This is a genomic window from Mesorhizobium tamadayense (genome assembly GCF_003863365.1).
Taxonomy (GTDB): Bacteria; Pseudomonadota; Alphaproteobacteria; order Rhizobiales; family Rhizobiaceae; genus Mesorhizobium; species Mesorhizobium tamadayense.
The window spans coordinates 1-54,785 of the sequence record NZ_RQXT01000038.1 but is presented as its reverse complement, the minus strand read 5'-3'; the positions used below and the strand labels follow the sequence as shown (position 1 = coordinate 54,785).

At 65.0% G+C, this 54,785-nt stretch carries 56 protein-coding genes, 1 tRNA gene and 1 pseudogene; 26 read left to right on the top strand and 32 right to left on the bottom strand.

The features are described from left to right. The first annotated feature begins 78 nt into the window (after positions 1-78). Positions 79-255 carry a hypothetical protein gene (locus tag EH240_RS38150; protein ID WP_167484153.1) on the top strand — a complete coding sequence of 59 codons (177 nt, stop codon included), beginning with the start codon at positions 79-81 and terminating at the stop codon, positions 253-255. A gap of 72 nt (positions 256-327) precedes the next feature. Here EH240_RS38150 and EH240_RS25580 read toward each other — a convergent pair whose 3' ends face one another. From EH240_RS25580 to EH240_RS25570, 3 genes and pseudogenes are all read right to left on the bottom strand, one after another. Next, positions 328-528 carry a type II toxin -antitoxin system TacA 1-like antitoxin gene (locus EH240_RS25580; protein ID WP_125003808.1) on the bottom strand — a complete coding sequence of 67 codons (201 nt, stop codon included), beginning with the start codon at positions 526-528 and terminating at the stop codon, positions 328-330. A gap of 20 nt (positions 529-548) precedes the next feature. Then, positions 549-2,573, bottom strand: a complete 2,025-nt coding sequence (locus tag EH240_RS25575; protein WP_245436360.1) for a recombinase family protein — start codon at positions 2,571-2,573, stop codon at positions 549-551. Beyond that, positions 2,473-2,769, bottom strand: a pseudogene (locus EH240_RS25570) (UBP-type zinc finger domain-containing protein); the annotation flags it as partial. The pseudogene EH240_RS25570 and the gene EH240_RS25575, both read right to left, overlap by 101 nt. A 205-nt stretch (positions 2,770-2,974) precedes the next feature. On the opposite strand from EH240_RS25570, the gene EH240_RS25565 reads away from it, so the two are divergent. Then, the gene (locus EH240_RS25565) at positions 2,975-3,754 is read left to right on the top strand and encodes a class I SAM-dependent methyltransferase (RefSeq protein WP_125003848.1); all 780 of its coding nucleotides are present in this window, start codon (positions 2,975-2,977) and stop codon (positions 3,752-3,754) included. A 129-nt stretch (positions 3,755-3,883) separates the two neighbouring features. On the opposite strand, the gene EH240_RS25560 is transcribed toward EH240_RS25565, so the two are convergent. The 9 genes from EH240_RS25560 to EH240_RS25520 form a co-directional block, all read right to left on the bottom strand. Continuing rightward, a tRNA-Leu gene (locus EH240_RS25560) sits at positions 3,884-3,968 on the bottom strand. Between the two features lie 298 nt (positions 3,969-4,266). Further along, entirely contained in the window at positions 4,267-4,887 is a 621-nt protein-coding gene (locus EH240_RS25555; protein ID WP_125003806.1) for a 2,3-bisphosphoglycerate-dependent phosphoglycerate mutase, read from the bottom strand. Between the two features lie 92 nt (positions 4,888-4,979). Beyond that, a complete protein-coding gene (gene dapB, locus EH240_RS25550; RefSeq protein WP_125003804.1) occupies positions 4,980-5,801 on the bottom strand; it encodes a 4-hydroxy-tetrahydrodipicolinate reductase in 822 nt (273 codons plus the stop codon). Beyond that, positions 5,798-7,654 carry an ABC transporter ATP-binding protein gene (locus tag EH240_RS25545; protein ID WP_125003802.1) on the bottom strand — a complete coding sequence of 619 codons (1,857 nt, stop codon included), beginning with the start codon at positions 7,652-7,654 and terminating at the stop codon, positions 5,798-5,800. Before EH240_RS25545 ends, dapB begins: the two co-directional genes overlap by 4 nt. A 420-nt stretch (positions 7,655-8,074) precedes the next feature. Next, on the bottom strand, positions 8,075-9,094 hold the full coding sequence (locus EH240_RS25540) for a glucokinase (RefSeq protein WP_125003800.1): 1,020 nt from the start codon (positions 9,092-9,094) through the stop codon (positions 8,075-8,077). A gap of 81 nt (positions 9,095-9,175) precedes the next feature. Further along, a complete protein-coding gene (gene mepA / locus EH240_RS25535; protein WP_125003798.1) occupies positions 9,176-10,258 on the bottom strand; it encodes a penicillin-insensitive murein endopeptidase in 1,083 nt (360 codons plus the stop codon). 91 nt (positions 10,259-10,349) lie between these two features. After that, complete coding sequence (locus tag EH240_RS25530; RefSeq protein WP_125003796.1) at positions 10,350-11,255, bottom strand: SDR family oxidoreductase; 906 nt, start codon at positions 11,253-11,255, stop codon at positions 10,350-10,352. A 20-nt stretch (positions 11,256-11,275) separates the two neighbouring features. Then, positions 11,276-12,427 (bottom strand): tRNA epoxyqueuosine(34) reductase QueG, encoded by a 1,152-nt coding sequence (gene queG / locus EH240_RS25525; protein WP_125003794.1) that lies wholly within the window; start codon positions 12,425-12,427, stop codon positions 11,276-11,278. Beyond that, positions 12,408-13,100: a glutathione S-transferase family protein gene (locus tag EH240_RS25520; RefSeq protein ID WP_125003792.1), complete on the bottom strand. Its 693-nt coding sequence runs from the start codon at positions 13,098-13,100 to the stop codon at positions 12,408-12,410. The genes queG and EH240_RS25520 overlap by 20 nt, the downstream gene beginning before the upstream one ends. Before the next feature lie 159 nt (positions 13,101-13,259). On the opposite strand from EH240_RS25520, the gene EH240_RS25515 reads away from it, so the two are divergent. Next, the gene (locus tag EH240_RS25515; protein WP_125003790.1) at positions 13,260-14,066 is read left to right on the top strand and encodes an undecaprenyl-diphosphate phosphatase; all 807 of its coding nucleotides are present in this window, start codon (positions 13,260-13,262) and stop codon (positions 14,064-14,066) included. A gap of 99 nt (positions 14,067-14,165) precedes the next feature. Here EH240_RS25515 and EH240_RS25510 read toward each other — a convergent pair whose 3' ends face one another. Together EH240_RS25510 and rsmI are read right to left on the bottom strand one after the other, a co-directional pair. Then, a complete protein-coding gene (locus EH240_RS25510; protein ID WP_245436363.1) occupies positions 14,166-14,480 on the bottom strand; it encodes a YraN family protein in 315 nt (104 codons plus the stop codon). 144 nt (positions 14,481-14,624) lie between these two features. Beyond that, positions 14,625-15,515, bottom strand: a complete 891-nt coding sequence (gene rsmI / locus EH240_RS25505; RefSeq protein ID WP_167484155.1) for a 16S rRNA (cytidine(1402)-2'-O)-methyltransferase — start codon at positions 15,513-15,515, stop codon at positions 14,625-14,627. Positions 15,516-15,671: 156 nt separating this feature from the next. Here rsmI and EH240_RS25500 point away from each other — a divergent pair, with 156 nt between their 5' ends. Beyond that, complete coding sequence (locus EH240_RS25500; RefSeq protein WP_125003786.1) at positions 15,672-15,860, top strand: hypothetical protein; 189 nt, start codon at positions 15,672-15,674, stop codon at positions 15,858-15,860. Between the two features lie 214 nt (positions 15,861-16,074). On the opposite strand, the gene EH240_RS25495 is transcribed toward EH240_RS25500, so the two are convergent. From EH240_RS25495 to rph, 5 genes are all read right to left on the bottom strand, one after another. Then, positions 16,075-16,395, bottom strand: coding sequence for a low molecular weight protein tyrosine phosphatase family protein (locus EH240_RS25495; protein WP_125003784.1), 321 nt, complete (start codon positions 16,393-16,395; stop codon positions 16,075-16,077). 503 nt (positions 16,396-16,898) lie between these two features. Next, entirely contained in the window at positions 16,899-18,077 is a 1,179-nt protein-coding gene (hemW, locus tag EH240_RS25490; RefSeq protein WP_125003782.1) for a radical SAM family heme chaperone HemW, read from the bottom strand. Beyond that, positions 18,074-18,751 carry an RdgB/HAM1 family non-canonical purine NTP pyrophosphatase gene (gene rdgB, locus EH240_RS25485; RefSeq protein WP_125003780.1) on the bottom strand — a complete coding sequence of 226 codons (678 nt, stop codon included), beginning with the start codon at positions 18,749-18,751 and terminating at the stop codon, positions 18,074-18,076. Before rdgB ends, hemW begins: the two co-directional genes overlap by 4 nt. Next, on the bottom strand, positions 18,751-19,161 hold the full coding sequence (locus EH240_RS25480) for a VOC family protein (RefSeq protein WP_125003778.1): 411 nt from the start codon (positions 19,159-19,161) through the stop codon (positions 18,751-18,753). The genes rdgB and EH240_RS25480 overlap by 1 nt, the downstream gene beginning before the upstream one ends. A gap of 201 nt (positions 19,162-19,362) precedes the next feature. Next, positions 19,363-20,079 (bottom strand): ribonuclease PH, encoded by a 717-nt coding sequence (gene rph, locus EH240_RS25470; RefSeq protein ID WP_125003776.1) that lies wholly within the window; start codon positions 20,077-20,079, stop codon positions 19,363-19,365. Positions 20,080-20,213: 134 nt separating this feature from the next. Here rph and hrcA point away from each other — a divergent pair, with 134 nt between their 5' ends. The 5 genes from hrcA (at position 20,214) to cysK (ending at position 25,515) form a co-directional block, all read left to right on the top strand. Further along, entirely contained in the window at positions 20,214-21,296 is a 1,083-nt protein-coding gene (gene hrcA, locus EH240_RS25465; RefSeq protein ID WP_125003775.1) for a heat-inducible transcriptional repressor HrcA, read from the top strand. 38 nt (positions 21,297-21,334) lie between these two features. Continuing rightward, a complete protein-coding gene (locus tag EH240_RS25460) occupies positions 21,335-21,532 on the top strand; it encodes a hypothetical protein (RefSeq protein WP_125003774.1) in 198 nt (65 codons plus the stop codon). Positions 21,533-22,007: 475 nt separating this feature from the next. After that, positions 22,008-23,360, top strand: coding sequence for a PQQ-dependent sugar dehydrogenase (locus tag EH240_RS25455; RefSeq protein ID WP_125003773.1), 1,353 nt, complete (start codon positions 22,008-22,010; stop codon positions 23,358-23,360). Positions 23,361-23,591: 231 nt separating this feature from the next. Beyond that, a complete protein-coding gene (locus EH240_RS25450; protein WP_125003772.1) occupies positions 23,592-24,209 on the top strand; it encodes a LysE family translocator in 618 nt (205 codons plus the stop codon). A 325-nt stretch (positions 24,210-24,534) separates the two neighbouring features. After that, complete coding sequence (gene cysK, locus EH240_RS25445; protein WP_125003771.1) at positions 24,535-25,515, top strand: cysteine synthase A; 981 nt, start codon at positions 24,535-24,537, stop codon at positions 25,513-25,515. A gap of 11 nt (positions 25,516-25,526) precedes the next feature. On the opposite strand, the gene EH240_RS25440 is transcribed toward cysK, so the two are convergent. Together EH240_RS25440 and EH240_RS25435 are read right to left on the bottom strand one after the other, a co-directional pair. Beyond that, complete coding sequence (locus EH240_RS25440) at positions 25,527-26,774, bottom strand: RNA polymerase sigma factor (protein WP_125003770.1); 1,248 nt, start codon at positions 26,772-26,774, stop codon at positions 25,527-25,529. 13 nt (positions 26,775-26,787) lie between these two features. After that, the gene (locus EH240_RS25435; RefSeq protein WP_125003769.1) at positions 26,788-27,150 is read right to left on the bottom strand and encodes a YciI family protein; all 363 of its coding nucleotides are present in this window, start codon (positions 27,148-27,150) and stop codon (positions 26,788-26,790) included. Between the two features lie 260 nt (positions 27,151-27,410). On the opposite strand from EH240_RS25435, the gene EH240_RS25430 reads away from it, so the two are divergent. The 3 genes from EH240_RS25430 to EH240_RS25420 all read left to right on the top strand — a co-directional run bounded on the left by EH240_RS25430 (position 27,411) and on the right by EH240_RS25420 (position 30,996). Beyond that, positions 27,411-28,370 (top strand): TAXI family TRAP transporter solute-binding subunit, encoded by a 960-nt coding sequence (locus EH240_RS25430; RefSeq protein ID WP_125003768.1) that lies wholly within the window; start codon positions 27,411-27,413, stop codon positions 28,368-28,370. Between the two features lie 161 nt (positions 28,371-28,531). Next, positions 28,532-30,628, top strand: coding sequence for a TRAP transporter permease (locus EH240_RS25425; protein WP_125003766.1), 2,097 nt, complete (start codon positions 28,532-28,534; stop codon positions 30,626-30,628). After that, complete coding sequence (locus tag EH240_RS25420; RefSeq protein WP_125003764.1) at positions 30,625-30,996, top strand: DUF1850 domain-containing protein; 372 nt, start codon at positions 30,625-30,627, stop codon at positions 30,994-30,996. Before EH240_RS25425 ends, EH240_RS25420 begins: the two co-directional genes overlap by 4 nt. Positions 30,997-31,015: 19 nt before the next feature. Here the strand turns inward: EH240_RS25420 and EH240_RS25415 are convergent, their stop codons facing one another. Further along, complete coding sequence (locus tag EH240_RS25415) at positions 31,016-31,468, bottom strand: thiol-disulfide oxidoreductase DCC family protein (RefSeq protein ID WP_125003762.1); 453 nt, start codon at positions 31,466-31,468, stop codon at positions 31,016-31,018. A gap of 179 nt (positions 31,469-31,647) precedes the next feature. Then, complete coding sequence (locus tag EH240_RS25410; protein WP_125003760.1) at positions 31,648-31,794, bottom strand: hypothetical protein; 147 nt, start codon at positions 31,792-31,794, stop codon at positions 31,648-31,650. A 402-nt stretch (positions 31,795-32,196) separates the two neighbouring features. Between EH240_RS25410 and EH240_RS25405 the strand changes: the two genes are divergently transcribed. The 3 genes from EH240_RS25405 (at position 32,197) to ligD (ending at position 36,188) form a co-directional block, all read left to right on the top strand. Next, positions 32,197-32,700 carry a YciE/YciF ferroxidase family protein gene (locus tag EH240_RS25405; RefSeq protein WP_125003758.1) on the top strand — a complete coding sequence of 168 codons (504 nt, stop codon included), beginning with the start codon at positions 32,197-32,199 and terminating at the stop codon, positions 32,698-32,700. Between the two features lie 92 nt (positions 32,701-32,792). Continuing rightward, the gene (gene ku / locus EH240_RS25400) at positions 32,793-33,659 is read left to right on the top strand and encodes a non-homologous end joining protein Ku (RefSeq protein WP_125003756.1); all 867 of its coding nucleotides are present in this window, start codon (positions 32,793-32,795) and stop codon (positions 33,657-33,659) included. A gap of 12 nt (positions 33,660-33,671) precedes the next feature. Beyond that, complete coding sequence (gene ligD, locus EH240_RS25395) at positions 33,672-36,188, top strand: DNA ligase D (RefSeq protein WP_125003754.1); 2,517 nt, start codon at positions 33,672-33,674, stop codon at positions 36,186-36,188. Between the two features lie 230 nt (positions 36,189-36,418). Here the strand turns inward: ligD and EH240_RS25385 are convergent, their stop codons facing one another. Continuing rightward, positions 36,419-37,093, bottom strand: a complete 675-nt coding sequence (locus EH240_RS25385) for an ArsR/SmtB family transcription factor (protein ID WP_125003752.1) — start codon at positions 37,091-37,093, stop codon at positions 36,419-36,421. A 170-nt stretch (positions 37,094-37,263) separates the two neighbouring features. Between EH240_RS25385 and EH240_RS25380 the strand changes: the two genes are divergently transcribed. Both EH240_RS25380 and EH240_RS25375 read left to right on the top strand, forming a co-directional pair. After that, positions 37,264-37,632 carry an NIPSNAP family protein gene (locus EH240_RS25380; protein ID WP_125003750.1) on the top strand — a complete coding sequence of 123 codons (369 nt, stop codon included), beginning with the start codon at positions 37,264-37,266 and terminating at the stop codon, positions 37,630-37,632. After that, entirely contained in the window at positions 37,629-37,973 is a 345-nt protein-coding gene (locus tag EH240_RS25375) for an antibiotic biosynthesis monooxygenase family protein (protein ID WP_125003748.1), read from the top strand. The genes EH240_RS25380 and EH240_RS25375 overlap by 4 nt, the downstream gene beginning before the upstream one ends. Here the strand turns inward: EH240_RS25375 and mbfA are convergent. After that, a complete protein-coding gene (gene mbfA / locus EH240_RS25370; RefSeq protein WP_125003746.1) occupies positions 37,970-38,953 on the bottom strand; it encodes an iron exporter MbfA in 984 nt (327 codons plus the stop codon). The two genes, EH240_RS25375 and mbfA, sit on opposite strands and share 4 nt — an antisense overlap. Positions 38,954-39,130: 177 nt before the next feature. Here mbfA and EH240_RS25365 point away from each other — a divergent pair, with 177 nt between their 5' ends. Both EH240_RS25365 and EH240_RS25360 read left to right on the top strand, forming a co-directional pair. After that, positions 39,131-39,454, top strand: coding sequence for a hypothetical protein (locus tag EH240_RS25365; protein ID WP_125003744.1), 324 nt, complete (start codon positions 39,131-39,133; stop codon positions 39,452-39,454). Between the two features lie 230 nt (positions 39,455-39,684). Beyond that, complete coding sequence (locus EH240_RS25360) at positions 39,685-40,662, top strand: threonine/serine dehydratase family protein (protein ID WP_125003742.1); 978 nt, start codon at positions 39,685-39,687, stop codon at positions 40,660-40,662. A gap of 246 nt (positions 40,663-40,908) precedes the next feature. Here the strand turns inward: EH240_RS25360 and EH240_RS25350 are convergent, their stop codons facing one another. Genes EH240_RS25350 through EH240_RS25335 form a run of 4 tightly spaced genes read right to left on the bottom strand, consistent with a single transcriptional unit; the run spans position 40,909 to position 44,625 of the window. Next, on the bottom strand, positions 40,909-42,045 hold the full coding sequence (locus EH240_RS25350) for an ABC transporter permease (protein WP_125003846.1): 1,137 nt from the start codon (positions 42,043-42,045) through the stop codon (positions 40,909-40,911). Positions 42,046-42,053: 8 nt separating this feature from the next. After that, positions 42,054-42,974: an ABC transporter ATP-binding protein gene (locus EH240_RS25345; RefSeq protein WP_125003740.1), complete on the bottom strand. Its 921-nt coding sequence runs from the start codon at positions 42,972-42,974 to the stop codon at positions 42,054-42,056. Then, on the bottom strand, positions 42,971-43,924 hold the full coding sequence (locus tag EH240_RS25340) for an HlyD family secretion protein (protein WP_125003738.1): 954 nt from the start codon (positions 43,922-43,924) through the stop codon (positions 42,971-42,973). The genes EH240_RS25345 and EH240_RS25340 overlap by 4 nt, the downstream gene beginning before the upstream one ends. Then, the gene (locus EH240_RS25335) at positions 43,921-44,625 is read right to left on the bottom strand and encodes a CerR family C-terminal domain-containing protein (RefSeq protein ID WP_125003736.1); all 705 of its coding nucleotides are present in this window, start codon (positions 44,623-44,625) and stop codon (positions 43,921-43,923) included. Before EH240_RS25335 ends, EH240_RS25340 begins: the two co-directional genes overlap by 4 nt. A 90-nt stretch (positions 44,626-44,715) precedes the next feature. On the opposite strand from EH240_RS25335, the gene EH240_RS25330 reads away from it, so the two are divergent. The 3 genes from EH240_RS25330 to EH240_RS25320 are packed head-to-tail and all read left to right on the top strand — an operon-like array spanning position 44,716 to position 46,969. Beyond that, positions 44,716-45,189: a CYTH domain-containing protein gene (locus tag EH240_RS25330; RefSeq protein WP_125003734.1), complete on the top strand. Its 474-nt coding sequence runs from the start codon at positions 44,716-44,718 to the stop codon at positions 45,187-45,189. After that, a complete protein-coding gene (locus EH240_RS25325; protein ID WP_125003732.1) occupies positions 45,186-46,121 on the top strand; it encodes a CHAD domain-containing protein in 936 nt (311 codons plus the stop codon). The genes EH240_RS25330 and EH240_RS25325 overlap by 4 nt, the downstream gene beginning before the upstream one ends. A 41-nt stretch (positions 46,122-46,162) precedes the next feature. Continuing rightward, positions 46,163-46,969, top strand: coding sequence for a C40 family peptidase (locus EH240_RS25320; protein ID WP_125003730.1), 807 nt, complete (start codon positions 46,163-46,165; stop codon positions 46,967-46,969). Positions 46,970-46,999: 30 nt separating this feature from the next. Here the strand turns inward: EH240_RS25320 and EH240_RS25315 are convergent, their stop codons facing one another. Further along, positions 47,000-47,794: a helix-turn-helix domain-containing protein gene (locus EH240_RS25315; protein WP_125003728.1), complete on the bottom strand. Its 795-nt coding sequence runs from the start codon at positions 47,792-47,794 to the stop codon at positions 47,000-47,002. Between the two features lie 112 nt (positions 47,795-47,906). On the opposite strand from EH240_RS25315, the gene EH240_RS25310 reads away from it, so the two are divergent. Both EH240_RS25310 and EH240_RS25305 read left to right on the top strand, forming a co-directional pair. Continuing rightward, positions 47,907-48,767, top strand: coding sequence for an SMP-30/gluconolactonase/LRE family protein (locus EH240_RS25310; protein ID WP_125003726.1), 861 nt, complete (start codon positions 47,907-47,909; stop codon positions 48,765-48,767). Positions 48,768-48,864: 97 nt separating this feature from the next. Then, positions 48,865-49,791: a DMT family transporter gene (locus tag EH240_RS25305; protein ID WP_125003724.1), complete on the top strand. Its 927-nt coding sequence runs from the start codon at positions 48,865-48,867 to the stop codon at positions 49,789-49,791. Between the two features lie 87 nt (positions 49,792-49,878). Here the strand turns inward: EH240_RS25305 and EH240_RS25300 are convergent, their stop codons facing one another. Together EH240_RS25300 and EH240_RS25295 are read right to left on the bottom strand one after the other, a co-directional pair. After that, positions 49,879-50,580: a phosphatase PAP2 family protein gene (locus tag EH240_RS25300; protein ID WP_125003722.1), complete on the bottom strand. Its 702-nt coding sequence runs from the start codon at positions 50,578-50,580 to the stop codon at positions 49,879-49,881. A gap of 35 nt (positions 50,581-50,615) precedes the next feature. Continuing rightward, on the bottom strand, positions 50,616-50,954 hold the full coding sequence (locus tag EH240_RS25295; protein ID WP_125003720.1) for a hypothetical protein: 339 nt from the start codon (positions 50,952-50,954) through the stop codon (positions 50,616-50,618). Between the two features lie 352 nt (positions 50,955-51,306). Here EH240_RS25295 and EH240_RS25290 point away from each other — a divergent pair, with 352 nt between their 5' ends. Together EH240_RS25290 and EH240_RS25285 are read left to right on the top strand one after the other, a co-directional pair. After that, complete coding sequence (locus tag EH240_RS25290) at positions 51,307-53,304, top strand: PhoX family protein (RefSeq protein WP_125003718.1); 1,998 nt, start codon at positions 51,307-51,309, stop codon at positions 53,302-53,304. Positions 53,305-53,744: 440 nt separating this feature from the next. After that, on the top strand, positions 53,745-54,782 hold the full coding sequence (locus tag EH240_RS25285) for a phosphatidylglycerol lysyltransferase domain-containing protein (RefSeq protein WP_125003716.1): 1,038 nt from the start codon (positions 53,745-53,747) through the stop codon (positions 54,780-54,782). Positions 54,783-54,785 lie beyond the last annotated feature (3 nt).

Below are 54,785 nucleotides of genomic sequence, written 5' to 3'. Positions count from 1 at the left end.
AATCCGCTGGCGTTAACGGTTCCGGAAAAGGTTGCTTAATGCTTCGCTACTATGTCCCGCCTCGGGAGGCATGACAAAGTGAGCGCGATGAAAGACAGCCCCGAAAAGCGCAACGAATGGCGCGCCATTTTCTACGTGCAGGCGCGTGTCGCGATCCTGTTTGTCCCGATCATTGTCAGTCTTCTGATCATCGGCGCGCTTGCCGGCCGCGATCCCGACGCCATCGACCGGACCGTCACCAGCTCGGTGAAATAGGCGGCGCCCCCAGCGGCGAGGGTTCGACTGGCTGGCGCGTTGATCTGCCGTTGGTCAACGCCCCATGAGCATTTAGTCATTCTTCCACGGCAGCGGCGCATTCATCAGTCGGCTCAACCTTTCGCTGGGCTTTGACGGCGCATCAAGCAGGGTGACTAACTCCGCATAAGCTTCCGGCGCGACCGCGATAAGCGTGCGATCGAGCACCTCATTCAACTCAACACGGGTGTCAGATATCCGCTTGCGAGCTTTGTTTGAGGGCTTGTTCTTCATCAGTCGGCACCCTCAATCGATCACACATGTTGATACCCCTCCTGTTGAGGCTGAATGATTCTCAGATCAAGGTGGCGGATGGTGTGGTTGCGGAGGTCGCGGACTGCATTGATTACGGAAGGGGAGTTTTGGAACAGGTAGGCTCCGGTCGGCTGACGGTCGATCAGGAGGCGCTTCTGTCTGATTTGCACATAGATCCAATTGACGGGGATGTTCAGCCGTGCGGCCAATTGTGTGGCGCTCAGCGAAGTGGCCTTGTGGGTCCATCGGTTGCGCTGTGTCGTTATCCTGATCCCGGCGCCGAGCCGGATCCGCTGCACGGTGATCGGCAGGACCTTTTCGGCGCAATTGGGCGAGCGGTGCCCCTCCTGGGTGAGGACGGCGGCAATCTCATCATCAGGCATGCCGGCTATTGCGAGATCGAGCAGACGCGCACGCATTTCTTCACCGCGCGTGAGCTTGGCGACGGAGTTGACCTTCATCTTGACCTCAAGTTCCGTGACCGCGCCGCCTCGCCAGACAATTCTGGCCACAGCAACATCGTGCTCGCCGCGATCGAGAACGACTTTTTCGACCAGACACCGCAACAGCGCCTTGCGATGCGCGTCCGTCGTGGCGTCGTCCGCCCAGATTTGCGGCAGGCGACCGGAAAGGGTGACGACCTTGCTGTTGAGGGTTTTGCCCAGCGCCATTTGCATGACGGGCTCGGCCGAAGCTTGCCGGGCAAGGGCTTCTTCGGCAGCGCGAACCTCGCTCAACGCCGCTTCCCATCTACGCTCGAGTTCGCCGGCGACAAGACGATTGTCCGGATCGACGCGGTTGAACTGGCGCTCGGCCAACGCTGCAGTATAGCGCTTGCGCTCAAGCTCACGTTCCGCGCTGCTGCGCAGGGCCTTTTCGACCTGCTGTTGCGCCCGGCGGGCTCGCGACAGCGCATCAATCTCGGCAGGCGCCAGCGCCGCCAAGAATGCGTCGGCCACAGCGGCATCCACGCGTGAAGCGCGGATGTGCTGGCAGGCCGGCAAGCCAGTGTGGGAGCGCAGATGATTGCACACATACTCTCCGCCACCTTTGTAGCGAACGTACATCTTGTGGCCGCACCGCCCGCACCAGACGATGCCATGCAGCAGAAGCTCGCCGTTGCGGGGAGCACCTCTCGTCTTGATGCGCATGTATTCGGCTCGGTTGTCTCGCACTTCACGGATATTCTCATAGGTTGGCCAGTCGATGTAAGGCGGATATCGGTCCTTCACGACGATCCGCCATTCATCGATCGGCCGCGCCACCTTTGCCGGCGAACCGCCTTCGCACGCGGTGGCACTGGGCCTGGTTCGTCCATAGACAAAGGCACCGGCATAAGCGGGGTTCTTCAGGATTGCCGCCACCGCCGAGACCGTCGCTCGCGCCCAGCGCAGCTCGCCGTGCCGGTCTCGGCGCGGCAAAGCCAGGCCCCGATCGTTCAGCACACGCATAACTTTGGCAACGGTGCGGAACTTCAGGAATGTCTGGAACACAAGCTCAAGCCGTTCCTGAACGGCAAGATCCGGATCTTTGACAACCACCCCGCTCGGATCGCGCGTCAAGCCTACTTGCAGCATGAGGGCAAGCTCGCCGCGCTCGGCCTTGGCAAGCAGACCAGCCGTCAGACGGCTGCGGATCGTATGCAGCTCGAGCTCTGAGATCGTTCCCTTCAGGCCGAGAAGCAGGCGGCCATTGGCGCTGCCGGGATCATAAACGCCATCGCGATCGGCAATAAGGCAGCCGCGCAGGCCGCAGATATCCAGGAGCGGGTACCAATCTGAACAGTTGCGCGCCAACCGCGTCACATCGATCGATAGGATCAACCCGATCTCGCTGAGGCCAACCCGTCCGACGAGTTCCTTGAAGCCATTCCGTTTTGCAGCAGACGCTGCGCTCAAGCCGAGATCGGCATCGATGACATCGACGCGGGATTGGGCCGCTCTGCGTCGTTGTTCGCTCGCCAAGGTCGATGAAAACCTCGTCGACATAACACCAGCCCCAGCCTTCGGGCGGATCGTAGCCATCGATGATCGGATGCTGGGTGGCATGAAAATGCTTGGTGGCGTGGCGATTGGGCGAGTCGTCGCAGCAGCCGACATGGCCGCAGGTGCGGCAGAGCCTGAGATGCACCCACTAGGATCCGCTCTTCAGGCATTCCTCGCAGCCGAGCGCGCTCGGCGTCACGTCCTGGATGTCGCCCGTATGCCTGCATTCGTCCATCACGATCTCCGCCGGTTCACGGATGGAGCCATCCCGCGATCGTAGCGCCGCGATCATCAGGTTTGAATCCCAGGGTCTGCGCGACGTCGCTTCGCGCCTGCTCCGCCCTGGGATGACGAAGTCCCAGGCTCGAGGCTAATCTCGAACGTCGCGATTTGCTGCAGAAGGAGACTATTCTCGTCGGCAGCCAGGATAAAGCGGGGTGATGGCATTGGAATGCGCTGACTTCTACGACGCGGAACTGGCACGGCACAATAGGCACCTTGGGGCCGCTGCCCGTGTCGCGATACGTGACCGGGTGCTGGACATCGGTTGCGGTGCGGGACAAACGACCCGTGAGGCCGCGCGCGTCGCCGTCGACGGAGAAGTGGTCGGCGTGGATACGTCCGATGAGATGCTCGAAGTTGCGCGGCGGCGTTGCACCGAAGACGGGCTGCGCAACGTGGCCTTTGAGCAGGGGGACGCGCAATCTCACCCGTTCCCTGCTGCCAGTTTCGATCTTTGCATCAGCCGGTTCGGAGTGATGTTCTTTGCCGATCCGGCGGCTGCATTCGCCAATATCGGCCGGGCGATGCGGCCGGGCGCGCGCCTTGCGTGGATGGTCTGGCAGAGCCAGGAGCGCAATGAGTGGTCAGGAGCCATTCGCCAAGCCCTGAACCCGCAAAGCATGCCGTCCGGGGAGGTTCCCATGGCGTTTTCACTTGGGGATCCTGCCGTCGCTGCAGATCTTCTCAGCGCCGCCGGATTTATGTCCATCGACTTCACCGAGGTGCATGAGCCGGTCTTCTACGGGCCGAATGCCGACGCCGCGTTCGATGCTGTCAGCAGGTTTCAAATGGTGAAGGAAGCGCTGGCGCGTGCGACTGAGCCGCCCGCCAAGGTGTCGCAGCGGTTGCGCGATATGTTGGAGGCGCACATGACGACCGAGGGCGTGCTGTTCGACTCGCGTGCGTGGCTCATCACTGCCCGTCGTGCGAACGGATAGCCGTCTCGCACCGCTGGGAACTCCAGCCGTTACGGCAGTCTGATCCCAGCGCTGCAACCGATCATCCCCCGATAGGGGTGTCATACGACTTTGCTTTGACGTGAGATCCCGTTGGCAGTCGGGATGAGATGGTGCCCAGAAGAGGACTCGAACCTCCACTCCTTGCGGAACACGGACCTGAACCGTGCGCGTCTACCAATTCCGCCATCTGGGCTGGTGCGGGCTCATGTAAGCGGGCGGGCGATGCCTGTCAACGCGCTTTTTTCGTCGGCGTTGACGCTGCCCCTCATCGCCCGGCCGCAACGCCGGCGCCGGTCTTGCATCGTTGGCGATTGGCGAAACCGGCAATGACAGCACCCCTCTCCCCGTCACTAATACGGGGAGAGGATGCCGGCAGGCAGGTGAGGGGCGGCACAAGCGCTGGATAGATAGGGCGGAAGGAAGTCAGACCTGAAGCGATTATCCTGGAGACCGCTGCTCGCTCCGCTAGCCGCCAGAATGCAAAGAGCCCCTCACCCCTCCAGCACTTCCTTCTTCGCCACCGTGGAATCGGCGTTGAGCTTGTAGATCACCGGCACGCCGGTGCCGAGCTCTAGCTTTACGATCTCCTCGCCGCTCTTGCCGTCCAGCGCCATGATCAGCGCGCGCAGCGAATTGCCGTGGGCGGCGACCAGCACCGTCTCGCCGCGCAGCACATGCGGCTGCACGTCGTGCAGGTAATAGGGCCATACCCGCGCGCCGGTATCCTTCAGGCTTTCGCCGCCGGGCGGCGCCACGTCGTAGGAGCGGCGCCAGATGTGCACCTGCTCCTCGCCCCATTTCTTGCGCGCGTCGTCCTTGTTGAGGCCGGAGAGGTCGCCATAGTCGCGCTCGTTGAGCGCCTGGTCACGGATGGTCTTCAGATCGCTCTGGCCGACCACGTCGAGGATGTGCTGGCAGGTCTCCTGCGCCCGCTTCAGCGCCGAGGTGAAGGCGATGTCGAATTTGAGCCCCCGCGCCTTGAGCTTCTCGCCGGCGGCAAGGGCTTCCGCATTGCCCTGCTCGGTCAGATCGACGTCGCGCCAGCCGGTGAACAGGTTCTTCAGGTTCCATTCGCTCTGGCCGTGGCGCACGAGCACGAGAGTTCCCGACATGTTTGCTCCTCTACGTGGTTTGAGCAATTCCAGGAAAAGTGTGTGGCGGCTTTCCGTCCGGAATTGCAGAAGAAAAGAAGTTGAGAGCCGCCTCAGCTCAGGCCGAGCACGTCTCGCATGGAATAGAGCCCGGGCTTTCTGCCGCGCGCCCAAAGCGCTGCCTTGACGGCGCCGCGGGCGAAGATCGCCCGGTCCTCGGCATGGTGGGCAAGCGTGATGCGCTCGCCGGTTCCGGCCAGGATCACGCTGTGGTCGCCGACCACCGAGCCGCCGCGCAGCGCGGCGAAGCCGATCGTGCCTGCCTTGCGCACGCCGGTGTGGCCGTCGCGCGCCCGCACGCTGTTGTCCTCGAGAGCGATTGCTCTGCCCGTCGCCGCCGCTTCGCCGAGCAGCAGCGCCGTGCCGGACGGCGCGTCGACCTTGTGCTTGTGATGCATCTCCAGGATCTCGATGTCGAAATCTTGCGGGTCGAGCGCGCGTGCCGCCTGCTCCACCAGCACCGCCAGCAGGTTGACGCCAAGGCTCATATTGCCGGATTTGACGATTGTCGCATGGCGGGCCGCCGCCGCGATCTTCGCATCGTCGTCGGCCGAGCAGCCGGTCGTGCCGATGACATGGACGATGCGCGCCTGCGCGGCATAGCCGGCGAATTCGACGCTTGCGCCGGGTGCGGTGAAGTCGAGCACGCCGTCGGCCTTGGCGAAAGCCGGCAGCGGGTCGTCGACGATCGGCACGTTGATGATGCCGATGCCGGCAAGCTCGCCGGCATCCTTGCCGAGATAGGGCGAGCCCGGTCGTTCGACAGCGCCGGCAACGCGAGCGCCGGGGATCGTGTGGATGGCGCGGATCAGCGTCTGGCCCATCCGACCGGCGGCGCCGACCACCACAAGGCCCATATCGCCCGTTTCGCTCATGCGCTTCTCCTGACAGCCTTCTTCGCGCGCGTGCGCGGCAGCGGAGTTTGGATTGGCTTGGCGTCGTCGACAAGCCCCAGCCCCTTCTTGCCCTGCACACGGTGGAAGCGGGCATAGACGCTGTGCGGGTCGGCCATCAGCGTGGCATGCGTGCCCTGCTCGACCAGTCGGCCTTCTTCCAGCACGATGATGTGGTCGGCATTGACCACGGTCGACAGCCGGTGCGCGATCACGATGGTGGTGCGCCCTGCCATGACATGGGTCAGCGCTTCCTGGACGCGCGCTTCCGCCTCGTTGTCGAGCGCCGAGGTCGCCTCGTCGAGCAACAGGATCGGCGCCTGGCGCACGATGGCGCGGGCGATCGAGACGCGCTGGCGCTGGCCGCCCGACAGCGTCACGCCGTTCTCGCCGACCGGCGTGTCAAAGCCTTGCGGCTGCTGGCGGATGAAGTCGTCCGCGGCGGCCTGGCTGGCCGCCTGCTCGATCTCGGCATCGGTGGCTGAGAGCCGGCCGTAGCGGATGTTGTCGCGGATCGTGCCTTCGAACAGGTAGGGCGCTTGCGAGACATAGGCGATCGATTGGCGCAGCGACTGCTTGGTCACCTTTGAGATGTCCTGGCCGTCGACTGTGATGTTGCCGCTGTCGACGTCGTAAAAGCGCTGCAAAAGCGCCACCAGCGTCGACTTGCCGGCGCCGGAGGCGCCGACGATCGCGGTGACCTTGCCTGCGGCGGCGGTGAAGCTCAGGTTCCGCAGCACCGGCATGTCTTCGGCATAACTGAAGGTGACATTGTCGAAGCGTACCTCGCCGCTGGTGATCCTGGCCTCGGCCGCGCCGGGCGCGTCGCCCTGCTGCGGCTCGAGGTCGAGCAGTTCGTAGATCATGCGCGCATTGACCAGCGATCGCTCCATGCCGACCTGCATGCGCGCCAGCCGGCGCGCCGGGTCGTAGGCGAGGATCAGCGCCGTGATGAAGGAGAAGACCGCCCCCGGCGGCTGCCCGAGGACCAGCGCGCGGTAGCCGGAATAGGCGATGACGCCGGTGACGGCGAGCCCGGCCAGCATGTCGGAAATCGGCGTCAGCCGCTCCGACACGCGCGAGATCTTGTTGCCGCGCTGCTCGGCGCTCTCCGAGAGCTGGCCGATGCGCCGCGACAGCTCGTCTTCCATGGTGAAGGCCTTGACGATGGCGATGCCCTGCGTCGCTTCCTGCATGGCGCCGATCAGCCGCGAGTTGATCTGCACGGATTCGCGCGAGATGCGGCGAACGCGGCGCTGCAGATAGACGACGGCATAGATCAGCGGCGGCCCGATCAGCAGCGAGGAGAGCGACAGGAGCGGGTCCTGATAGATCATGACGCCGATGAGACCGATCAGCGACACCCCGTCCCGCGCGATCGAGGTCAGCGTCATCGACAGCAGGTCACGGATGCCGTTGATGTTCTCGTTGACCCGCGCCGCGAGCTGCCCGGAACGCGTGTCGGTGAAGAAGCCGACGCCGAGCTTCATCAGATGGTCGAAGATGCGGCGCTGGTAGCGGGCCACCAGATTGTTGCCGATCCTGGACAGCGTCACCGCCTGGCCGTAGGTGGCAAGCCCGCGCAGCACGAAAGAGCCCATGATGCCGGCGCAGATCAGCAAGATCAGGTCGCTGCGCCGGTCGTAGAAGATCTGGTTGATGACCGGGCTCATGATCCAGGCGGCGAAGGCCGTCGTGCCCGAAACGACCAGCGAGCAGGTGATGGCGACGACGTAGGACCAGCGGTATTCACGGCCGTTCTCGGCGATGATGCGGCGCAGTATAGCCCAGGTTTCGCCCGGCGGGGCCTTCGCTTGATGTTGAAGCTGATTCAAATCGAGGGTCGTTTCGTGGTTCCGTTTGGAGATTTTGGCACCCCTCTTAACGTCCTCGTCGCGGCTTGCCTATGGCGAAACTTCGTCGCGGATCATTCACGACCTGGTGTCCAGGCCCCAAGAACTTGTTACAGGTTGGGAAAGTTCGGTGCTTGGCGAACGCACAGGTTCGTTCATCCTGGGGCGGAGCAAGGAGCGAAGCGACGCGGCGCAGACCCAGGATCCATGCCGTTACATCGAGGTGCCGCCCACGGTGCAGAATTCTGCACCGTCGCATTCCTCGGCTAACGTCACGGCATGGATTCCAGGGACTCCGCGACGGAACTTCGCTCCTGCTTCGCCCTGGAATGACGAAGCTGGGCTAGTTTCGACGGGCCAAACCGCAGACGTTGGTCCTGCCCAAACCGCCGCGACCCGGCCTTACGCCCGCCAGTGCCGTCCCGCGGTCTGGACGCCGAACAGCGACGGGGTCCTGGCATAGGCGGCCAGGCCGAGAAGCGCCGCCAGCGGATGCGTGATGACATAGACCGGCATCGAGCGCATCAGCGCGCGGTGCGGCGCCTTATCCTCGAAGGCGGCGCGGAAATTGCCGGCTTTCAGCGCCGGCACGATCTTCTGCGCGATGCCGCCGGTCAGGAACACGCCGCCGCGGCTCTTGAATACCAGCGCCAGGTCGCCCGCTGTGCGGCCGAGGCAGGTGACGAACAACGACAGCGCCTCTTCCGCCACCGGGTCGGATTTGGCGAGCGCGGCAGCGGTGATCTCGGCCGGCGTGGTGAAGGGTGTCGGCCTGGCGTCGGCCTTGGCCACGGCGCGATAGAGATTGACCAGCCCGCGGCCGCACAGGATCTGCTCGCCGGAAATACGGCCCTCGAGCTTTTCGATATGCGGGAACACCTCGAAGTCGCGCGGCGTGCGCGGGCCGATGTCCATGTGCCCGCCCTCGCCCGGCACCGGTATCCAGTGGCGAAGCGCGTAGATCAGCCCGGCGACGCCGAGCCCGGTACCGGGGCCGAGCACGACCCGGCCCGCGCTCGGCTCCGGCGAGCCGCCGCCGATCTTTTCCATGTGCTCTTCGCCGAGCGCCACCACCGCCAGCGCCTGCGCCTCGAAATCGTTGAGCACGACGATCTCGCTCAGGCCCAGATTGGCAAACATCTGGCGCGGCTTGACCACCCAGGGGCAGTTGGTGAGCCGGATCTTGTCCCCGTCGACCGGCCCGGCAACCGCCAGCACCGCCGAATGCGGCTGGATCGACGAGCGGTCGAGCACCGCCGCCTGGATCGCCTCGTCGATCGTCTCGAAATTGGCCGTCTGGACGATCTGCGGCTCGGTCGCTTCCGAATTGGCGTCGAGCACGATCGAGAAACGCGCATTGGTGCCGCCGATGTCGCCGATCAGGACCGGAAACCGCAGCGCTATGTCGTCTTCGCCTACCATGCTCTCTGCTCGTCCCGTTCCGGCCGCCTGCCTGTTCGTTGAACTAGCGCATGGACTTGCAAAGGGAAAGCCGGTTTGGCGTCAGTTTCCCGGTCTGGGCCGCGGCAGCGGAATGCCGATCGCGGGCGTCGGAGCGAAGGCGCTGGCCTGGGCCGGCAGCGTCGCCGCGCCGCTGGAGATCGTCTCGGCCGGCTCGGTCACCTGCGGCTTGGCGGCCGCGACCGTGGCCGCGCCGGCGCCGCGATAGGTCACGGCCTCCAGCGAGGGCGCATCCGGCGCGGCGAGCACCGCCTGGCATTCCCTCGGCAGGTTGGCCATCGTCATCAGGTCGCGTGCCTTCGGCGCGTCCGGGTTCTTGTTCGGGCGCCAGGGCTCCTCGGTGAACCACCAGGCCAGCGGCTTGCCGCAGCCGTCGTCGCCGGGCGTCGCCTGCTGCGCCTTGCAACCGGGCGAGCCCGGCTGGCAGCCGATGCGCATGTGGAAGTGATAGTCGTGGCCCCAGAACGGCCGGATCTTGCGCAGCCAGGAGCGGTCGCCGGTGACGGTGTCGCAAAGCTTCTTCTTGATGCCGGGATTGACGAGGATGCGCTCGACCTCAGGATAGCTCGCCGCGCGCTTCAAAAGCCGCGTATGCGCCGGCGTCCACAGCGTGTCCTTCACCAGATGCGTCTTCTCGTTGACCATCAGCGTCGCGCTCATGGTCTCGCGCTGCGCGATCGTCAGCGGGCGCCCCGGCATCGGCGTCAGCCAGATATCGGCATCGAGGCCGATCTGATGCGAGGCATGCCCGGTCATCATCGGGCCGCCGCGCGGCTGCGAAACGTCACCGATCAGAAGCCCCGGCCAGCCGTCGGCATGGGCGTCGCGCGCAAGCTTCTCGATCAGCGCGATCATCGCCGGATGGCCCCAGCGACGGTTGCGCGAGGGGCGCATCACTTCCCAGGCCGGCCCGTCCATCGGCAAGGCGACGCCGCCGGTGAAGCAGCCCTTGGAATAGAAGCCGAAGGATTGCGCCGGCGCCACCGCCGGCAGCTTCTTGGCGCCGAACAGGTCTTTTGCGCGGGGCTCGGCCGAGATCGCGGCCGCGGCAAACGCGGCTAAAGTCACCAGCGCAAGCGCGGCGGTCAGGAACGGCTTCCTGTCGGGCAGCGATCGCAACGTCATCAGGCCGGGTCCCTCTCCAGTCAAATTCGTTGGCCAGTCAAATTCGTCGGCGCAGCGTGCGAATCATATCATGCCATGCGCGACGCTTCGATCACGAGCGTTTCATCGGGCTGCGCGGCTCTCCGTCCCGCCAGTTGCCGTCGGCCCACATCCGCTCCAGCGCCACCCGATAGTTCGGGAAACGAAAGCTGTAGCCGGCCGCCTTGATCGCCGCGTTGGCGACGCGCTTGTTCTCGCCATAGAAGGAACGCGCCATGGGCGAAAGTTGGGCGGTCTCGAAAGGAATTTCCGGCGGCGGTGTGACGCCCATCAGTCCGGCGGCATAGGTGACGACGTACTGCGGCGGCGCCGGCTCGTCGTCGGTGACGTTGAAGACGCCGCCGAGATTCTTATCAGCCAGGTGCCACAGCGCACCGGCAATGTCGTCGCAATGGATGCGGTTGAACACCTGATCTTTCTTGACCAGCCGCCTTGCGGTGCCGTCCTCGAGATTGACCAGCGCGTTGCGGCCGGGGCCGTAAATGCCGGACAATCGCAGGATCGCCACCGGCTTTCCGATTTCCCGGCCAAGAGCCAGCCAGTCCCGTTCGGCCGCCACCCGCATCGCCGAGCGCTTCGACACCGGTTTGCAGTCGGCGCTCTCGTCTACCCAGGCGCCGCCATGATCGCCATAGACGCCGACGGTCGAGAGATAGCCGATCCATTTGAGCGACGGCATCTTTGCCCGGATCGTCTCGCCGACGGCGTTGAGCACCGGATCGCCCGCCTCGTCCGGGGCTACCGAGATTATGAGATGCGTCGTTTGCCGAAGGGCGTCGCCGATCCCGGGCGTCAGCGCTCCGTCGAAGTGCAACGGCTCGATGCCCGCCCGCCGCAGCGCTTCGAACTTTTCCGGCGAGCGCGTCGTGCCGAAGATCGGCGCGCCCTGCTCATTGGCCCGCGCGAAGGCCTTGCCGGAATAGCCGGCGCCGAAGATGAAGAAGCGTTTTTCACCCATCAATGAACCCCCTTCAATGATCATTTTGCATGATCCGGCAGTGCCGAAAGCCATTCGTCGCGCACCGTTGCATCGTCTTCGGCCTGCAGGGCCGATGCGGCGAGCTTGGCAAAATCGCGCCGAGGCGCCAGTCGCGACAGCGCCCAAACGGCCGCACCCCGCACCAGCGGCGAGGCATCGTCGAGCAGGCCGCGAACGATGGGCGCCAGCGAAGCATCGCCCGAATTGCCGGCGGCGATCAGCACGTTGCGCACGAAGCGGTCGCGGCCGATGCGCTTGATCGGCGAGCCCGAGAAGAAGGACCGGAACGTCGCGTCGTCGAGCCTCAAGAGTTCAGACAAGGGCGGCTCGCGCAGGTCATTGCGCGCGGCAAGCTTGGCCTCGGAGGCGACGCTGGCGAATTTGTTCCACGGACAGACGGCGAGGCAATCGTCGCAGCCATAGATGCGGTTGCCGATCTTTTCGCGGAATTCGTGCGGGATCGGCCCCTTGTTCTCAATGGTGAGGTAGGAGATGCAGCGCCGCGCGTCGAGCCGGTATGGCGCCGGGAAAGCATCGGTCGGGCAGACGTCCAGGCAGGCGCGGCAGGAGCCGCAGTGGTCTTCTTCCGGCTTGTCCGGCTCGAGCTCGGCGGTCGTGAAGATAGTGCCGAGGAACAGCCATGAGCCATGCGCGCGGCTCACCAGGTTGGTGTGCTTGCCCTGCCAGCCGAGGCCGGCGGCTTCGGCAAGCGGCTTTTCCATCACCGGCGCGGTGTCGACGAAGACCTTCACGTCGCCGCCGGCGCGCGCGACGATCTTGCCCGCGATCTCCTTCAGCCGGCCCTTCATCACGTCGTGATAGTCGCGATTCTGAGCATAGACGGAGATCGCGCCGCGATCGCGCTTTGCAAGAGCGCCGCGCGGATCGTGGTCAGGACCGTAATTCATCGCCAGAACGATGATCGAGCGCACCTCCGGCCACAGCGTCGACGGCTCAGCGCGTCGCTCGATCGTCTCGGCGATCCACTCCATCGAGCCATGGAAACCGTCGGCGACGAATTCCGCCAGGCGCGCCGGCGCCAGCGGGATCGCGTCCGGCCTGGCGACGGCAACGGCGTCGAAGCCGGCGCGGCGCGCCTCCGTGTCGATCAGCGCGCGCAGGCGGGCCTTATCAGAAGTCGAGGTCCGCATAATGCGATACCGGCGACAGGCCGCGCACACGGTCGGTGAGCAGCGGCCGGAAGGACGGCCGTGATTTCACCCGGGTATACCATTCGCGCGCGGCGACATGCTCGCGCCAGTCGATCTCGCCGAGATAGTCGAGCACCGAAAGCGTTGCGGCCGCGGCAAGGTCGGCATAGGTCACCTTGTTGCCGGCCAGCCAATGGCGCGTGCCGGCCAGCCAGTTGGTGTATTTCATGTGCTGGCGGATGTTGGCGCGCGCTGCGCGGATAGCCGCCGAATCGGGCGAGCCGCCGCCCGCCGTCTCCGGCATGACCGGCTTCAGCACGCGCTCGCGCACCAGATGCCGCGTCACCTCATTTTCGGCCTTGCTGAGATACCAGTCGGTCAGGCGGCGGATTTCGGCGCGCTGCATAGGGTCCTCGGCGAACAGCCGCTTGTCGCGCTTCAGCACCCCGCGCGTCTCGTCGAGATATTCGGCGATCACCATGGCGCCGACGATCGGCACGTCGCCTTCGGCAAGCAGGATCGGCAACGTGCCGGCCGGGTTCAGCGCCAGAAACTCCTTGCGCCGCGTCCAGGGCTTCTCCTCGATCAGCGCCAGCTCCTCGCCATACTCGCCGAAGGCGAGGCGCACGAACCGGCAAGTGGCGAACATCGGATGGTGGAAAAGCGTCAGCATGGTTCCGCGATGATAGGGCGCACTGGCGAATCGCCCGCTGCGCCGGTAAGTCTTGGCGGCCCGTCATGCGGCCGTCACGGTGCTGCGACCTATAGGGGGACTTCCGCGCCGTGACAAGCAAGCCGTTTTCTTCAGCCATCACCCGACTCGAGGTTGCCAATGGAAAGCCAAACCATCGTCGAAGCGCTGCTGCTCGGCCTGCTGGAGGGCCTGACCGAATTCATACCGGTGTCCTCGACCGGCCACATCCTGCTCGCCGGCCATTTCCTCGGCTTCCATTCGACCGCCAAGGCCTTCGAGATCCTGATCCAGCTCGGCGCGATCCTCGCCATCCTGAGCGTCTATTTCCGCCGCCTCTGGAAGATGCTGCTCGAACTGCCGCACGACCGGCTGACCAGGCATTTCGTCATCGGCATCCTGATCGCCTTCCTGCCGGCGGCGGTCATCGGCGCGCTGGCGCATGACTTCATCAAGACCTTCCTGTTCGAATCGCCGCGGCTGATCTGCATCATGCTGATCATCGGCGGCGTCGTGCTGCTCGCCGTCGATCGCCTGAAGCTGAAGCCGTTCTACCACGACGTCGAGCGCTTCCCGACCAGGCTCTATCTGCAGATCGGCCTGTTCCAGTGCCTGTCGCTCATCCCCGGCACCTCGCGCTCCGGCTCGACCATCGTCGGCGCGCTGCTTTTGGGCGTCGACAAGCGCGCGGCGGCGGAGTTCTCCTTCTGGCTCGCCATGCCGACCATGGTCGGCGCCTTCGCCTTCGACCTGTTCAAGAACCGCAACGTGCTGACCTCGGCGGACCTGCCGATCATCGCCGTCGGCTTCGTCGCCGCCTTCGTCACCGCGCTCTTCGTGGTGCGCTTCCTGCTCGATTTCGTCTCGCGCAAGGGCTACTCGCTGTTCGGCTGGTGGCGCCTTGTGGTCGGCGGGCTCGGGCTGGTGGCGCTGATGATCTGGGGGTGATTAACACCGAGGCGGCGCTCCAACACGCCTTCGCCATCCACGGGTCTGCGCTGCGTCGCTACGCTCCTCGCTCCGCCCGTGGATGACGAAGGGAATGGCTCAATTCCGCCCATAAAACGCATTCTCGACATGCACCGGCCAGCGCCAGGGCAGCACCGCCATCATGTCGAAGCGCACGGATAGCCTGCCATAATCCGGCTGGCGTGAGAGCCAGAGGTCGGCCGCACCCTCGATGCGCCGCTCCGACGCGTGGGCGATCGCCTCCATCGCCTCGATCAGCGTTCGCCGCGCCTTGAGCTCGACGAACAGCACGAGATCGCCGCGCCGGGCGATCAGGTCGATCTCGCCGAGTTTCGTGCGATGGCGGCGCGCGAGGATGCGATAGCCCTTCACCATAAGCGCCAGCGCCGCCAGTCATTCGCCGCGATGGCCACGCCGATAAGCCTTGCGCCGATGCCCGATCGAGCGCTCAGCCACCGCCGGCATCTCTTTGTTTGACCATGATCTTTTCCGAAAACCGGTTTCCACTTTTTGCGTTCGCTGACCTTCGGTTCGGGATCATGGTCTGTCCTTGAGCTCCAGCAGCCGCCGGTAAAGCGCCTGTTTCTGGCCGCCGGTCATCTTCGCCGCTTCCGCCGCCGCCTTGGAGGCCGGCATTTCCGCCGCTAGCGACAAAAGCAGCCGGTCGATGTCGGCCGGCTGGTCCGCGGTCGCCTCCGCCGGACCGACGCAGATGACGATCTCGCCCTTCGGCGTATCGGCGGCTGCATAGTGCTCGGCAAGCGCGCCTAGCGTGCCCGTCCGCATCTCCTCGAATGTCTTGGTCAGCTCGCGGCCGATCGCGCCCCGGCGACCGCCGCCGAGCACGTTCACCATCGCGGCAAGCGTCTCGGCCAGCCGGCGCGGCGATTCGAAGAAGATCAGCGTCGCGGGCACCTGCCTGAAGCTCTCGAGCTTGGTCAGCCGCTGGCCTGCCTTGGCGGGTAGAAAACCGGCGAACAGGAACGCATCGGAGGGCAGGCCGGAAGCCGTCAGCGCGGCAAGAGCCGCCGATGGTCCGGGGATGGGCACGACGCGGATGCCGTGGTCGAGCGCTTCGCCGACCAACCTATAGCCGGGATCGGAGACCAGCGGCGTACCGGCGTCGGAAATCAGCGCCACGCTCTGTCCAGCTTGGAGCGCTGCTATCAGCTTCGGTCCGGCCTCGCCGGCATTGTGCTCGTGATAGGCCGTGGTGCGGCGGCGGATGCCGTAGCGTTCGAGCAGCACGCGCGAGACGCGCGTGTCCTCGCAGGCGACGATATCGGCGCTGGCCAGCGTCTCCAGCGCGCGCAGCGTGATGTCGGCGAGATTGCCGATCGGCGTCGCCACCAGATAGAGCGCCGGCTCCAGCGGCCGCACCGGCATCTCGGTCTGGCCTATCACATAGCTGCGTTTGTCGCCGGTCAAGAATAACCCTCCATTCACCCTGTTTGGCATGGCTCACGGCCGGTTGCAAAACGTGAAGTCGAGGCAAGGAAACCGCCATGCCTTCGCCACAGTGAGGAACGAAACCGGCGCCGGCAGATTTTCAACCCTGATTCCCCGGAGGAGCAGGACCCGACGATGCCTAATCGCTTTGACATCTTCATCAGCCGACTCGAAAGCAAAACCGCCCGCGAGGGCGAGCCGACCCATCCGATAGCCGATCAGTCCGGCGCTCGCCGCGACAAGGCTGGCAGCAAGCCCGTCCGCGAAGGTGAGGCGCATGCGGAGAAGAACCGCGGCAAGCACCGCCAGAAGCACGAAGCTTAGAGCGTCCCATTTGAGCCGCAGACGGCTCTCTCGCTTCGTCATCCCTGGGCGAAGCAAGGAGCGAAGCGACGTAGCGAAGACCCTGGGATCCTGTTGCATTGAAGCGTCGCCAGCGGTGCAGAATTCTGCTCCGCTACACCCTCGGCCGAGGTCACGGCATGAATCCTCGGGTCAAAGCCCGAGGATGACGAAGGTGCTGGGAGCGCCGCCTCCGCTAAAGATATCGCGGGACCTTCGTCTCCGGAATCCGCACCAACTCCGGTTCCATGAACTCATAGTCGTTGGGGATGTCGAGGCAGATCACTCTGGCACCCTTCAGGCTTGCCCGGAATTTCTTCTGCAGCTTGGCGCGATGCGCCTTCTCCATGACGAAGATGATGTCGGCCCAGGCGACCAGCTCACGCGTCAGCGGGTTGTCCGCGTCGTGATTAGTGCCGGCTGATTCGACCTCGATGTCGCGCCGGTTGGAAAACACCTGCTCGGCGGTCGGGCTGCGAAGGCGATTCTGGCTGCAAACGAAGAGGACGTTCTTCACATGCTTCCATCTTTAGACGGGCCATTTCTTTGGCCGGAAGACCAAATTGCACTCCATCGAAGGCACCTACTCATCCCAGATCTCGCGTATCGTTTTGGTTAAAGGGATGTATTGATCAAGCGTAAGTCCGAGAAGATCGAATTCTACTGAGTCGTCTTTTGCAATTGCCCTGAGGTTTATCCCTACGTACGTCACAAAATTGCTGCACCACGTCGAACTCGCTCAGGCCTGACGCCTTATATTTTCTTATGACCGTCTGGTCCTTTATGATTTTTGCCTCAGCCTCGTAGAGATCGTCATATTCTTGAGATTTCGATATGTCGGTCAGCCCAAACTCGAAAACATCATTCGTGTTCAAAGTCCGCAGCGTCTCGTGGATCAGGAACTTCATAGCAAGCCTATGTTGGATGCGATTGCTTCAGGTAGAATACACCGAGCCGTAGCATCCTTGCTCGAGCCGATAAATCGTAACACCGGAGGATCCAGCCGCCGGGCTGCGGCCCCTACCGCGCCAAATCCGCCACCACCGCATCCAGCACGATCATGCCGGCCGTGGTGGCGCGGAGCCGAGCGTTGCCGACCGGCGCCACGAGCCCTTCCTCCTGCAGCACCGACAACCTGTCGCTCGATAGGCCGCGCCCGGCAAACGTCTCGTAGCGCTGAAGGTCGATGCCTTCGGCAAGCCTCAGTCCCATCAGCAGGAACTCGTCGGCCTCTTCCGAGCGCGTCAGGATCTCGCCGCCGGTGACGCCGTGGCCCTTGGCCTCGACCAGGTTGAGCCAGGTTTCCGGCATCTTCTCGGCGACCGTCACCGTGCGGCGGCCGTTCTCGACGAAGCGGCCATGCGCGCCCGGTCCGACGCCGACATATTCGCCGTAGCGCCAGTAGGTCAGATTGTGCCGGCTCTCGGCGCCCGGCCGCGCGTGGTTGGAGATCTCATAGGCAGGCAGCCCATGCGCTTCGGTCACCTCCTGCGTCAGCGCGTAGAGATCGGCCGCCTGGTCATTGTCCGGAATGGTGAATTTGCGCGCCGCATGCAGCGCATGGAACGGCGTGCCTTCCTCGATGGTCAGCTGGTAGAGCGACAGGTGGTCGGCGGCATGGCCGATCGCCTCTTCGAGCTCCGCCCGCCAGGACTCGGGCGTCTGGCCTGGTCGCGCATAGATGAGATCAAAGGACAGCCGCGGGAAAATCTCCCGCGCTAGCCCGATGGCGTGCAAGGCCTCCTCGACATTGTGCAGCCGGCCGAGGAAGCGCAGATCCTTGTCGTTGAGCGCCTGCACGCCGAGCGAGACGCGATTGACGCCGGCCGCGCGATAGCCGCGGAAGCGCTCCGCCTCGACCGAGGAGGGGTTCGCCTCCAGCGTCACCTCGATACCGTCAGGCACCGTCCAGTTCTTCGCCACCGCGTCCAGCACCGCCGCCACGGTTTCGGGCTTCATCAGCGACGGCGTGCCGCCGCCGAGGAAGATGCTGGTCACCTCGCGCGGCCCGCTGCGGGCGCGCATGGTCGCCAGCTCCGTCTCGAAGGCGCGTGCGAAACGCTCCTGGTCGACCGGCTGGTGGCGGACATGGCTGTTGAAATCACAGTAAGGGCACTTGGCCGCGCAGAACGGCCAATGGATATAGACGCCGAATCCGGGGCTGCGGTCGAGCGGCATGGTTTGGCCGATCCCGATCATTTTGAGCCGAGCCTGGCCAAATCCAAGCGCGCCAAATCCAATCGGGCTTGCGCAAACTTCTGGAAGGCACGGGCTCGGTGCGACAGCGCCGTTGCCTGGCCTGGCTTCCAGCCGTGTTTTTCCTCCGCGCTCATCTCGCCAAAGGTCTTGTCGAAACCGTTGGGCAGGAACACCGGATCGTAGCCGAAGCCGAGCGTGCCGCGCGGCGGCCAGACCAGCGTGCCTTCGGCCTCGCCGCGATAATATTCGGCCTCGCCATCCGGGAAGGCGAGGCAGATGACGGCGACGAAGCGGCCGGTGCGTCGCGCGGGCTCCACGGCGCCGACCTCCTGCAGCGCCACTTCGGTGCGCTGCATGGCCATGCCGAAATCCCTGCTGCCGTCCGGCGTCTCGGCCCAGTTGGCGGTGTAGACGCCCGGCGCGCCGTCCAGCGCGTCGACGCACAGCCCGGAATCGTCCGACAGCGCCGGCAGGCCGGTCGCCTTGGCCGCGGCATATGCCTTGATATAGGCATTCTCCTCAAAGGTCGTGCCGGTCTCGTCCGGTTCCGGCAGGCCGTATTCCTTGGCCGACTTCGCCTCGAAGCCGAACGGCGCCATCAGGTCGGCGAATTCGCGCAGCTTGCCATCATTGTGGCTGGCGACGACGATCTTTTGTCCGTTGAGCTGATGCATCAGAGACCCCAGATCCTTGGCTCCGCGAACTCGATCGAATTGCCCGACGGGTCGCGGATATAGATCGAGCGCCCGCCCTGCGGCCATTCGAACTCGCTTTCGATGGCGATGTTTTTTGCCGCCAGATGCCTGCGCCATTCGGCGATCTCATCGGCGCTCGCCGCGAAGCAGAGGTGGCCCTCGCCGACCGTGCCGTGCGGCGGCACCTTCAGCCTGGCATCGGGCGCCGGCGGGATTTTGGTCGCTTCGGCGTTGAACAGCAGCAGCACGCCCTCGCCGCAGCGGAAGAAGACGTGGCGGCCTTCGACCTTACCCAACGGCTCGAGGCCGAGGATGTCGCGGTAGAAGGCTTCCGCAGCGTGCAAGTCTGTGACGTAGAGCGCTGATTCCAAGATCGCCGAAGGAGTCACGAGGCACCCCCCTCTGCCCTGCCGGGCATCTCCCCCGCAAGGAGGGAGATTAGCTGTGGCTGCGCCGGCAGCCTTCCTGCGACGCTGGCGATTGGCAAAAGCATCGGCGACATCCGATCTCCCCCCTTGCGGGGGAGATGGCCGGCAGGCCAGAGGGGGGTGTGAAGGATCGCCAACCTCATTGTCCTTCCAAGCGGCGCGCTACACCACCGCCATCTGCTGCAGGCTGATCAGGCGTTGTATGCCTTTCTTGGCCAGCGCCATCAGCGCGGCAAACTGCTCTTCGGAGAAAGGCTCGCCCTCGGCCGTGCCCTGGATCTCGACGATGCCGCCCTTGCCAGTCATGACGAAATTGGCGTCGGTGCCGGCCGAGGAATCCTCCAGGTAATCGAGATCGATGACCGGCTGGCCGTCATGGATGCCGCAGGAAATCGCCGCCACATGGTCCTTCAGCACCTTGGCGACGCTCGCCATCTGGCGCGCCTCCATCCAGCGCAGGCAGTCGTAGAGCGCGACCCAGCCGCCGGTGATCGAGGCGGTGCGGGTACCGCCATCAGCCTGGATGACGTCGCAGTCGACGGTGATCTGCTGTTCGCCCAGCGCCTGCAGGTCGACCACGGCGCGCAGGCTGCGGCCGATCAGCCGCTGGATCTCCAGCGTGCGGCCGCCCTGCTTGCCGGTGGACGCCTCGCGCCGCATGCGCTCGCCGGTCGAGCGCGGCAGCATGCCATACTCAGCGGTCACCCAGCCCTTGCCAGAATTGCGCATCCAGGCCGGCACCTTTTCCTCCAGGCTGGCCGTGCACAACACATGCGTGTCGCCGAACTTCACCAGGCAGGAGCCTTCGGCATGCTTGGAGACGCCGCGCTCGAAGGAGATGGCGCGCATTTCGTCGGCTTGGCGTTTGGAGGGGCGCATCGAGGCTCTTTCTGTTCTTTTCTCGGATTCGTCGGCGGCTTGTAGACGCATGCGGCGCATGGCGCAAAGGAAAATGGGCCGTTGCGCCCGGGGCGCCTAAGTCTATATCTTCCAGTTGGAGGTTCATCGCCGAAATGAACAAGGCAGTCGATCCCGCTTCGCAGCCGCCCGCGCTTCAATCGCTCGACATGCGCTCGCGCGACATCTTCAGGCGGATTGTCGATTCCTATCTGCGCGACGGCGAGCCGGTCGGCTCGCGCAGCCTGTCGCGCATCATGCCCTCCTCGCTGTCGCCGGCCACCATCCGCAACGTGATGAGCGATCTCGAGCATCTGGGGCTGATCTATGCGCCGCACATCTCGGCCGGCCGCCTGCCGACGCAAACCGGGTTGCGCTTCTTCGTCGATGCCTTCATGGAACTCGGCGATCTGTCCGACGAGGAGCGCCGTGTCATCGAGGCGCAGGTGCGCGCCTCGGGCTCGGGCGCGACGCTGGAGCATATGCTGACCGAGGCCAGCCAGATGCTGTCGGGCATGTCGCGCGGCGCCGGCCTGGTGCTCGCCGCCAAGAACGAGGTGGCGCTCAAGCATATCGAGTTCATCCAGCTCGAACCCACCAAGGCGCTCGCCGTCATGGTGTCGCAGGGCGGCGACGTCGAGAACCGCGTCGTCGACCTGCCCGCCGGCATCACCGTTTCGCAGCTGCACGAGGCCTCGAACTTCCTCAACGCCCATATTCGCGGCCGCACGCTGGCGGAGGCCCGCATCGAGATCGCCCGCATCAAGGACGAGACCAGGGCGGCCCTCGACACGCTGTCGCAGGACCTGGTCGAGAAGGGCCTCGCGGTCTGGGCCGGCGCCGAAAGCGGCCTGCCGGCGCGCCTCATCGTGCGCGGCCGCGCCAATCTTCTGGAGAACGTCACCGCCCAGGCGGACCTCGAATTGCTGCGCCATCTGTTCGAGGACCTGGAAACGCAGGACGGGCTGCTGCAGCTTCTCGACCTCGCCGAGCAAGGTTCCGGCGTGCGCATCTTCATCGGCTCGGAGAACAAGCTGTTCTCGCTGTCCGGCTCGTCGCTCGTGGTCGCGCCCTATCGCGACAAGGACGCGCGGGTCATCGGCGCGCTCGGCGTCATCGGCCCGACCCGGCTCAACTATGCCCGCATCGTACCTATGGTCGACTATACTGCCCAGTTGATTTCGCGCATGCTGAGCTAAGCGGGAGCAATCGGGGATCGCCGCAAGGAGGGGTGGAAATGGCGCTGGAATCGTTCAAGGCCCAGATCAGCCTGCTGCTCGAGGAGATGGTGAACCAGCCCAAGGACGAGCACGAGGTGCAGGAGCAGCTGCGCGAGAAGCTCAGGGAAATGCGCGCCATGGGCCTGCCGCTGCCCGCCGATCTGGTCGCGCTGGAAAAACGGCTCGACGACGATCTGGACGTCAAAGAGAGCTGAGCGGCCGGAACCGCTACGAAAATCGGGCCGCCCCTCTTTTCGGAACGGCTGTCGATCCTAGTTCCCTAGCACGGAAATCTGACTGGTCGGATGGTGCTTGCGTTGGCAGGTCGCATGCCTTGGAGATTGGCCGAGACGCCCATAGCTTCGTCATCCTGGGGCGGAGCAAGGAGCGAAGCGACGCGGCGCAGACCCCGGGATCCATGCCGTGACTTGGAAGTATTGCGACGGTGCAGAATTCTGCTCCGCCGCTCCCTTTGGTCGAGGTCACGGAATGGGTCCCAGGGTCTCCGCGACGGAGCTTCGCTCCTGCTTCGCCCAGGGATGACACGTCGGGGAGGGTTCAGGTAGTCGCGCACGTCTGCGATCGTTCATCGATGGTGAACCCGGCAAGCCTGCAGCCGTTCAGAATCCCCATGTCGAGAAACTAGCTGTTTCTAAGCATGACGCGCAGGCGCAAACCATGGAGAACAGCATGATACGGATCGCCGGCCTTGCGCCTCTTGCCCTTCTCCTGGCCTCCGGTGCCTTCGCGCAGCAGGCCGCCGACCAGCCCCTGCTGACAGGCGAGGAGGCCTTCGGCGACTGGCAGGCCGACCGGCCCGGCGTGCGCCGGCTGATCAGGCCGGATGACCAGCCGTCTCCCCGCATCGGCAGGTTGGCATCGAACGCTCCCGGCCTGGCCGATCGCCCGCAAGGCGCGAAGCCGACATTGCCGCCCGGCTTTTCGGCGGAACTGATTGCCTCCGGCATAGAAAATCCGCGCGTCGTGCGCGTGGCGCCGAACGGCGATCTCTTCGTCGCAGACGGCGAAGCCAACCGGATCCGCGTCTATCGTCTAGCCGCGGGCAGCGCGAAACCTGCCGAAAAATCCATCTTCGCCGAGGACCTCAGCCAGCCCTACGGCATTGCCTTCTACCCCCCGGGAGACAAGCCGCAATGGGTCTATGTCGCCAACAGCGACAGCGTGGTTCGCTTTCCCTATCGCGACGGCGACCTCAAGGCATCCGGCGAACCGGAAACCATAGTCGCCGAAATCCCGGCCAGTTACCACTGGACCCGCGACATAGCCTTCTCGCCGGATGGCAAGACGCTCCATCTGTCGGTCGGCTCCGGCTCGAACACCGCAGAGGATATAGGATCGAGGCCCAAAGGCGGTCTCGATCGATGGGTGAAGTCGAAACCGCTCGGCGCTGCGTGGGGCTCGGAGGCCGGCCGCGCCGACGTGCTCGCCTTCGACCCCGACGGCAAGAACGGACGCACTGTCGCCACCGGCCTGCGCAACTGCTCGGGCATGACCGTGCAACCGGCAACAGGCGCGCTCTGGTGCGTCGTCAACGAACGCGACGAGCTCGGTGACAACGTGCCTTTCGAATACGCCACGACCGTCAAGGACGGCGCCTTCTATGGCTGGCCCTGGTACTATATCGGCGACAACGAGGATCCGCGCCACAAGGGCGCGCGACCCGACCTTGCCGGCAAGGTCACGATGCCGGACGTGCTGATCCAGGCGCATTCGGCGCCGCTCAACATGGCCTTCTATGAAGGCGGCGACTTCCCGGCCGACTACAAGGGCGACGCCTTCGTCACCTTGCACGGCTCATGGAATCGCAATGCCCGCACCGGCTACAAGGTGGTGCGGCTGAAATTCAAGGACGGCAAGCCGACCGGCGAGTACGAGGACTTCGCCACCGGCTTCGTCATTGCGGAGGATGCGGTCTGGGGCCGGCCCGCCGGTGTAGCGGTGGCGAAGGACGGCGCGCTGATCCTGACCGAGGACGGCAACGGCACCATCTGGCGTGTCACTTACGGCGACGGCCGGTCCTGACCCCTCACCCGGATTGCCCCGAATTGCGAAGGCAATTCGGGGCAAACCGACCTCACCCCGAGGGGAGAGGAGGTCGCAGCGCCGGCACTTAACCTCTTCTCCCCGTGGGGAGAAGGTGGCCGAGCGAAGCTCGGTCGGATGAGGGGGCTGGCGCAATCGAATCCAATCTCCAGGGAATTCAGTCCCGTTCGGTTTCATGCAACAAGGCATTCTGATCTCGGGCCTCGAACCATGACTCTCACCGGATTTCTCGCTTACAGCGCCGCCCTCGGCGTCGCCGCCGCCATTCCAGGCCCCGGCGTGACGGCGCTTGTCGCCCGCGCGCTCGGCTCCGGCTTCCGCTCGTCGCTGGCGATGTCGTTCGGCCTCATGCTCGGCGACCTCACCTATCTCACCGCCGTGGTGCTCGGCCTCGCCTTCGTCGCGCAGACCTTCGGCATGGTCTTCCTTGCGATCAAATGGGCGGGCGTCGCCTATCTCGCTTTCCTCGCCTGGCGCTTCTGGACGAGCGGCATCTCGCCCGAAACGGTCGAGGCGCGGAAGGGCAAGGGTGGCTTCATGGCGAGCTTCATCGCCGGACTGACGGTGACGCTCGGCAACCCGAAGACGATGATCTTCTATCTCGCCATAACGCCGACCATCGTCGACCTGAAGACGATAACGCTGGCGGACTACGGCATCCTCGTCGCGCTTACCGTCGTCGTCCTGTTCGTGGTGCTGGTGCCTTATCTGGTGCTGGCCGCCAAGGCACGCTGGTTCCTGAAGTCGCCGCGCGCGCTGAAGGCGCTCAACCGCACCGCCGCCGGCTTCATGGTGGGGGCAGCCGCGGCGATCGCGGCGCGTCAGTAAGGTGTGCTGATATTCAGGTGAGGCCGGCCTGCGAACGGTGGTCTCCTGCGCTTCCGGTGCTCACGTATTTTAAGTACGCTCCGCTCCGGTTCTCGGAGACCGCCATTCTCGGCTCGGCCTGACCTGAACCTCAACACACCGTGGTGCGTGATCTCACCCATTTCAGCCAAGCCATTCCGAAAACGGGCCAATCCGGAAAATGCATTTCCGGCAAGGGGTGGTTTTCAGCAACCGCCCCACTCGGATATTTTCGGCTGTCAGCCTATCTTGCGCGGCTGAAAGCCCTATTCTGTCGACCTGTGCCATTGCCTTGGGAGCGAAACCAATGAACAAGCCCGTCACCTCCGCGCGCGTCCCCGGCCGCGGCCGCATCTTCAACTCGATCACCGAGACGATTGGAGACACGCCGCTGGTGCGGCTGGACAAATTCGCCAGGGAAAAGGGCGTCGTCGCCAATGTGCTGGCCAAGCTCGAATTCTTCAACCCGATCGCTTCGGTCAAGGACCGCATCGGCGTCGCCATGATCGAGGCGCTGGAAGAGGCCGGCAAGATCTCGCCTGGCAAGACCACGCTGATCGAGCCGACCTCCGGCAACACCGGCATCGCGCTGGCGTTCGCCGCCGCCGCCAAGGGCTACAAGCTTATCCTGACCATGCCGGAGACCATGTCGGTCGAGCGCCGCAAGATGCTGGCCCTGCTCGGCGCCGAATTGGTGCTCACCGAAGGGCCGAAGGGCATGAAGGGCGCCATCGCCAAGGCCGACGAGCTCGCCGCCACGCTGCCCAACGCCATCATCCCGCAGCAGTTCGAGAACCCGGCCAATCCGGAAATCCACCGCCGCACCACGGCTGAGGAGATCTGGAACGACACCAATGGCGAGGTCGACATCTTCGTCGCCGGCATCGGCACCGGCGGCACCATCACCGGCGTCGGCCAGGTGCTGAAGAAGCGCAAGCCTTCGGTCCATGTCGTGGCGGTCGAGCCGGAAGCTTCGCCGGTGCTCTCCGGCGGCCAGCCCGGTCCGCACAAGATCCAGGGCATCGGCGCTGGCTTCGCGCCAAAGATCCTCGACACCTCGATCTATGACGAGATCGTCAGGGTCTCCAACGAGGATTCGGTCGCCAATGCCCGGCTCGTCGCCCGTCTTGAAGGCGTGCCTGTCGGCATCTCGTCGGGCGCCGCGCTCCAGGCGGCGGTCGTCGTCGGCTCGCGGCCGGAGAACAAGGGCAAGAACCTCGTCGTCGTCATCCCGTCCTTCGCCGAGCGCTATCTCTCGACGATCCTGTTCGACGGGCTGGGGGCGTAGGCGGCCTCGTCTCAGTTTCGAACGAGCTTTGCCCGCTCCGACTGCAGGAAACCGCGCAAGGCCGGATCGCGCTCGAGACCGATCGCCCGGTCGTACGCTTCGGCGGCCTCGGCCGTCCTGCCGAGCCTGGCCGACAGCTCGGCCCGAGCCGCCCAATAGGGCTGGTACTCGGCAAGCCGCTTGTCGTCGCCGATCGCGTCGAGCGCGGCAAGGCCCTCGGCCGCTCCCTCGGCTTCGGCGATCGCCACGGCGCGGTTGATCGCCACCACCGGCGAGCCGGCAATCGCCATCAGCGCATCGTAAAGCTGGCGGATCGCCGCCCAGTCGGTGCTGCCGCTCCGCCGTCGCGCCGTGTGCGCCGACTGAACCGCGGCTTCCAGTTGATAGCGGCCGATGATTTCCCTGGCCGCAGCGTGCCTCAGCAGCGCTTCCGCCTCGTCAATCAGCGCGTCGTCCCAGAGCGCCGTATCTTGCTCGGCCAACGGCACGAAGTCGCCTTCGGGGTTGCGCCGCGCCGCGCGCCGGGCTTCGGCGAAAAGCATCAGCGCCAGAAGCCCGAGCGTTTCCGGTTCGTCCGGTATCAGCGAGGCGACCAGCCGGCCGAGCCAGATGCCTTCGCTGGCAAGGTTGCGCCGTCTGGTCTCGGTGCCTGCCGGGTCCGACCAGCCCTCGGCAAAGGTGGCATAGATCGCTTCCAGCACGGCGCCGAGCCTTTCGCCAAGCTCGGCCCGCTCCGGCACGCGGAAGGGGATGCCGGCCTCGCGGATGCGGTTCTTGGCGCGCACCAGGCGCTGGCCCATCGTCGCCGGCGAAATGAGGAAAGCCGAAGCGATGGTCGCCGCGTCGAAGCCTAGCACGGTCTGCAGGATCAGCGGCGCGCGCACGCTCGGTTCGATCGCCGGATGGGCGCAGGCAAACATCAGCCTGAGCCGCTCGTCAGGCAAATCCTCATTCGTCATGCGCGCCTCCGCCTCTTCGGCAATCAGCTGCAGATGGTCGCGGGCCGCCTCGCCGGTCAGCCGCCGCCGCACGGCATCGACGTCGCGCCGGCGCGCCACGGCGAGCAGCCAGGCTTCCGGTTTTTCGGGCACGCCGCTCTTTGGCCAGCGCTCCAACGCGGCGGCGAACGCATCGGCCAGCGCGTCCTCGGCGCCGGCGACATCGCGCATCCTGGCCGCGAGATAGGCGACCAGCTTGCCGTAGCTCTGGCGGGCGGCCGCCTCTGCCGCCGCCCGCGCCATTTCCTGGCGATTGTCCATTACGGGATCGCTTCTAGGACAGGTAGTCCGTCATTTCCCAGATCGGCCGCACCTCCACCGTGCCGGTGCTGGCTGCCGGGCAACGCGCGCCCCATTCCATGGCCGTGTCGATGTCGGTCGCTTCGATCATGTAGAAGCCGGCAAGTTGCTCCTTGGTATCCGCATAAGGGCCGTCGAGCACATTGGTCTTGCCATCCGCCAGCCGTATCGAGGTGGCCGCCTGGGTCGGGCGCAGCCTTTCGCCGGCGAGGTACGCGCCGGATTTCTTCAACGCTTCCGTATAGGCGCCGTAGGCCGCGAGGACCTGCTCGGTCTTGTCACGCGGCGCGTTCGCCATCGCGGCTTCGTCGTTGTAGATCAAAAGCATGTATCGCATGGGTCTTCTCCCGTTTTTCTCGAAGGCCGCGTCGTCGCGGGCCGACCTATGTCGCGCGGCCGTGGCCGATTTCGACAACCGCCGCGAAAATCTTTCCTCGCCTGTAGCGCGCAGTGCAAGCCGCCGGCCGTCGTGTCATCTCTTCAACCCTTCGTCTAATGGCTGCAATTGCGGGTTGGCATTTGGCGCCTCCTGTCTAAACTCCTAGCTTCGCGCCGGGGAGGCGGCGCGGCGCGACCGTTTCAGGAGGAGGAAACCGTATGCTCAATTTCAGGACGAAATTTGTTGCCGCCGGCGCTTTGGCATTGTCGCTCGGCCTCGGAGCCATGTCGGCCGGGGCGCAGGAATTCATCAACGTGCTGACCGGCGGCACGTCGGGCGTCTATTATCCGCTCGGCGTCGCGCTGTCCGAGATCTACGGCAAGGGCATCGAAGGCGCCCGCACCCAGGTGCAGGCAACGAAGGCATCGGTCGAGAACCTCAACCTGCTGCAGCAGGGCAAGGGCGAAATTGCCTTCGCGCTCGGCGATTCCGTCAAGCTCGCCGCCGAAGGCAACACCGAGGCCGGCTTCCCCGGCAAGCTCGACAAATTGCGCGGCATCGCCGCCATCTATCCCAACTATATCCAGATCGTCGCCAGCAAGGAATCCGGCATCAAGACGCTTGCCGACCTCAAGGGCAAGAGCCTGTCGGTCGGCGCACCGGCCTCCGGCACCGAGCTCAACGCCCGCACCATCTTCGCCGCCGCCGGGCTGAAATATGAGGACCTCGGACGCGTCGAATATCTGCCCTTCGCCGAATCGGTCGAGCTGATCAAGAACCGTCAGCTCGACGCCACGCTGCAATCGGCGGGCCTCGGCGTCGCCTCGATCCGCGACCTCGCCACCTCGGTGCCGATCAATGTCGTGGCCGTGCCGGCCGAAGACGTCGCCAAGATCGGCTCGCCCTATCTGTCGGTGGTCATCCCCAAGGGCACCTATCAGGGCCAGACGGAGGACGTTGCGACCGCCGCGGTGGGCAATTTCCTCGTCACCCGGGCCGACGTTTCCGACGAGACCGCCTATCAGATGACCAAGCTGCTGTTCGAGCATCTCGACCAGCTCGCCGCCGCCCACGCCGCCGCCAAGGCGATCGATCCGGCCAAAGCGCTGGACGGCATGCCGGTGCCGCTGCATCCGGGTGCGGAGAAATATTACAAGGAGAAGGGGTTGGTGAAGTAGGCAGCTCTCCCTCCCCCTCAAGGGGAGGGTGGACAGCCGCCGAAGGCGGATGGACGGGTGGGGTCGGTTCATGCCGCGCGCTGCCTGGACCGACCCCACCCGCCTCGCTTCGCTCGGCACCCTCGCCCTCAAGGGGGAGGGACACCGCCAGGAACCCGCCAATGACCGAGACCCCCACCGTCCTTTCTCCGACCGTCGAAGAGCCTCTCGAAGGCCTGCCGCCGGGCTTCGGCGAGGGGCTTGCCGGCAAGGCGGCCTTCCTGATCGCCGTCGCCTTTTCCAGCTTCCAGATCTACATCGCCGCCTATGGCAGCCTGCCCAGCCAGGTGGTGCGCGCCATGCATGTCGGCTTCCTGCTGCTGCTCGGCTTCGGCCTGATCGCCAACCTGCGCGCCACCGGCATCGCGGCGAAAGCCGCGTTCTGGACGCTCGGCATGCTTGGCTTCGGCACCGGCCTCTACAACTGGATCTTCTACACCGACCTCATCCGCCGCTCCGGCTTCCTCACCACGCCGGACCTGATCGTCGGCACGCTGCTGGTGGTGCTCGTCTTCGAAGCGGCAAGACGGCTGATGGGGCTGCCGCTCGCGGTCATCGCCTTCATCTTCCTCGCCTATTGCTTCGTCGGCAATCACCTGCCGCCGCCCTTCATCCATCGCGGCTACGATTTCGCGCAGCTTGTCGACACCTTCGCCTACGGCACCGAAGGCATATACGGCACGCCGATCTATGTTTCGGCCGCCTACATCTTCATCTTCGTCGTCTTCGCCGCCTTCCTCGAACGCGCCGGCATGATCGCGCTGTTCAACGATTTCGCGCTCGGCCTGGTCGGTTCCTGGCGTGGCGGCCCGGCGCAGGTCTGCGTGCTCTCCTCGGCGCTGATGGGCACCATTTCCGGTTCCGGCGTCGCCAATGTGGTGGCCAGCGGCCAGTTCACCATTCCGCTGATGAAGCGCTTCGGCTTCCGCTCGGCTTTTGCCGGCGCCGTCGAGGCGACCTCCTCGATGGGCGGCCAGATCATGCCGCCGGTGATGGGCGCGGTCGCCTTCATCATGGCAGAGACGCTGAACATCCCTTACGCCGAGGTGGTCAAGGCAGCGATCATTCCGGCGCTGCTCTATTTCGGCGCCTGTTTCTGGCAGGTGCATCTGGAGGCCGGCAAGGCGAATCTGCACGGCATGGCCAAGGCGGACCTGCCCGATCCATGGGACGCGGTGCGGCAGCATTGGCCGCTGGTGCTGCCGCTTGCCGTGCTGGTCTACCTGCTCTTCGCCGGCTACACGCCGATCTTCGCCGGCACCATGGGCCTGGCGCTGACCATAGTGCTGATCCTCGGCGCGCCGCTGGCGGCCTTGATCGGCCCGTCCGCCTTCCGCGTCGTTTTCTGGCTGGCGCTTGGGCTTGCCGCATCCTCCTTCATGCGCTTCGGCGTCAACATCCTGAGCCTCGTCATCGCCGCGCTCATCGTCGCCTGCATCACCTTCAAGGGCGGGCGCGAGACGCTGCGCATCTGCGTCGACTCGCTTGCCGAAGGGGCGAAGAACGCGCTGCCGGTCGGCATCGCCTGCGCCATCGTCGGCGTCGTCATCGGCACGCTGACGCTGACCGGCATCGCCTCGACCTTCATCGGCTGGATCATCTCCATCGGCGAGAACAATCTCTTCCTGTCGCTGCTGCTCACCATGCTCACCTGCCTGGTGCTCGGCATGGGCATCCCGACCATCCCCAATTACATCATCACCTCCTCGCTCGCCGGCCCGGCGCTTCTGTCGCTCGGCGTGCCGCTGCTGGTCAGCCACATGTTCGTCTTCTATTTCGGCATCATGGCGGACCTGACCCCGCCGGTGGCGCTTGCCGCCTTCGCCGCGGCGCCCATGGCCAGGGAAAGCGGCCTCAAGATCGGCATCCAGGCCACCAAGCTCGCCATTGCCGGCTTCGTCGTGCCGTTCATGGCCGTCTATACGCCGGCCCTGATGCTGCAGGATGCCGGCCCCATCGCCGCCCAGTTCGGCTACCCGGTCGAGGTCGCCTACATCGTCGTCAAGGCCTGCATGGGCATCGTGCTCTGGGGCGCCGCCGCCGTCGGTTTCCTCGCCCGCCGCATGGCCTGGTGGGAACGCCTCGTCGCCTTCGCCGCCGGCGTGCTCCTGGTGGCGGCGCTGCCGCTCACCGACGAGACCGGCTGGGCATTGGCGCTTCTCTGGATCGGCGGGCACTGCTGGCGCGCGCGTCAGGCATCCGCCGGGGACGCTGCGTGAGCCTGTGCATCGTCGCTGCCGGCAAGACGGTGATGCTTGCCGTTACCGCCTTCACGCTGTCCTGGACGCATTCGGTGGAGCGGACGCGCTGGCGGGAAGACTGGAAAGTGACGCCTGCCGGCCTGCGGATCGTCGAAGCCCGCGTGAAAGGCTCCGGCGCCGGCATGGAGCCGCCCGAGGGCTCGGTGCTGCGGGACGGCTGGTGGGTCTACGCGCCGCGGATCGGATCCCAGCCGCGTCTGGTGCTGGCGGCGTCCGGCGCAACCGGGGAAGGCTGGACGCTGTGCACCGCCAAAGGCTGTCGCGAACTGGGCAAGGCGGCGGGAGAAACGACTGTGCTCGAGCCCTGCGCGCGCCAGCCGCGATAGCGCACGACGGCTCCCCATCTTAGTCGATCAGCCGCTGCCGCAGTTCGGCGGACGGGATTTCGCAGCTGTCTTTCCTGCCGAACAACGCGTAGCGGTTTTTGGCGACGCGGTCATAGAGCCAGTCGCGCAACGGCCGCGGCAGAAGCAAGAGCGCCTTTGCGGCACGCCACGGCCAGCCAAGCTCGGCCATGATGGCAACGAAACTGTCGAGCTTGGTGAAGGCGAGGCCATCGATGATGGCGAGATTGGTGTCGTAGCTATCTGTCGCCAGACCGTGCTTGCGAAACAGGGCTTCGCCGAACGGTGACTGCGCGGTGGCGAAGCGGAAGCGCTTTTTGCGATCGAGCCGGACAATCAGCTGGATGAAACCCGAGCAGAACACGCAGACGCCGTCGAAGACGATCAGCGGCTGGTTCGCGTAGATGGCTTTCGACTGAAGGAGGGAACGCTTCTGTTCGGGCAGGTCGGTCATGTCGGCCCCGGCTGCTTGTGCCTCAAGACACTAAGCCAGCCGGCGGCGGCGTCAAAGTCGCGGCGTTGTCGCACGCCGGCCGTCGATGACGGCGGGGCGCTCGTCACGATAGGTCGTGGCGCGGTTGTCGGCGGCCGGCTTGCAGATCCGGCTGTTGTGGCGGCTGTCGGGCATGACGATCAGTTCATCCCGATGCCGAGCGAGTTGCCGCGGCGGGCGCAGGCCGGGCCCGGACCGCGCATGTAGTAGCGCTCGGGCCGATAGGTCGGCGCGACGAATTCGCGGATGGCGGCGGCATAGCCGGCGATGTGGTTCCAGAAGTGCATTTTACTTGGTCCCTGTCCTGTTTTCGGATGTCCCTTCCGAATTACGGGAGATGATAGCGTCGAGGCGTGAATAGTCAGTGAACGCGATGTTAATTTGTGGTCCGAAACCCGTTGCTTCGTGGCTGGAATGCGGCTGATTCGCGGTCTTTCAGCGCCTTTTGTCGCGTTTCCGGCTCGTGTGACTTTTGCATCACATATGTTTCGTCCCGATGTCGCTCGGGCGCGCTTCTGTTTCGCGTTCGGGCGGTGCCGGGAAATTTCATTGCGTGTCCGGAAAAGGCCAGGAACCCGCCCGGAGGGGACACGTTGATCCGTCAGGCTGGCTCGAACCGGCTCGGAGGACGGCGGCTCGCGCCGCCGTTTGAATTCCAACCCCGGCAGAAGCAATCGAAGGCAAAAGCCATGGGTTTCTTTTCGAAGGACATCAAGACGCTGGACGACCTCTTCATCCATATGCTGCGCGACATCTATTATGCCGAGAAGCAGATCGAGCGAGCCCTGCCGAAGATGATCGGCAAGGCGACCGACCCGCAACTGAAAGCCGGCTTCGAGAAACACCTTGAGCAGACCAGGGGCCATATCGGCCGCGTCGAGCAGGTGTTCGAGCTGCATGGCGTCAAGGCCAAGGCCGTCAACTGCCCGGCCATCGACGGCATCCTCGAGGAGGCCGATGAGGTGAGCGGCGATATCGACGACCGGGAGGTTCTTGACGCCGCACTGATCGCCTCCGCGCAGGCGGTCGAGCATTACGGGATGACGCGCTACGGCACGCTGATCGCCTGGGCCAAGCAGCTCGGCCGCAGCGACTGCGCCAACGTGCTGGCCAAGAACCTCAAGGAAGAGCAGGCGACCGACCGCAAGCTCACCGAGATAGCGGAAAACAGGATCAACCTGCTGGCGGCCTGATGGGCTGTGCTGCAACGGCAGGCGCCGGCCGCCCGGAACCCAAGCGAGCCGCCATCCGTTGCGATTGAGATCGCATCGCGCAGGAGTTCGCCATGGCACCGCGCCCCGCCTGGAAGGGCTATCTGAAATTGTCGCTGGTCACATGCGCCATCGAGCTGACCAATGTCGTCACCCATGCCGAGAAGGTTTCGTTCCGCATCCTCAACCGCAAGACCGGCAACACCGTCAAACGCGTCTATGTCGATGCCGAGACCGGCAAGCCGCTGGAAGAAGGCGACGAGATCAAGGGTTATGAGGTGAGCGACGGCGAATTCGTCCATATCGAGGAGGACGAGATCGAGGCGGTTGAGATCGAGTCCTCGCACACGATGAGCCTCGACGGCTTCGTCGAGAAATCCTCGATCCAGCAGATCTATCTCGATACCCCCTATTATGTCGCGCCGGCGGACGAGGTGTCGGAAGAAGCGTTCGCCGTCATCCGCGACGCGATGGCGGCGAAGAAGATGGCCGGCCTCGCGCGCATCGTGCTCTATCAGCGCGAGCGCCCGGTAGTGATCGAGCCGCTCGGCAAGGGCATGGTGCTGACGACGCTGCGCTACGACGACACGGTGCGCCGGCCCGAGACGGTCTTCGGCGACATCGAGGCGACCAAGACCGATGACGAGATGATCGATCTCGCGCAGCACATCATCGACCAGAAGAAGACGAAGTTCGACGCTTCGAAGTTCGACGACCGTTACGAGGACGCGCTGCTCGAGCTGATTCGCGCCAAGAAGGCCGGCAAGAAAGCGCCCAAGGCCAAGGCGCCGGCGAAGCCGTCCAATGTCGTCAACCTATTCGACGCGCTGAAGAAGAGCCTGAACGCGGAAGGAGGCGCGAAAGCCGGCAAATCCTCATCGAAAGCACCAGCGGCGCGGACGAAGGCCAAGGCCGCCGCGCCCAAGCGGAAATCGGCATAGGAGGACTTTGTCATGGCCGGCCTGGAGCAATATCATGCCAAGCGCGACCTCCGGAAAACCGCCGAGCCGGCCGGCAAGGTATCCCGGCACAAGAAAGGCGAGGCGGGCGGCATCTTCGTCGTCCAGAAGCACGCCGCCACGCGCCTACACTACGATTTTCGGTTGGAACATGACGGCGTGCTGTGGAGCTGGGCGGTGACGCGCGGCCCGAGCCTCGATCCGCACGAAAAGCGTCTGGCCGTGCATGTCGAGGACCATCCGATCGACTATGCGTCCTTCGAGGGCACCATTCCGAAGGGCGAGTACGGCGGCGGCTCGGTCATCGTCTGGGACGACGGCAAATGGATCCCGGAAGGCGATCCCGCCGAAGGCATGAAGAAAGGCCATATCGGCTTCGAGCTCCAAGGCTACAAGCTGCATGGCCACTGGCATCTGGTCAGGCTGAAACCCCGCCGCGGCGAAAAGCGCGACAACTGGCTGCTGATCAAGTCCGGCGATGCCGCCGCCCGTCCCGGCGAGGACATCCTCAAGGACGCGCCGCAATCGGTGAAGTCCGGCCTCACCGTCGAGGAGGTCGGCGAAGGCAAGGCAGCCAAGGGCGAAAAACCCAAGGTCTGGCATTCGAACAAGCCGGCCGCCGCCAAGGCAAAGGCCGGGCGCGCCAGGCGCCTGGAGTTCATCGAGCCGCAGCTCGCCACGCTGGAAAAGAATGCGCCTTCCGGCGACGAATGGCTGCACGAGGTGAAATTCGACGGCTACCGCATGCAGGCGCAGATCGCCGGCAGCGACGTCAGGCTGCTGACGCGCGCCGGCCTCGACTGGACGAAGAAATTCGAAGGCCCGATCACCGCGGCGCTTGCCGGCCTCAAATGCCGCGACGCCGTCATCGACGGCGAGATCGTCGTGCTGGCCGACAGCGGCGTGTCGTCCTTTCCGCTGCTGCAGGCGGATCTCTCCGCCCGTCGCACCGGCCGTTTCGTCTACTATGTCTTCGACCTGATGCGGCTCGACGGCAAGGATCTGCGCCGCGAGCCGCTGGTCGAGCGCAAGCAGGCGCTGGCCGAACTGCTCGGCGACCAGGCCGAGGACTCGGCGCTGCGCTTCAGCGACCATTTCCACGAGCCCGGCAAGGTCATGCTGCAGCATGTCTGCCGCATGGGCCTCGAAGGCGTGGTCTCGAAGCGCGCTGACGCGCCTTACCGCAGCGGGCGCGGCCTCACCTGGATCAAGTCGAAATGCACGCTGCGCCAGGAATTCGTCATCGGCGGCTATCTGCCTTCGGACAAGACCGGGCGCGGCCTGCGGTCGCTGCTCGTTGGCTATTTCGAGGGCGGCAAGCTGCGTTACGCCGGCCGCGTCGGCACCGGCTTTTCCGGCAAGGTGATGGCCGATCTCAAGAAGAAGCTGGACGGCCTGAAGGCAAACGACTCGCCTTTCTCGGCCGCTGTGCCGAAGGGCAAGGGTCTCACCTGGGTCAAGCCGGAGCTTGTCGGCGAGGTGGAGTTCCGCAGCTGGACATCCGATCGTATAATCCGCCATGCCTCGTTCCAGGGGTTGCGCGAGGACAAGCCGGCGGAGGAAGTCGTGCAGGAAAAGCCGAGTAAAGTCGGCGGCAAGGCCGAAGCACGGTCGGGCAGCGGCAAGACCGCGTCAAAAACCTCAACCGGAACGGCGATGACCTCGATAAAACTCTCGCATCCCGACAAGTTGCTGTGGCCCGACGAAAGGGTCTCCAAGCAGGACCTGCTCGACCATTACGCGATGGTCTGGCCGCGCATGGAGCAATTCGTCGTCAACCGTCCGCTGAGCCTGGTGCGGGCGCCGGACGGCATCCACGGCCAGCGTTTCTTCCAGAAACACGCCTCGCCCGGGATGAGCGACAAGATCGCCAGGATGAAGGACCCGACCGACGGCGAGGAGATCCTGTTCATCAAGGATTTCGACGGGCTTGCCGCCCTGGTCCAGTACGGCGTCGTCGAAGTCCATATCTGGGGCTCCACCATCGACGCGCTGGAGAAGCCGGACCAGATCATCTTCGACCTCGACCCTGACGAAGGCGTCGACGTCAAGGCGGTGCGCGGGGCGGCGCTCGACATCCACGAGAGGCTAGATGGGTTGTCGCTGCCGAACCTGGTCAAGACCTCCGGCGGCAAGGGCTATCACGTGCTGGTGCCGCTCAAAGCCTCTGCGGACTGGGACGAGGTGAAGGACTTCGCCCACGACTTCGCACGCGCGCTGGAGCAGGCCGCGCCCGACCGCTACACGGCGACGCTGTCGAAGAAGGCGCGCATCGGCAAGATCTTCGTCGACTATCTGCGCAACGGCAGGGGCTCGACCACGGTGGCGCCCTACTCGTCGCGCGCCAAGAAGGCCGCGACGGTGTCGATGCCGGTGACCTGGCCGGAAATCGAAAAGGGCCTGCCGCCCAACGCCTTCCCGCTCGGCGACGGGACGACGCTGAAACAGCTGAAGAAGGCCGACCCGTGGGCGGATTTCTTCAAGCTGGGCAAGCCGCTGAAGCGGGGTTAGCCTGCGCAGGGAAGTCGGCAGCGCCGCGTTCCTTCACACCCCCCTCTGGCCTGCCGGCCATCTCCCCCGCAAGGGGGGAGATCGGCAGTTCCGACGCTTCGCCATTATTGCAATGTTGGAGATTGGCGAAGGCGGCCGAGCGCTCAATCTCCCCCCAAGTGGGGGAGATGGCCGGCAGGCCAGAGGGGGGCTGTCCCGCCGACATTTCGACGTTAGCGCACGCGAGAGCCTCAACGGAGAAACACCCTCTCGAACGCCTGCTTGCCCTGCGGCGAGAACACCACGGCGCGGCTGTCCTTCTCGCGCCGCGCCCATTTCTCGGCGATGACCTTGTCGAGGATGGCGGCGCCCAGCGAGCCGGCCAGATGCGAGCGCCGCACGCTCCAGTCGAGGCAGGCGCGGCACACCGGCCGTCTTGCCTTGTTGTCGATCTCGATGCCGAGCGCGGAAAAATGCGAGGCGCCGGATGGTGAGAGCCTGATCTCGTTCTCCTCGCGCAGCAGCACTTTCTTGTCGACGAAGCGGTCGAGCATGGCCACCGCCTGCTCGCCCGCGAGATGGTCGTAGCACACCCGCGCCACCCGCATGGCCGCGTCGCGCGGGCCGGGCCGCACCCGCTTCGGGCCGACCGCTTCCGCGACGCCGATGATCGCCTCGATCATGCCCGCCACTTGCGGGCCGGCGAGGCCATAATAGCGGTGCCGGCCCTGGCTCGCGAGCGTCAGCAGCCCGCCATCCATCAGCTTGGAGAGATGCGAGGAGGCGGTGGGCAGCGACACGCCGGCTTCAAGCGCCAGTTCCGATGCGGTCAGCGCCGTCCCGCCCATCAGCGCGGTGAGCATGTTGGCGCGGGCCGGGTCGCCGACCAGGCTGGCGATGCGGGCGATATCGGGTCCTTCACGCATAGTTCGATCCTCATCGAAGCATTCCCGTGAGGGAAGCACTAATCTCGGGTCAGCTCAAGGAGCCGAACGAACGCTCCTGACACCAGAATGCCTAGCATACCCGAGGGCAGCGATGTTTCGACCGTGGTCGAACCGTCATCGCCGCAAAGCCAACCGACAAGGAGACCGAAATGACCATCACCTGCTTCATCCGCTACGAAATCGACCCGTTCGGCAAGGCCGTGTTCGAGCAATATGCGCGTGCCTGGGGGCAGGCCATCCCGCGCTGCGGCGCCGAACTGATCGGCTATTTCGCACCGCATGAGGGCTCGGCCACCACCGCCTACGCCGCCTACAACATCGAGAGCCTGGCGGCCTACGAAGCCTATCGCGCCCGGCTTGCCGCCGACCCGGCCGGCAAGGCAAACTATGAATTCGCGCGGCGCGAGAAATTCATCCTCAAGGAAGACCGCACCTTCCTGAAGCTGGTGTCTGGGCCGCATGGGCCGAGGCAGGTCTTTCAAACCGATGTGAAAATCAGGGAAGGGATAGAGCCATGATCGCTGTCATCTTCGAGGTGGAGCCGGCGGAAGGAAAGCGCGATGCCTATCTCGGCATCGCCGCCGAGCTCAGGCCGCTGCTCGACGGCATCGACGGCTTCATCTCGGTCGAACGCTTCCAGAGCCTAACCGATCCGAAACGCGTGCTCTCGCTGTCCTTCTGGCGCGACGAGGAAGCGGTCAAGGCCTGGCGCAACACCGAGGAGCACCGGCAGGCGCAGAAGGCCGGCCGCGGCGGCATCTTTGCCGGCTATCGTCTGCGCATCGCCCAAGTGGTGCGTGACTATGGGCTGACTGAAAGGGCTGACGCGCCGGATGATAGTCGCGCGGTGAACGGCTAAGCATTCCCGATCAGCACCCCCGCCGCGAACACCAGCGCGCCGCCCAGCACCACCTGGAAGGCGGCGCGCCAGAACGGCGTCTGCATGTAGCGGTTCTGGATGAAGGCGATCGCCCATAGCTCGAAGAACACCACGATCGCGGCGACGATCGTTGCCGTCCAGAAAAAGGGAATGAGGTAAGGCAGCGCGTGGCCGAGCCCGCCCAGCGTCGTCATGATGCCGACGGTGAGGCCGCGCTTCGCCGGCGAGCCGCGCCCCGATAGCTTGCCGTCGTCGGAGGCCACCTCGGTGAAGCCCATCGAGATGCCGGCGCCGATCGAGGCGGCCAGCCCGACGAGGAAGGTCTGGAACGTCTGGTGGGTCGCGAAGGCGGCGGCGAAGATCGGCGCCAGCGTCGACACCGACCCGTCCATCAGCCCGGCCAACCCCGGCTGGACATAGGTGAGGATGAACTGGCGCTGCTCGGCCGTCGCCTCCTCTGCCTTGACCTCGCCAGGGACATGCGTCTGCTCCAGCTCATGCGCGGAATTCTCGTGGCCGAGCTCGGCCGCGGCCAGATCGTCGAGCAGCTTGCGCGTCGAGGCGTCGGTCGTGCGCTTCGCCGCCTCGACATAGAATCGATAGGCCTGCCGCTCCATTTCCTCGGCCTGGCGGCGCACATGCTCGATGCCGAGCGGGCGCACCAGCCAGTCGGGCTTGCGTTCGTAATAGCCTCGCACATGCTCGCGCCGGATTAGCGGGATGCGCTCGCCGAAGCGCTTGCGGTGGAGCTCGATGAGGGAATCGCGGTGGCCGTCTTCCTCCTCCGCCATTGCCTCGAAGACCTTGGCCGATTGCGGAAAATCATCCGCCAGCCCGTCGGCATAGGCGCGGTAGATGCGCCCGTCGTCCTCTTCCGACGAGATCGCCAGCGCCAGGATCTCCTGCTCCGACAAGGAATCGAAGGAGCGGCGGCCGAAGCCGAAAACACGCGAAAGCATGAGGAAATCACCCTAGTTTAGAATGGTTCTAAACTATGGACTTGCGCTCCGAGGGTCAATCGCGATCGCCGTGGGACAGGCAGAATTCGTCGATCCGGGATTTCCCGCCACGCCCTTCATTATTGCCGAATGTTCACCTATATGACGTGCTTCGGCCGAAATCGAAGGAAGCAAGGGATGACGGACAAGAATCCCCCGCACGCATTCGACGCGAAACCCGTTCTCGATCTCATCGCCAGCATCGAGGCCGACCTGCGGCGTCTCAAGGGCCTGGTCGAGCAGCAGGTCGAAAAATTCGACCCCGCCAATCCGCACAACAAGGCGCCCGACGGCAAGCTGACCGAGGAAGGCGTCGAATGCTGCTACCGCATGTTCGACGAGGGCAAGTCGCGCTATTCGGTCGCCCAGCAGATGAAAATCTCGTTCGCCGCCGCCACCCATCGTTTCAACACCTGGCGCAAGCTCGGTGGAAAGAAGAGGACGCGCGCGCTGCTGGGGTGAGGAGCGGTCCGCGTAGCGGCCAGAGGGGTCGTCTCATGTAAATCGCCGGCGTCCTACCTCGTTCGAAAGGGCGCCGGCCCCGAAGCTGCCAATCTCCCCCCTTGCGGGGGAGATCGGCGCTTCGCCGCCTGTCATCATCACCAACATTGTCCCCATCACATTTTTTCGTTGGCGCGCCGCCGCCTTTTCCGTGCAGCATAGGCGCACCGTTCTTCCGCGAGACCACGCCCATGACCGTGCTTCCCGGCATCTCCGATATCCACGCCGCCGCCGCGCGGCTTTCCGGCCTAGTCGTCGAAACGCCGATCATCGAATCGCCGGAGCTCAACAAGCGTTATGGCGGCCGCATCCTGTTCAAGCCGGAGACGCTGCAGCGCACCGGCTCCTTCAAGATCCGCGGCGCCTACAACAAATTGTCGACGCTGAGCGAGGAGGAGCGCAGCCGCGGTGTCGTTGCCTTTTCTTCCGGGAATCACGCGCAAGGGGTGGCGGCTTCGGCCGCGATGTTCGGCGTCAGGGCGGTCATAGCCATGCCCGTCGACGCGCCGGCGCTCAAGGTCGGCAATGTCCGCAAGATGGGCGCCGAAGTGGTGCCGTTCGACCGTTTCAAGGACGACCGCATGACGGTCGTTCGCCCCTATATCGAGAAGGGCATGGCGCTTGTGCCGCCTTTCGACGATCCGGCCATCATCGCCGGCCAGGGCACGATCGGGCTGGAGCTAATGCGCCAAGCAAAGGCGCTGGGCGTCAGCCTTGACGCGGTCGTCGTGCCTTGCGGCGGCGGCGGCCTGTCGAGCGGAATTTCCGTCGCCGTGAAGGATGCCTCGCCACACACGCAAGTCTGGGCGGTCGAGCCGGAGCATTTCGACGACACGCGCCGCTCGCTGGCCAAGGGCGAGCGGGTTTCGAACGAGCCCGGCCACTCTTCTATCTGCGATGCGCTCCTCACCGCCGAGCCGGGCTTGATCACCTTCGAGATCAACCGAAGGAATCTCGCCGGCGCCATAGCCGTCTCCGACAAGGCCGCCGCGCAAGCGATGCGCGACGCCATGGCCCATCTGAAGCTGGTGGTCGAGCCCGGCGGCTGCGTCGCGCTTGCGGCGCTGTCATCCGGCGAGATCTACCTCGCCGGCAAATGCGTGGCGGTGGTGCTGTCCGGCGGCAATGTCGATTTCGGCACTTATGCCGAGATCATGGCGGCGGATTAGGTTCTGCGGGAGAGTGCGGTGGCTCGCAAGCCGGAATCGCCGCGATCCTTCACCCCCCTCTGTCCTACCGGACATCTCCCCCGCAAGGGGGGAGATTAGCAGCTCCGGCGCCGTCGCTCCTCCTGCAACGTTGGCGATTGGCGAAAGCCGGGCGGCCTCTGATCTCCCCCCTTGCGGGGGAGATGCCCGGTAGGGCAGAGGGGGTGCTGTCCCTCCGCCTTCAAAATCCTTTTCGCCACACTTTGGTCAGTCCAGCGTCCGCCTGAAACGCACCAGCGCCACGCCGGCGAACAACGCCACGAACACCACGAGCCAGCCTACCTCGGTCGCCACCGCCGGCAGTTCCGCGCTCTTCAGCATGACGGCGCGGGTGATGCGCAGGAAATGCGTCAGCGGGAAGATCTCGCCAAGGATCTGCGCCCAGCCCGGCATGCCGCGATAGGGGAACATGAAGCCCGACAGCATGATCGAGGGCAGGAAGAAGAAGAAGGTGAGCTGCAGCGCCTGCATCTGCGTGCGCGCGATCGTCGAGATCGTGTAGCCGAGTAGCACCAGCGCCAGCACGAACACCAGCACCGCCGACAAGAGCAGCGACAGCGAGCCCATGAAGGGAATGGCAAACAGAAGCTTCGCCGCCGCCAGCACCACTAGCACCTGCACCGCGCCGACCACCAGGTAAGGCAGCACCTTGCCCAGCATGATCTCGAGCGGACTGGACGGCATGGCTAGAAGGTTTTCCATCGTGCCGCGCTCGGTCTCGCGCGTCAGCGCGATCGAGGTCATCATCACCATCGTCATCTGCAGGATGACGCCGAGCAGGCCGGGAACGATATTGTATTGCGAGATGCCTTCCGGGTTGTAGCGCCGGTGCACGACGACGTCGAGATGGCCGCGTGCCGCCTCCTTGGCCGTTTCCTGCGTGCCTTGAGCCCTCAGCAGCGCCTGGCCGGCGACGGTGCTGAGCGTCGAGATGGCGCCACTGGCCACCGCCGGATCGGTGGCGTCGGCCTCGATCAGGATCTGCGGATTGTCGCCGCGCTCCACCCGCCGCCCGAAATCGGCGGGGATGGTGACGACGAAGGCGACATCGCCGCGCGACATCAGGAACTCGGCCTCGGCCGCGCTTCGTGCCACACGGTCGAAGCGGTAGTAGCCCGTGGTCTGCAGCGCCGAGACCATGGCCCGTGTGTAGGGATCGCTGCTGGTTGCGACAAGCGCGGCCGGAAGGCTCTTCGGATCGTTGTTGATGGCATAGCCGAACAACACCAGCTGTATCAGCGGCACGCCCAGCATCATGGCGAAGGTGATGCGGTCGCGCCGCATCTGGATGAACTCCTTGATCAGCAGCGCGCCGAGTCTCGCGAAGGAAAAGACCGCTCTCAAGCCATCTTTCATGCAATGTTGTCCTTCGAGCCTGACATGAACTGGATGAACACGTCCTCCAGGCTGGTCTCGCCGGGCGCCACCGTCACGCCCCTGTGCTCCTTCTCGACATCCGCAAGCGCCTTTTCCAGCGCCGCCTTGTCGGAGCCGACGACATGCAGCGTGGCGCCGAACGGCGCCACCTGGTCGATGCCGGGCCTGCCCTGCAACGCTTCGGCCACCTGGTCAAGCCGCGGCCCCTGGACGACGAAGGTGGTCAGGCCGGCGTTCCTCACCACCTCGTCCACCGTGCCGGTGGCCAGCATCTTGCCGTAGGAGATGTAGCTGATGCGGTGGCAGCGCTCGGCCTCATCCATGTAATGGGTGGAGACGAGCACGGTGAGCCCGCCGCTCGCCAGCCTATGGATCTCGTCCCAGAACTCGCGCCGCGCCTTCGGATCGACGCCCGCCGTCGGCTCGTCGAGCAAAAGCAGCTTGGGCTGGTGCATGATGCAGGCTGCGAGCGCCAGCCGCTGCTTCCAGCCGCCGGACAGCGTGCCGGCGAGCTGGTTGCGGCGTGTCGTCAGGCCGAGATCTTGCAGCGTTCGCGACACATATTCCTCGACCGGCCTCAGCTGGTAGAGCCGCGCCACGAATTCGAGATTCTCGCCGATCGTCAGATCCTCGTAGAATGAGAACTTCTGCGTCATGTAGCCGACTTCGCGCTTAATCTTGAGCGCATCGGTAAGGATGTCGAATCCCAGCACCGTGCCTTCACCCTCGTCCGGCGTCAAAAGCCCGCACATGATGCGGATGGTTGTCGTCTTGCCCGAGCCGTTTGGTCCGAGGAAGCCGACGATCTCGCCCTCGTCCACCGTCATCGTCACATGGTCGACGACGGTCTTGTCGCCGAAGCGCTTGACCAGCCCGCGGACGTCGATGACGCTCATTTTCCAAGATCCGCCAGGTCGACATCGACGATCTGGCCAGGCTGCAACGGACCGGCATTGCCTTCCGGCCGGGCCTCGACGAGAAAGACCAGCTTCTGCCGGTTCTCGAGCGAGTAGATCACCGGCGGCGTGAATTCCGGATCGGGCGACACATAGCTGACGCGCGCCTTCAGATCCGGCCCGCAGCCGTCGCAACGGACGCTGAGCAACGTGCCGACCTTGACCGACGAGAAGGCGGCCTCCGGCACATAGACGCTGAGCTTCACCGCGCCGTCGGGCAGCATCGAGATCACCGGCGCGGTCGGTCCGGCGGTATCGCCGGGGTTGCGGATGACATCGTTGACGCGCCCGGGCGAGGGTGCCGCAAGAACACGCTTCGACAGGCGCCATTTAGCCTGCCCCAATTCCGATTGCGCCTGCTTGACCTGGTTCTCGGCCGCTTTGATCATCTCGGCCCGCCCAGGCAGGCCTCCGACGGCCAGATTGGCTTCAGCCTGGCCGACCTGCGCATTGGCGGTCTCCAGCGAAGCGGAGGCCGTATCGTAGTCGGCCTGCGTGCCAGTGCCGCGCTTGTAGAGGTCGCTGGCGCGGTCATATTTGCGCTTGGCGTCGGCGGCCTGGGCTTTCGCCATGTCTACTTGCGCCTTGAGCACGGCGATCTCTTCTGGCCGCTTGCCAACCTGCAGGTCGGCAAGCTGCGCCTCGGCCTGCGCCAGTGCGGCTTGCGCCTGCGTCACGGCGATCCTGGCGTCGGCATCTTCCAGTGTCGCCACCGGCATGCCTGGTGTCACCCGGTCTCCGCGCCTGACGCCGACCGTCGCGACTTGCGCCACCTCGATCGGTGCCATCAGCACATATTCGCCTTCGACATAGCCGACGGCGAGCGGCGCCGCCGGCGCGCAGGCGCCGAACAGCTGGGCCGCGAGCGGGAGCGAACAGAGAAAGCTCATGATTTGCCCTTCTTTCCGGCAGCCGCATCGCGCGCCGCCAGCATTGCCCTGAGATTGTCGCTTGCGACCGCCACGACCTTGGCGGCCTCCTTGTCGCCGATCTCGCGCCAGCCCATCCTGCGCATCACCGCCTCGCGTCCGATGCGGAAATAGATGACCTGGCCAATGATGGTGAACATGGTGAGCCTGGTGGCCTCGCTCTCGGCGGGCTCGCCGGTGGCCTGCTCCCAGATCTGGCAAAGTCGGCGATGCGTCGGCTCGAACACGCCGGCATAGATGCGGTCGAGCGCCGCCGTCGGGTGCGACAGCTCGCGGAGTACGAATTGTACGATCTCGCCGGCCTGGGGGCTTGCCACGACAAAGCCGACCATCCGCTCGAGCGCGGCAAAGAGTTGTGCCCGCGCGGCTTCCGGATTTGAGGGGGCGGCCGCCTGGGGTGTGCCGAGCGCCTGGCCGGCGATCCCCTGGATGGTCTCGACGATGAAGTCGGCGGCGGCGGCGCGCAAGCCCTCCTTGCCGCCGAAGTGATAGGCGATGGAGCCGATATTGGCCTTGGCCTCGGCCGCGATCTCGCGCGTCGAGGTGCCGTCGAAGCCCTGCCGACCGAAAAGCTTCAGCGCGGCATGGACCAGCGCCACGCGCGTTTGATCGGCGGGAGAGGCTTCGCGTTGCGGTTTTTTGGCGCTCGTTTGCTTGCTCATGACATTCGTTTAATCAATCGATTGATTAAAGTCAAATTGAATCCCGACTAGGCTTGCCATCTCCGTCCGAGCGGGCTTTAGTGCGCGGCCATGGGCAAGGAAGTCGAGCGCAAGTTCCTGGTCTCCGGCAACGCCTGGCGCCATCTGGCCGAGGCGGAAATTCGCATTCGCCAATTCTACGTCGCCGCACAGTCCGGCCGCACCGTGCGCATACGCATTAGCGACGGGCATTCCGCCAAGCTGACGCTGAAGTTCGGCGACAGGGCTCGCGAGCGCGACGAATTCGAATACCCGATCCCTCTCGCCGAGGCCGAGGAGTTGATGGCATTCGCCATTGGGCGTGTCATCGAGAAGACACGCCACCATGTTAGATACCGCGGCTATCTCTATGAAGTCGATGTGTTCGGCGGATTGCTCTCGGGGCTGGTGGTCGCGGAGCTGGAGACGCCGCAGAACGTGCCTGACGAAATGCTGCCCGACTGGCTCGGTCGCGAGGTCACCGGCGAGCAGAGATTCTATAACGCGTCGCTGGCCCTCGGGGGGATTCCGGAGATCGCCGCATGAGTTTTCGCATCGATCCGCGCTTGCCGCTGACCGGCGAGGTCAGCCGCATATTGGCCGACGAGATCGGCAGGGCGCTCGGCCATCTCGAGACGGCGCGCGACAAGCCTGAGCAGGGGCTGCACAAGTGCCGCAAGCGGCTGAAGAGCGTTAGGGCCTTGCTGCGCCTGGTTCGTTCCGGGGACGAACCGTTCTGCCAGACCGAAAACGAATGTTATAAGCAGGTGTCGGCGCTGCTTGCCGGCCCGCGCGAGGCGACCGCCTTGATCGAGACCATCGATCGCCTGGCGGACGCCGTTCCCGAGCAGACCGCCGGCGGCGGCCTCGACGCCGTCCGCGAGCGGCTGGTGCTGCGCCAGCATGAGCTTCATGCCGGCCCCGGTCTCGACGCCGCCATAAATGCCGCCATCACCGCCTGCCAGGAAGGGCTGGAGCGTATCGACAGGCTGTCCCTGCCCGATCAGCCGGAGCAGGCGGCCGACATCCTGGCCGAAGGCGCCCGCGCCACCTTGCGGCGGGCGAAAAAGGCGCTGGACAAGGCCAGCTCGCGCGGCGAGGCCGACGATTTTCACGATCTGCGCAAGGCGGCCAAGACGCACAGCATGCATCTGTCGCTGCTCGGCCGCCTGTGGCCGACGCCGATCAAGGCGCGCCGCAAGGCGGTCGACAAGCTTGGCGAGGTACTGGGCGAGCTGCATGACGTCTTCGTCATGCGCGCGCTGCTCGCCGCCGATGGCGAGCCGCTCGGTCCGCCCGAAGATACCAAGCTTCTGCGCAAGCTCCTGAAGCGCTCGGAAAAGAGCCTCGCCAAGGCTTGCCTCACCGAGGCCGCCAAACTGTTCGGCGACAGCCCCAAGCGCTCGGCCAAAAAGCTCGCGCGCAAGGCGCGCGACGATCTCGCGGCGGCTCCGCACGAGGAAGCGAAGGCGGCCTGATCATGGTCTAAGTGGCCGGCCTATGCTAATCGGCGTCTGGCATGACTGCGCCGGCCGACACCCTTCTGGATCGACTTGGCCGCTGGCTCGCCGGCCGGCTGCAGGATGAATCTTCGGGTTATGAGCCCTATACGCCGTCTGATGCCGAAACGCTGCGCCGCACGCTGCAGCCTGGCGACATCCTGCTCATCGAAGGCAACCAGAAGATCTCGGCGGTGATCAAGTATCTCACCCAGTCGACCTGGTCGCATGCGGCCTTCTATGTTGGCGATGCCTTGGCACTGCCCGAGGACGGTTCGGAGCGGCCGCGCCTTATCGAGGTCACGCTCGGCGAAGGCTGCGTTGCCGTGCCGCTGTCGCGCTACCGCACCTACAATACCCGCATCTGCCGGGCGAGCGGGCTAACGCCAGAGGATCGCGACGAGGTCGTTGCCTTCATGATCGGCAAGCTCGGCCTCAGATACGATCTCAAGAACATTTTCGACATGCTGCGCTTTTTCCTGCCGGCGCCGCCGGTTCCGGTGCGCTGGCGTCGCCGCATGCTGGCGTTTGGCTCCGGAGATCCGACGCGGGCGATCTGCTCGACGCTGATCGCCGAAGCCTATGGCCAGGTCCGCTATCCGATCCTGCCCGAGATCACGCGAGCGCCCGGCCGCGCCTCGGCGCAGTCGAGCTATATGCGCCGTGAGATTCTGCACATCCGCCATCACTCGCTCTACACGCCACGCGACTTCGACCTGTCACCCTATTTCCGCATCGTCAAGCCGACGCTGGAATATGGCTTCGACTATCGGGCGGTCGCGTGGGAGGACACCGCGGCCGATACGGAAGAAAAGGCTGCCGAGTAGCTCTGCCTGAGGCGAGGCCCCCGGGACAGGTCATGCCGGCAGCGGCCGCCGCCCTTTCGTCCCGGTATTCGTCCGCGCGCCGGCATCGCGCGGGTGCGGCCCGATCGGCATGATCTCCGGAAACGGCGTCGCGCCGAAGGCAAACGTCCATTTGTAGCCGATGAGCTGGTCCTCCGGCGTGGTGTGCTGGTCGTGATGGGCAAGCAGCCTGGCGCGCTCCGCCAGGTCCTCCGCCTCCCGCCGCACCATCTCCGCAGTTTCCGGCCGCATCCGCCGCGAGAAGCTGATGAAGGTCGCTTGGCTGTCCATATGGCCGATCGCCCAGCCGATGAAGTTCTTGTTGGTCGTCTCGAAATGCGGCTTCAGCGGTCCGTCGAAATTCCATTGGATCGGCGTCTCGACCAGCAGCCTTGCCGACAGGCCGCGACCGAGCGCCACAAGGCCGAGTTCTTCCAGATCGCGCAGATAAAGGAACATCGAGGCTTCGCTGAGGCCCTGCGAGCGCATGATGCCTGCGGGCGTGAATTTTTCGGACAGCATGATGAAGACGAAGAGCAGCGCCGGCCTAGCGGCGAGCTTGCGCTCGATCTCCGGTGCGACGTGGTTGGCCGGTCCCGGACCACGGTTCATCGAGCCCAGCACATTCTCCAGCTCCACTTCCGCCGCGGCGCAGATCTCCATCAGCCGGTCGAGCTTGCAGTTCCGCTCATGGAAGATGCGCTTCACCGTCGGCTCGGAAACGCCCATGCGCTCGGCGAGCGTCCGGTAGGTCAAACCCTTGGCCTTCAGCGCCCGCTTCAGCGCCTCGAAAATCGGACCGTTCATGGAATGCACCTCGTTTGCACGAATTCGTATCGATCTTCGATACTAGGCGCGAACCATCTTCCAGAAAAGTATCGAAAAACCTAGCTCTCCGCCGTCATCACAGGAGAGCACCATGAAGACCCGCATCGCTTCGACTTTTCTTGCCATCGTCGGCATAACAACGGTCCCCGCCGCCCAGGCCGGTGAAACCTGGCGCGCATCGGGCTTCGAGCAGCCGGAATCGGCGCTTTTCGATTCCGCCGACAAGCGCATCGTCGTCTCCAACATCGTCGGCAATCCCGGTGAGGCGGACGGCAATGGCTACCTGTCGCTGCTGTCCATGGACGGCAAGGTCATCTCGCGCCACTGGGTGGGCGGCTTGGACGCGCCCAAGGGCATGGCGATCGCCGGCGGCAAGCTCTACGCCGCCGACATCACCAAGGTCCGCGTCGTCGACCTCGCCAGCGGCAAGCTGGTCTCCAGCATCGATGTGCCGGGCGCCGTCTTCCTCAACGACATGACTGCCGATGCCTTGGGCAAGGTCTATGTCACGGATATGCTGGCCGACACGATCTACCGCATCGACGGCGACAAGCCGGAACTGTTCGTCAAGGATGCGCTGCTCGCCTCGCCCAATGGCGTCTTCGCCGACGGCGACCGGTTGATCGTCGCGTCCTGGGGCAAGAGCATCAAGCCCGATTTCAGCACGGCGGAGCCGGGCGGGCTGCTGGCGCTCGATCTCGCCAGCAAGAAGCTGACGCCGCTGCCCGGCGCTGAAGAATTCGCCGACCTCGACGGCGTCGTCGCCATCGGCGACGATATCTATGCCACCGCCTACATGACAGGCACGCTCTACCGCTACCATGCCGGCGGCGCGCTGGAGGCGATCGCCACCTTCAAGCCGGGCAGCGCCGACATCGGCACCGACGGCAACTCGACCATCTATGTCCCGCTGATGAACGAAGGCGCGGTCGCAGCGCTGAACATCGACTGAGAGCCGTCGCGGCGGAACAACGTCGATCGGGATTGGACCGCCATATCGACGGGGCTGCCATCTGGTTCTGCCGCTCGCTCCGGGATATCCGGCACACATGACCGAAGCCGTGAAGACATCCAGCCTGACCGGCGCCGTTTCCCCGATGATCCCAGTGCTCACATGCGCGCTGGCGATTTTCCTGCTGTCCGGGATGGACGCGGCGATGAAGTCCCTGGTCATCGCGGTGGGTGTGTACAACACCGTGCTGTGGCGCAGCATGGTCGCGACCTTGATCGCGGGCGCGGCTTGGTCGGCAGGGCCGCGCGCGAAGCCGACGCTTCCGGTGCTGGGGCTGCATGCGCTGCGCGCCGCGGTTGTCGGCATCGTCCTGGTTTCGTTCTTCTGGGGTCTCGCCAGGTTGCCGCTCGCCGAGGCGATCGGGCTCAGCTTTATCGCGCCCCTGTTTGCGCTGTTCCTCGCCGCGCTGTTGTTGGGCGAACGTATAAGGTGCCAGGCCGTGTGGGCGTCGCTGGCCGGCATCGCTGGCGTCGCGATCATATTGGCCGGCCAGTTTGGGCAGGCAAGCCATTCGCAAGATGCCCTGCTTGGCACTGCTGCGGTGCTCGTATCGACCGTGTTCTACGGCTACAATCTGATCCTATCGCGACAACAGGCGCTGTTGGCCAAGCCGATCGAGATCATGCTGTTCCAGAACCTCTGCGTCGCGATCATCCTTGGTCTCGCCGCGCCGTGGCTCGCCGTTCAGCTGCCGAGAGACCTTTGGCTTCCCCTGGTCGGGGTGACGGTGCTGTCGCTCGCCGGTCAATTCCTGATGAGTTGGTCCTACGCCCGCGCCGAAGCCCAGTATCTCATCCCGACGGAATACTCGGCCTTCATCTGGGCGATCGCGCTTGGTTGGTTCTTCTTCGGCGAGGAGGTGGCCTGGACCACGCTGACAGGGGCATGCCTGATCGTCGCCGGCTGCCTGATCGCCGCGCGCGCAAATCCCAAACTTGCCGAGCCGATCGAAGCGGCAGTTTGAGAAGCATCCCGCAAATCTCGGTTGCTGCGACGGTTTGATGTCGGTTGCGGCTCAGCTCAGCGGGGGGTCTGCGCCACGGTGCACCAATCACTCGCTATCCGCCACCACCTTGCGCCGCTGCAGCAGGCGCGCCGCAAGCCAGCACAGCATGGCCCAGGCGAAGCCGGCGCACCAGCCGGCGAGCACGTCCGACGGCCAATGCACGCCGAGATAGACGCGGCTGGTTCCGACCAGAACCGTGATGAGCACAGCGAGGCCGAGCACGAAGATCTTGGTCCTGCGGTTCGGCAGGAAGCGCGCAGCGAGTGAGCCCAGTGTGAGATAGGTCACCGCCGACAGCATCGCGTGGCCGCTCGGAAAGGAGAATGAAGTCTCGTTGACGAGATGCGAGACGAGACCGGGCCGCGGCCGGTCGACCTCGTGCTTGAGCAGGCTGGACACGACCTGCCCGCCCGCCACCGAAACGAACACGAACAGTGCCGTCGCCGGTCGGCGCATCAGCAGAAAGTAGACGATCGTCGCGGTCGTGATCAGCACCAGCACGGCGGAGCTGCCCAGGCTGGTGATGTCGCGCATCGCGCCTTGCAGCCAGGGCGGACCGATCGGACTGTCCGGCTGGCTGGCGTGGCGGAAGGCAAGCAGGATTTCCGTGTCGAAGGCGTGCGGTGTTGTGGCGCGCGCCACCTCCATGAGTTCCACCAGGCCCCATAGCCCGCCAGCGATCGTCAACCCGGCCAGAAGCACCGGGAATTCTATCTTGTTGAGCAGCGCGTTGGCGGTCGACTTCATTCGATGCCCACTTCATTCGATGCGCTTGGGTCCAGCTACAGCCGCTGCATATAGGGCCCGAGCGTGATCAGCGCGACGGCGGCGATCGCCAGCACGACGCCAGTCGCCTGCAATGCATTCAATCGTTCGCCGAAGAAGATCAGTGCAACGACATTCACCGACACCAGCTGGATCACCGCCGAAAGGCTGAACGATACCGACATGCCGAATTCGCGGATCAGCCTCAGCATGATCAGGTTGCCGGCGGAATAGAGCGCGAGCGTCAGCAGGATCTTGGCCAGGCTCGGCGCCAGCCCCCATTGCTTGGCCGCCATCGCCGCCAGCAGGAAGATCACCGTCGAAACGCCAAGCTGCGCCAATCCCCAGAAACTCACGGTTTCATCCCCCCTGAAGCGGCCTTCGCCGCGCCCCTTCGCCGCTGTTGTTTCCGAAGCGCGCGAAGCCGTCAAGCTGATCGCGTCGGGCAAGGAACGCTGCGACGGGATCGAAGCCGGATGTCGCAAAATACACATGATTGGCGCCCTTGCGCCGAGGTCGCTCGCGGATCTGCTGGCCGGGTTGCCGTGCCCGTGATTGGCGCTGGTGCGTGCGGGGCCGAAGGCGAACAATCGTCAGTCGGCAAATCAGCCTTGTTTATTCATGCCGATGTCACGAAAATGTGATCGGGCGCTTGTAGGGATCGTCAGGTCACACGTTCCAGCCACGTCAAGAGCCCGAGGACAGCTTATGACCGACTCCGCCGAGACCCGCTTCCGCACCAGCCTGCTCGAGGAGAATGACGGCCCGCCCGTCAATCCCACCGACAACCGCACCATGGGCGAGATCATCGCCGCGCGCTTCTCGCGCCGCGGTTTCCTGAAAGGTTCGCTGGCCGTCTCGGCCATTGCCGCCACCGTCAGCCCGCTTGCGCTCGTTGCCGCCGACGACGCGCGCGCCACGGAAGGTTCCGCCTTCAAGTTCGACGAGCTCGAGGCCGGCATCGACGAGAAGCACCATGTCGCGCCGGGTTACGACGCCGACGTGCTCTTGCGCTGGGGCGATCCCCTGTTCGCCGATTCGCCCGAATTCGACCCGACCAGGCAGTCGGCCGAGGCCCAGGCGAAACAGTTCGGCTACAACAACGATTATGTCGGCTATATCCCGATCGGCGGCTCGGCCGAGCATGGCCTGCTGGTCGTCAATCACGAATATACCAACCCGCATTTGATGTTCCCCGGCATCGTCAATATCGTCGAGAAGGACGGCAAGAAGGCCGCCGAGGTGGCGCCGCTCAGCAAGGAGCAGGTCGATGTCGAGATGGCGGCGCACGGCGGCACCATCGTCGAGATCCGCAAGCAAGGCGGCAAATGGCAGGTGGTGCGCGACGGCAAGCTCAACCGCCGCATCATGTCCACCACCGCGATGGCGCTTTCCGGCCCGGTCGCCGGCCATGATCGCGTCAAGACCAATGCCGATCCGTCCGGCACCAAGGTCATCGGCACGCTCAACAACTGCGCCGGCGGCGTCACCCCCTGGGGCACCTATGTGATGGCCGAGGAGAACATCCACGGCTATTTCTCGGGCGAATTGCCGGAAGGCCACAAGGAAGCCGCCAACTACAAGCGCCTCGGCATCCCGGAAGGCGCCTATGAATGGGGCGCGCATTACGACCGCTTCAACCTCTCCAAGGAGCCGAACGAGCCCAACCGCTTCGGCTGGATCGTCGAGGTCGACGTGAACGACCCGAATTCGGTGCCGAGGAAGCGCACCGCCATGGGCCGCTTCAAGCACGAGGGCGCCGAATCGATCGTCGCCAGGGACGGCCGCGTCGTCTTCTATCTCGGCGACGACGAGCGCTTCGACTATGTCTACAAATTCGTCACCAGCGGCATGTTCAATCCGAACGACCGCGCCGCCAACATGAACCTGCTCGACAACGGCACGCTGCATGTCGCCAAATTCGCCGAGGACGGCTCGCTCGAATGGATGCCGATCGTCTTTGGCCAAGGCCCGCTGACGGCGGAAAACGGTTTCGCCGGTCAGGCCGACGTGCTGATCGAGACGCGGCGCGCTGCCGACCTGCTCGGCGCCACCAAGATGGACCGGCCGGAGGACATCCAGCCCAATGCCGGCAACGGCAAGGTCTATGTCATGCTGACCAACAATTCCAAGCGCAAGGCCGACCAGGTCGACGCCGCCAACCCGCGCGCGGCGAACGCCTTCGGCCACATCATCGAGATCGTCGAGGACGGCGGCGACTTCACTGCTGCCAAGGGCAAGTGGGAAGTGCTCCTGAAATGCGGCGATCCCTCGGTGGCCGATGTCGGCGCCACCTTCTCGACCGCCACCACCGCCAATGGCTGGTTCGGCATGCCGGACAATTGCGCCGTCGATTCGGCCGGCCGGCTCTGGGTCGCCACCGACGGCCAGGGTCCGAAGGCCACCGGCCGCACCGACGGCCTGTGGGCGGTCGACACCGATGGTGCCGCGCGGGCGACGTCAAAACTGTTCTTCCGCGTGCCGATCGGCGCCGAGATGTGCGGCCCGCTGTTCGCGCCGGACGACCAGACCGCTTTCGTCTCTGTGCAGCATCCGGGCGACGGCGGCGAGGACTGGGAAGGTTTTGGCCGCCCGTCCTACTACGAGGACCCGTCGACCCGCTGGCCGGACTTCAAGCCGGACATGCCGGTGCGGCCCTCGGTCGTCGCCATCACCAGGCAGGGCGGCGGCAAGATCGGCCTTTGATGCGCTGAGGCGGCACGAACCATCGCAGACGTTGGGGATTGCTGAGGCCGACGACGTCGTAATCCCAGAGCGAAGCTCCGTCGCGGAGACCCTGGGATCCATGTCGTGACCGCGCGCGAGGAGTAAGGCGGCGCAGGACAGAGGCCGTTCTGCACCGCTGCACCGCTCGTGCCTAACGGCATGGATCATATGGTCTGCGCCGCGTCGCTCCGCTCCTTGCTCCGCCATAGGATGTCGAAGCAGCGAGCGGCAATACTTGTTCGCGACGCAAAGCCGATCAGCGCCGGCTGCGATGTCGGCCGGCAGACATTTCCTCTTCATTCGCAACCGATAGCATCCTATATGGCGCTGGCGCGACATGACCGATAATCGGTCGCGCCAAGGCGACTGATTCGAGGCCCGTGGGCTGCGGGTCTCTGTTCATCGGCACGCGGAAGCTCATGCCCTCTCTGCGTATCCATATCGACAGGTTTCTTGAAGGCGCGGCGCCCAAGGTGCCGCGGCGCGAGCTGACGCATCTCGAGCGCCTGGCGCTGGTTCGGCGGCATGGCGACTTCTCGCTCGCCTATTCCACAGCCGTGCAGCAGAAGCTGTCCTATTTCAGCGACGGCGACGGCTACATCGCCTTCGGCACCAAGATGAAGCACCATTTCGCGCTCGGCGATCCGGTGGTCGATCCGGCGGAGCGGCCCGGCTACATCAAGCGCTTCGTCGAGGCCGCCGGCGGCCCCTGGTTCGTGCAGATCAGCGCCGCCACGGCAAAGCTGCTGGCCGGGCTCGGCTATCAGGTCAACCGGCTGGGCGTCGACACCAGGCTGCAGCTGCCGGCGCATGATTTCTCGGGCAAGCGCAACGAAACCGTACGCTATTCAGAGCGCTGGCTGGCGAAGAAGGGCTTCACCTTCGCCGAGGACAGGGCAAACATGCTCCTCGACGAGGTCTCGCGGCTGTCCGAGAACTGGCGCGGCGAGCGCATCGTCAAGCGCTGGGAGATGGGCTTCCTTAACCGTCCCTTCGCCGACCATCTCGGCGCCGACATGCGCCGCTTCGTGCTGCATGATCCCGAAGGCGCGCTCGTCGCCATTCTCGATTTCGATCCGCTGTTCAGCGACGGCAAGGTCATCGGTTACACCACCGCCTTCAAGCGCAAGCAGGTCGACGCCACGCCGCATGCCGAGATCGGCCTGACCAAGTTCGCGGTCGACCGCTTTCGCGAGGAAGGCATCTCGGTCGTCACGCTCGGCCTGTCGCCGCTGCTCGACGTCGAGCCGAGCGGCTTTGCCGAATCGAATTTCTGGCGCGGCGCCTTCCAGCGCGCCTACCAGTCGCCCTGGATCAACCGCTCGCGCTTCAACCTGCAGGGCCAAGCCGCCTTCAAGCGCCGCTTCCACGGGCAGGAGGAGCCGACCTATATCGCCTTCCGAAGGGGGACGCTGATGGAGATGCTGGGGCTGCTGCGCCTGATCAAGGCGATTTAGATA

What these genes read in the sequence shown, in the direction of transcription:
- EH240_RS25580 (WP_125003808.1), bottom strand. Translation starts at nt 528, where the DNA reads ATGAAGAACAAGCCCTCAAACAAAGCTCGCAAGCGGATATCTGACACC.
- EH240_RS25575 (WP_245436360.1), bottom strand. Translation starts at nt 2,573, where the DNA reads ATGGCTACGATCCGCCCGAAGGCTGGGGCTGGTGTTATGTCGACGAGG.
- EH240_RS25565 (WP_125003848.1), top strand. Translation starts at nt 2,975, where the DNA reads ATGGCATTGGAATGCGCTGACTTCTACGACGCGGAACTGGCACGGCAC.
- EH240_RS25555 (WP_125003806.1), bottom strand. Translation starts at nt 4,887, where the DNA reads ATGTCGGGAACTCTCGTGCTCGTGCGCCACGGCCAGAGCGAATGGAAC.
- dapB (WP_125003804.1), bottom strand. Translation starts at nt 5,801, where the DNA reads ATGAGCGAAACGGGCGATATGGGCCTTGTGGTGGTCGGCGCCGCCGGT.
- EH240_RS25540 (WP_125003800.1), bottom strand. Translation starts at nt 9,094, where the DNA reads ATGGTAGGCGAAGACGACATAGCGCTGCGGTTTCCGGTCCTGATCGGC.
- mepA (WP_125003798.1), bottom strand. Translation starts at nt 10,258, where the DNA reads ATGACGTTGCGATCGCTGCCCGACAGGAAGCCGTTCCTGACCGCCGCG.
- EH240_RS25530 (WP_125003796.1), bottom strand. Translation starts at nt 11,255, where the DNA reads ATGGGTGAAAAACGCTTCTTCATCTTCGGCGCCGGCTATTCCGGCAAG.
- queG (WP_125003794.1), bottom strand. Translation starts at nt 12,427, where the DNA reads ATGCGGACCTCGACTTCTGATAAGGCCCGCCTGCGCGCGCTGATCGAC.
- EH240_RS25520 (WP_125003792.1), bottom strand. Translation starts at nt 13,100, where the DNA reads ATGCTGACGCTTTTCCACCATCCGATGTTCGCCACTTGCCGGTTCGTG.
- EH240_RS25515 (WP_125003790.1), top strand. Translation starts at nt 13,260, where the DNA reads ATGGAAAGCCAAACCATCGTCGAAGCGCTGCTGCTCGGCCTGCTGGAG.
- EH240_RS25500 (WP_125003786.1), top strand. Translation starts at nt 15,672, where the DNA reads ATGCCTAATCGCTTTGACATCTTCATCAGCCGACTCGAAAGCAAAACC.
- hemW (WP_125003782.1), bottom strand. Translation starts at nt 18,077, where the DNA reads ATGATCGGGATCGGCCAAACCATGCCGCTCGACCGCAGCCCCGGATTC.
- rdgB (WP_125003780.1), bottom strand. Translation starts at nt 18,751, where the DNA reads ATGCATCAGCTCAACGGACAAAAGATCGTCGTCGCCAGCCACAATGAT.
- rph (WP_125003776.1), bottom strand. Translation starts at nt 20,079, where the DNA reads ATGCGCCCCTCCAAACGCCAAGCCGACGAAATGCGCGCCATCTCCTTC.
- hrcA (WP_125003775.1), top strand. Translation starts at nt 20,214, where the DNA reads ATGAACAAGGCAGTCGATCCCGCTTCGCAGCCGCCCGCGCTTCAATCG.
- EH240_RS25460 (WP_125003774.1), top strand. Translation starts at nt 21,335, where the DNA reads ATGGCGCTGGAATCGTTCAAGGCCCAGATCAGCCTGCTGCTCGAGGAG.
- EH240_RS25455 (WP_125003773.1), top strand. Translation starts at nt 22,008, where the DNA reads ATGATACGGATCGCCGGCCTTGCGCCTCTTGCCCTTCTCCTGGCCTCC.
- EH240_RS25450 (WP_125003772.1), top strand. Translation starts at nt 23,592, where the DNA reads ATGACTCTCACCGGATTTCTCGCTTACAGCGCCGCCCTCGGCGTCGCC.
- cysK (WP_125003771.1), top strand. Translation starts at nt 24,535, where the DNA reads ATGAACAAGCCCGTCACCTCCGCGCGCGTCCCCGGCCGCGGCCGCATC.
- EH240_RS25440 (WP_125003770.1), bottom strand. Translation starts at nt 26,774, where the DNA reads ATGGACAATCGCCAGGAAATGGCGCGGGCGGCGGCAGAGGCGGCCGCC.
- EH240_RS25435 (WP_125003769.1), bottom strand. Translation starts at nt 27,150, where the DNA reads ATGCGATACATGCTTTTGATCTACAACGACGAAGCCGCGATGGCGAAC.
- EH240_RS25430 (WP_125003768.1), top strand. Translation starts at nt 27,411, where the DNA reads ATGCTCAATTTCAGGACGAAATTTGTTGCCGCCGGCGCTTTGGCATTG.
- EH240_RS25425 (WP_125003766.1), top strand. Translation starts at nt 28,532, where the DNA reads ATGACCGAGACCCCCACCGTCCTTTCTCCGACCGTCGAAGAGCCTCTC.
- EH240_RS25415 (WP_125003762.1), bottom strand. Translation starts at nt 31,468, where the DNA reads ATGACCGACCTGCCCGAACAGAAGCGTTCCCTCCTTCAGTCGAAAGCC.
- EH240_RS25410 (WP_125003760.1), bottom strand. Translation starts at nt 31,794, where the DNA reads ATGCACTTCTGGAACCACATCGCCGGCTATGCCGCCGCCATCCGCGAA.
- EH240_RS25405 (WP_125003758.1), top strand. Translation starts at nt 32,197, where the DNA reads ATGGGTTTCTTTTCGAAGGACATCAAGACGCTGGACGACCTCTTCATC.
- ku (WP_125003756.1), top strand. Translation starts at nt 32,793, where the DNA reads ATGGCACCGCGCCCCGCCTGGAAGGGCTATCTGAAATTGTCGCTGGTC.
- ligD (WP_125003754.1), top strand. Translation starts at nt 33,672, where the DNA reads ATGGCCGGCCTGGAGCAATATCATGCCAAGCGCGACCTCCGGAAAACC.
- EH240_RS25385 (WP_125003752.1), bottom strand. Translation starts at nt 37,093, where the DNA reads ATGCGTGAAGGACCCGATATCGCCCGCATCGCCAGCCTGGTCGGCGAC.
- EH240_RS25380 (WP_125003750.1), top strand. Translation starts at nt 37,264, where the DNA reads ATGACCATCACCTGCTTCATCCGCTACGAAATCGACCCGTTCGGCAAG.
- EH240_RS25375 (WP_125003748.1), top strand. Translation starts at nt 37,629, where the DNA reads ATGATCGCTGTCATCTTCGAGGTGGAGCCGGCGGAAGGAAAGCGCGAT.
- mbfA (WP_125003746.1), bottom strand. Translation starts at nt 38,953, where the DNA reads ATGCTTTCGCGTGTTTTCGGCTTCGGCCGCCGCTCCTTCGATTCCTTG.
- EH240_RS25365 (WP_125003744.1), top strand. Translation starts at nt 39,131, where the DNA reads ATGACGGACAAGAATCCCCCGCACGCATTCGACGCGAAACCCGTTCTC.
- EH240_RS25360 (WP_125003742.1), top strand. Translation starts at nt 39,685, where the DNA reads ATGACCGTGCTTCCCGGCATCTCCGATATCCACGCCGCCGCCGCGCGG.
- EH240_RS25345 (WP_125003740.1), bottom strand. Translation starts at nt 42,974, where the DNA reads ATGAGCGTCATCGACGTCCGCGGGCTGGTCAAGCGCTTCGGCGACAAG.
- EH240_RS25340 (WP_125003738.1), bottom strand. Translation starts at nt 43,924, where the DNA reads ATGAGCTTTCTCTGTTCGCTCCCGCTCGCGGCCCAGCTGTTCGGCGCC.
- EH240_RS25335 (WP_125003736.1), bottom strand. Translation starts at nt 44,625, where the DNA reads ATGAGCAAGCAAACGAGCGCCAAAAAACCGCAACGCGAAGCCTCTCCC.
- EH240_RS25330 (WP_125003734.1), top strand. Translation starts at nt 44,716, where the DNA reads ATGGGCAAGGAAGTCGAGCGCAAGTTCCTGGTCTCCGGCAACGCCTGG.
- EH240_RS25325 (WP_125003732.1), top strand. Translation starts at nt 45,186, where the DNA reads ATGAGTTTTCGCATCGATCCGCGCTTGCCGCTGACCGGCGAGGTCAGC.
- EH240_RS25320 (WP_125003730.1), top strand. Translation starts at nt 46,163, where the DNA reads ATGACTGCGCCGGCCGACACCCTTCTGGATCGACTTGGCCGCTGGCTC.
- EH240_RS25315 (WP_125003728.1), bottom strand. Translation starts at nt 47,794, where the DNA reads ATGAACGGTCCGATTTTCGAGGCGCTGAAGCGGGCGCTGAAGGCCAAG.
- EH240_RS25310 (WP_125003726.1), top strand. Translation starts at nt 47,907, where the DNA reads ATGAAGACCCGCATCGCTTCGACTTTTCTTGCCATCGTCGGCATAACA.
- EH240_RS25305 (WP_125003724.1), top strand. Translation starts at nt 48,865, where the DNA reads ATGACCGAAGCCGTGAAGACATCCAGCCTGACCGGCGCCGTTTCCCCG.
- EH240_RS25300 (WP_125003722.1), bottom strand. Translation starts at nt 50,580, where the DNA reads ATGAAGTCGACCGCCAACGCGCTGCTCAACAAGATAGAATTCCCGGTG.
- EH240_RS25290 (WP_125003718.1), top strand. Translation starts at nt 51,307, where the DNA reads ATGACCGACTCCGCCGAGACCCGCTTCCGCACCAGCCTGCTCGAGGAG.
- EH240_RS25285 (WP_125003716.1), top strand. Translation starts at nt 53,745, where the DNA reads ATGCCCTCTCTGCGTATCCATATCGACAGGTTTCTTGAAGGCGCGGCG.